Annotated in this window: 74 protein-coding genes and 2 tRNA genes (1 of these 76 running past the window's edge); 63 read left to right on the top strand and 13 right to left on the bottom strand. The window is 42.3% G+C overall.

Annotated elements, in window-relative coordinates:
• The 3 genes from KSZ58_RS04005 to KSZ58_RS03995 form a co-directional block, all read left to right on the top strand.
• Window positions 1-539, top strand: the 3' portion of a protein-coding gene (locus tag KSZ58_RS04005) for an ABC transporter permease (RefSeq protein WP_008818735.1). It extends 226 nt beyond the left edge of the window; the window shows 539 of its 765 coding nt (coding positions 227-765); the start codon falls outside the window, past its left edge; its stop codon occupies window positions 537-539.
• Between the two features lie 157 nt (window positions 540-696).
• Entirely contained in the window at window positions 697-972 is a 276-nt protein-coding gene (locus KSZ58_RS04000; RefSeq protein ID WP_224727214.1) for a hypothetical protein, read from the top strand.
• Between the two features lie 157 nt (window positions 973-1,129).
• Entirely contained in the window at window positions 1,130-1,918 is a 789-nt protein-coding gene (locus KSZ58_RS03995; protein ID WP_009270485.1) for a bifunctional 2-polyprenyl-6-hydroxyphenol methylase/3-demethylubiquinol 3-O-methyltransferase UbiG, read from the top strand.
• A gap of 227 nt (window positions 1,919-2,145) precedes the next feature.
• On the opposite strand, the gene KSZ58_RS03990 is transcribed toward KSZ58_RS03995, so the two are convergent.
• A tRNA-Leu gene (locus tag KSZ58_RS03990) sits at window positions 2,146-2,231 on the bottom strand.
• A gap of 254 nt (window positions 2,232-2,485) precedes the next feature.
• Between KSZ58_RS03990 and KSZ58_RS03985 the strand changes: the two genes are divergently transcribed.
• The 3 genes from KSZ58_RS03985 (at window position 2,486) to KSZ58_RS03975 (ending at window position 4,539) form a co-directional block, all read left to right on the top strand.
• Window positions 2,486-2,842 (top strand): hypothetical protein, encoded by a 357-nt coding sequence (locus KSZ58_RS03985; RefSeq protein ID WP_009270484.1) that lies wholly within the window; start codon window positions 2,486-2,488, stop codon window positions 2,840-2,842.
• Between the two features lie 268 nt (window positions 2,843-3,110).
• Complete coding sequence (locus KSZ58_RS03980; protein ID WP_009270483.1) at window positions 3,111-3,872, top strand: MBL fold metallo-hydrolase; 762 nt, start codon at window positions 3,111-3,113, stop codon at window positions 3,870-3,872.
• Window positions 3,873-3,885: 13 nt separating this feature from the next.
• Complete coding sequence (locus KSZ58_RS03975; RefSeq protein WP_009270482.1) at window positions 3,886-4,539, top strand: alpha/beta fold hydrolase; 654 nt, start codon at window positions 3,886-3,888, stop codon at window positions 4,537-4,539.
• A 218-nt stretch (window positions 4,540-4,757) separates the two neighbouring features.
• Here the strand turns inward: KSZ58_RS03975 and KSZ58_RS03970 are convergent, their stop codons facing one another.
• The 3 genes from KSZ58_RS03970 to KSZ58_RS03960 form a co-directional block, all read right to left on the bottom strand.
• On the bottom strand, window positions 4,758-5,783 hold the full coding sequence (locus KSZ58_RS03970; RefSeq protein WP_009270481.1) for an aspartate-semialdehyde dehydrogenase: 1,026 nt from the start codon (window positions 5,781-5,783) through the stop codon (window positions 4,758-4,760).
• Window positions 5,784-5,848: 65 nt separating this feature from the next.
• Window positions 5,849-7,159, bottom strand: a complete 1,311-nt coding sequence (locus tag KSZ58_RS03965; protein WP_009270480.1) for an aspartate kinase — start codon at window positions 7,157-7,159, stop codon at window positions 5,849-5,851.
• 4 nt (window positions 7,160-7,163) lie between these two features.
• Window positions 7,164-8,345, bottom strand: coding sequence for a homoserine dehydrogenase (locus tag KSZ58_RS03960; protein ID WP_009270479.1), 1,182 nt, complete (start codon window positions 8,343-8,345; stop codon window positions 7,164-7,166).
• A gap of 117 nt (window positions 8,346-8,462) precedes the next feature.
• Between KSZ58_RS03960 and thrC the strand changes: the two genes are divergently transcribed.
• The 7 genes from thrC to KSZ58_RS03925 all read left to right on the top strand — a co-directional run bounded on the left by thrC (window position 8,463) and on the right by KSZ58_RS03925 (window position 14,588).
• Window positions 8,463-9,956, top strand: a complete 1,494-nt coding sequence (thrC, locus tag KSZ58_RS03955; protein ID WP_009270478.1) for a threonine synthase — start codon at window positions 8,463-8,465, stop codon at window positions 9,954-9,956.
• A complete protein-coding gene (thrB, locus tag KSZ58_RS03950; RefSeq protein WP_009270477.1) occupies window positions 9,949-10,830 on the top strand; it encodes a homoserine kinase in 882 nt (293 codons plus the stop codon). Before thrC ends, thrB begins: the two co-directional genes overlap by 8 nt.
• Window positions 10,830-11,264, top strand: a complete 435-nt coding sequence (locus KSZ58_RS03945) for an ACT domain-containing protein (protein ID WP_002607733.1) — start codon at window positions 10,830-10,832, stop codon at window positions 11,262-11,264. Before thrB ends, KSZ58_RS03945 begins: the two co-directional genes overlap by 1 nt.
• A gap of 363 nt (window positions 11,265-11,627) precedes the next feature.
• Entirely contained in the window at window positions 11,628-12,350 is a 723-nt protein-coding gene (locus KSZ58_RS03940; protein ID WP_008818744.1) for a TIGR01906 family membrane protein, read from the top strand.
• Entirely contained in the window at window positions 12,343-12,912 is a 570-nt protein-coding gene (locus KSZ58_RS03935) for a nucleoside triphosphate pyrophosphatase (protein ID WP_009270476.1), read from the top strand. The genes KSZ58_RS03940 and KSZ58_RS03935 overlap by 8 nt, the downstream gene beginning before the upstream one ends.
• A 76-nt stretch (window positions 12,913-12,988) precedes the next feature.
• Window positions 12,989-13,062 (top strand) — tRNA-Thr (locus KSZ58_RS03930).
• A gap of 116 nt (window positions 13,063-13,178) precedes the next feature.
• Window positions 13,179-14,588 (top strand): site-specific integrase, encoded by a 1,410-nt coding sequence (locus tag KSZ58_RS03925; RefSeq protein WP_022300057.1) that lies wholly within the window; start codon window positions 13,179-13,181, stop codon window positions 14,586-14,588.
• A gap of 15 nt (window positions 14,589-14,603) precedes the next feature.
• Here KSZ58_RS03925 and KSZ58_RS03920 read toward each other — a convergent pair whose 3' ends face one another.
• The 3 genes from KSZ58_RS03920 to KSZ58_RS03910 form a co-directional block, all read right to left on the bottom strand.
• Entirely contained in the window at window positions 14,604-15,524 is a 921-nt protein-coding gene (locus KSZ58_RS03920) for a hypothetical protein (protein WP_022300056.1), read from the bottom strand.
• Window positions 15,525-15,839: 315 nt separating this feature from the next.
• Window positions 15,840-16,229, bottom strand: coding sequence for a helix-turn-helix transcriptional regulator (locus KSZ58_RS03915; RefSeq protein ID WP_022300055.1), 390 nt, complete (start codon window positions 16,227-16,229; stop codon window positions 15,840-15,842).
• A gap of 51 nt (window positions 16,230-16,280) precedes the next feature.
• Window positions 16,281-16,682: a helix-turn-helix domain-containing protein gene (locus KSZ58_RS03910; RefSeq protein WP_022300054.1), complete on the bottom strand. Its 402-nt coding sequence runs from the start codon at window positions 16,680-16,682 to the stop codon at window positions 16,281-16,283.
• Window positions 16,683-16,810: 128 nt separating this feature from the next.
• On the opposite strand from KSZ58_RS03910, the gene KSZ58_RS03905 reads away from it, so the two are divergent.
• The 3 genes from KSZ58_RS03905 to KSZ58_RS03895 are packed head-to-tail and all read left to right on the top strand — an operon-like array spanning window position 16,811 to window position 17,511.
• Entirely contained in the window at window positions 16,811-16,981 is a 171-nt protein-coding gene (locus tag KSZ58_RS03905; protein WP_022300053.1) for a hypothetical protein, read from the top strand.
• A gap of 18 nt (window positions 16,982-16,999) precedes the next feature.
• On the top strand, window positions 17,000-17,179 hold the full coding sequence (locus KSZ58_RS03900) for a hypothetical protein (protein WP_009587280.1): 180 nt from the start codon (window positions 17,000-17,002) through the stop codon (window positions 17,177-17,179).
• 20 nt (window positions 17,180-17,199) lie between these two features.
• Window positions 17,200-17,511 carry a hypothetical protein gene (locus KSZ58_RS03895; RefSeq protein ID WP_002607724.1) on the top strand — a complete coding sequence of 104 codons (312 nt, stop codon included), beginning with the start codon at window positions 17,200-17,202 and terminating at the stop codon, window positions 17,509-17,511.
• Here KSZ58_RS03895 and KSZ58_RS03890 read toward each other — a convergent pair.
• Complete coding sequence (locus KSZ58_RS03890) at window positions 17,502-17,747, bottom strand: hypothetical protein (RefSeq protein WP_002607723.1); 246 nt, start codon at window positions 17,745-17,747, stop codon at window positions 17,502-17,504. The genes KSZ58_RS03895 and KSZ58_RS03890 overlap by 10 nt on opposite strands.
• Window positions 17,748-17,831: 84 nt before the next feature.
• Here KSZ58_RS03890 and KSZ58_RS03885 point away from each other — a divergent pair, with 84 nt between their 5' ends.
• From KSZ58_RS03885 to KSZ58_RS03670, 44 genes are all read left to right on the top strand, one after another.
• A complete protein-coding gene (locus KSZ58_RS03885; protein WP_022300052.1) occupies window positions 17,832-18,131 on the top strand; it encodes a hypothetical protein in 300 nt (99 codons plus the stop codon).
• On the top strand, window positions 18,128-18,343 hold the full coding sequence (locus KSZ58_RS03880) for a hypothetical protein (RefSeq protein ID WP_022300051.1): 216 nt from the start codon (window positions 18,128-18,130) through the stop codon (window positions 18,341-18,343). The genes KSZ58_RS03885 and KSZ58_RS03880 overlap by 4 nt, the downstream gene beginning before the upstream one ends.
• Complete coding sequence (locus KSZ58_RS03875) at window positions 18,336-18,563, top strand: hypothetical protein (RefSeq protein ID WP_022300050.1); 228 nt, start codon at window positions 18,336-18,338, stop codon at window positions 18,561-18,563. The genes KSZ58_RS03880 and KSZ58_RS03875 overlap by 8 nt, the downstream gene beginning before the upstream one ends.
• A gap of 39 nt (window positions 18,564-18,602) precedes the next feature.
• Entirely contained in the window at window positions 18,603-18,833 is a 231-nt protein-coding gene (locus KSZ58_RS03870; protein WP_022300049.1) for a 3D domain-containing protein, read from the top strand.
• Window positions 18,834-18,850: 17 nt separating this feature from the next.
• Window positions 18,851-19,375: a hypothetical protein gene (locus KSZ58_RS03865; protein ID WP_022300048.1), complete on the top strand. Its 525-nt coding sequence runs from the start codon at window positions 18,851-18,853 to the stop codon at window positions 19,373-19,375.
• Between the two features lie 176 nt (window positions 19,376-19,551).
• Window positions 19,552-20,451, top strand: coding sequence for a hypothetical protein (locus KSZ58_RS03860; protein ID WP_142419492.1), 900 nt, complete (start codon window positions 19,552-19,554; stop codon window positions 20,449-20,451).
• 151 nt (window positions 20,452-20,602) lie between these two features.
• Window positions 20,603-21,046, top strand: a complete 444-nt coding sequence (locus KSZ58_RS22540; RefSeq protein ID WP_233104924.1) for a hypothetical protein — start codon at window positions 20,603-20,605, stop codon at window positions 21,044-21,046.
• The gene (locus tag KSZ58_RS03850) at window positions 21,043-22,041 is read left to right on the top strand and encodes a hypothetical protein (protein ID WP_022300045.1); all 999 of its coding nucleotides are present in this window, start codon (window positions 21,043-21,045) and stop codon (window positions 22,039-22,041) included. The genes KSZ58_RS22540 and KSZ58_RS03850 overlap by 4 nt, the downstream gene beginning before the upstream one ends.
• Window positions 22,038-22,412: a hypothetical protein gene (locus tag KSZ58_RS03845; RefSeq protein ID WP_022300044.1), complete on the top strand. Its 375-nt coding sequence runs from the start codon at window positions 22,038-22,040 to the stop codon at window positions 22,410-22,412. Before KSZ58_RS03850 ends, KSZ58_RS03845 begins: the two co-directional genes overlap by 4 nt.
• Before the next feature lie 2 nt (window positions 22,413-22,414).
• Window positions 22,415-23,098: a ThiF family adenylyltransferase gene (locus KSZ58_RS03840; protein WP_022300043.1), complete on the top strand. Its 684-nt coding sequence runs from the start codon at window positions 22,415-22,417 to the stop codon at window positions 23,096-23,098.
• Window positions 23,049-23,897 carry a hypothetical protein gene (locus KSZ58_RS03835; RefSeq protein WP_022300042.1) on the top strand — a complete coding sequence of 283 codons (849 nt, stop codon included), beginning with the start codon at window positions 23,049-23,051 and terminating at the stop codon, window positions 23,895-23,897. Before KSZ58_RS03840 ends, KSZ58_RS03835 begins: the two co-directional genes overlap by 50 nt.
• A gap of 8 nt (window positions 23,898-23,905) precedes the next feature.
• Window positions 23,906-24,535: a hypothetical protein gene (locus tag KSZ58_RS03830; RefSeq protein ID WP_217752616.1), complete on the top strand. Its 630-nt coding sequence runs from the start codon at window positions 23,906-23,908 to the stop codon at window positions 24,533-24,535.
• Complete coding sequence (locus KSZ58_RS03825) at window positions 24,532-27,045, top strand: DNA methyltransferase (RefSeq protein ID WP_022300040.1); 2,514 nt, start codon at window positions 24,532-24,534, stop codon at window positions 27,043-27,045. The genes KSZ58_RS03830 and KSZ58_RS03825 overlap by 4 nt, the downstream gene beginning before the upstream one ends.
• Window positions 27,038-27,613: a hypothetical protein gene (locus tag KSZ58_RS03820; protein WP_022300039.1), complete on the top strand. Its 576-nt coding sequence runs from the start codon at window positions 27,038-27,040 to the stop codon at window positions 27,611-27,613. The genes KSZ58_RS03825 and KSZ58_RS03820 overlap by 8 nt, the downstream gene beginning before the upstream one ends.
• An 11-nt stretch (window positions 27,614-27,624) precedes the next feature.
• The gene (locus KSZ58_RS03815; protein ID WP_022300038.1) at window positions 27,625-28,296 is read left to right on the top strand and encodes a site-specific integrase; all 672 of its coding nucleotides are present in this window, start codon (window positions 27,625-27,627) and stop codon (window positions 28,294-28,296) included.
• 3 nt (window positions 28,297-28,299) lie between these two features.
• A complete protein-coding gene (locus KSZ58_RS03810) occupies window positions 28,300-28,479 on the top strand; it encodes a hypothetical protein (RefSeq protein WP_022300037.1) in 180 nt (59 codons plus the stop codon).
• Between the two features lie 73 nt (window positions 28,480-28,552).
• Window positions 28,553-28,900: a hypothetical protein gene (locus KSZ58_RS03805; RefSeq protein WP_224727213.1), complete on the top strand. Its 348-nt coding sequence runs from the start codon at window positions 28,553-28,555 to the stop codon at window positions 28,898-28,900.
• Between the two features lie 150 nt (window positions 28,901-29,050).
• Window positions 29,051-29,281 (top strand): hypothetical protein, encoded by a 231-nt coding sequence (locus KSZ58_RS03800; protein WP_142419490.1) that lies wholly within the window; start codon window positions 29,051-29,053, stop codon window positions 29,279-29,281.
• Window positions 29,278-29,604: a hypothetical protein gene (locus KSZ58_RS22535; protein ID WP_022300034.1), complete on the top strand. Its 327-nt coding sequence runs from the start codon at window positions 29,278-29,280 to the stop codon at window positions 29,602-29,604. The genes KSZ58_RS03800 and KSZ58_RS22535 overlap by 4 nt, the downstream gene beginning before the upstream one ends.
• Window positions 29,601-29,873, top strand: coding sequence for a hypothetical protein (locus KSZ58_RS03790; RefSeq protein ID WP_022300033.1), 273 nt, complete (start codon window positions 29,601-29,603; stop codon window positions 29,871-29,873). The genes KSZ58_RS22535 and KSZ58_RS03790 overlap by 4 nt, the downstream gene beginning before the upstream one ends.
• Window positions 29,848-30,159, top strand: coding sequence for a hypothetical protein (locus KSZ58_RS03785; RefSeq protein WP_009270443.1), 312 nt, complete (start codon window positions 29,848-29,850; stop codon window positions 30,157-30,159). Before KSZ58_RS03790 ends, KSZ58_RS03785 begins: the two co-directional genes overlap by 26 nt.
• A 164-nt stretch (window positions 30,160-30,323) precedes the next feature.
• Entirely contained in the window at window positions 30,324-30,620 is a 297-nt protein-coding gene (locus tag KSZ58_RS03780; RefSeq protein ID WP_022300032.1) for a hypothetical protein, read from the top strand.
• Window positions 30,617-30,907 (top strand): hypothetical protein, encoded by a 291-nt coding sequence (locus KSZ58_RS03775; RefSeq protein WP_142419489.1) that lies wholly within the window; start codon window positions 30,617-30,619, stop codon window positions 30,905-30,907. Before KSZ58_RS03780 ends, KSZ58_RS03775 begins: the two co-directional genes overlap by 4 nt.
• A gap of 64 nt (window positions 30,908-30,971) precedes the next feature.
• Window positions 30,972-31,364, top strand: coding sequence for a P27 family phage terminase small subunit (locus KSZ58_RS03770; protein ID WP_009270440.1), 393 nt, complete (start codon window positions 30,972-30,974; stop codon window positions 31,362-31,364).
• Window positions 31,348-33,084, top strand: a complete 1,737-nt coding sequence (locus KSZ58_RS03765; protein ID WP_224727211.1) for a terminase large subunit — start codon at window positions 31,348-31,350, stop codon at window positions 33,082-33,084. The genes KSZ58_RS03770 and KSZ58_RS03765 overlap by 17 nt, the downstream gene beginning before the upstream one ends.
• A 10-nt stretch (window positions 33,085-33,094) precedes the next feature.
• Window positions 33,095-34,309: a phage portal protein gene (locus KSZ58_RS03760; protein WP_022300029.1), complete on the top strand. Its 1,215-nt coding sequence runs from the start codon at window positions 33,095-33,097 to the stop codon at window positions 34,307-34,309.
• A complete protein-coding gene (locus KSZ58_RS03755; protein WP_022300028.1) occupies window positions 34,302-34,874 on the top strand; it encodes an HK97 family phage prohead protease in 573 nt (190 codons plus the stop codon). The genes KSZ58_RS03760 and KSZ58_RS03755 overlap by 8 nt, the downstream gene beginning before the upstream one ends.
• Window positions 34,874-36,559 carry a phage major capsid protein gene (locus tag KSZ58_RS03750; RefSeq protein ID WP_022300027.1) on the top strand — a complete coding sequence of 562 codons (1,686 nt, stop codon included), beginning with the start codon at window positions 34,874-34,876 and terminating at the stop codon, window positions 36,557-36,559. Before KSZ58_RS03755 ends, KSZ58_RS03750 begins: the two co-directional genes overlap by 1 nt.
• 15 nt (window positions 36,560-36,574) lie before the next feature.
• The gene (locus tag KSZ58_RS03745; RefSeq protein ID WP_002607690.1) at window positions 36,575-36,844 is read left to right on the top strand and encodes a hypothetical protein; all 270 of its coding nucleotides are present in this window, start codon (window positions 36,575-36,577) and stop codon (window positions 36,842-36,844) included.
• Between the two features lie 2 nt (window positions 36,845-36,846).
• Window positions 36,847-37,203, top strand: a complete 357-nt coding sequence (locus KSZ58_RS03740) for a hypothetical protein (protein WP_022300026.1) — start codon at window positions 36,847-36,849, stop codon at window positions 37,201-37,203.
• Complete coding sequence (locus KSZ58_RS03735; protein ID WP_009270434.1) at window positions 37,178-37,498, top strand: hypothetical protein; 321 nt, start codon at window positions 37,178-37,180, stop codon at window positions 37,496-37,498. Before KSZ58_RS03740 ends, KSZ58_RS03735 begins: the two co-directional genes overlap by 26 nt.
• Entirely contained in the window at window positions 37,498-37,980 is a 483-nt protein-coding gene (locus KSZ58_RS03730; protein WP_009270433.1) for a hypothetical protein, read from the top strand. The genes KSZ58_RS03735 and KSZ58_RS03730 overlap by 1 nt, the downstream gene beginning before the upstream one ends.
• A gap of 100 nt (window positions 37,981-38,080) precedes the next feature.
• On the top strand, window positions 38,081-38,593 hold the full coding sequence (locus KSZ58_RS03725) for a phage tail protein (protein ID WP_233104433.1): 513 nt from the start codon (window positions 38,081-38,083) through the stop codon (window positions 38,591-38,593).
• Between the two features lie 15 nt (window positions 38,594-38,608).
• A complete protein-coding gene (locus tag KSZ58_RS03720; RefSeq protein WP_022300025.1) occupies window positions 38,609-38,977 on the top strand; it encodes a hypothetical protein in 369 nt (122 codons plus the stop codon).
• A 56-nt stretch (window positions 38,978-39,033) separates the two neighbouring features.
• The gene (locus KSZ58_RS03715) at window positions 39,034-39,174 is read left to right on the top strand and encodes a hypothetical protein (RefSeq protein WP_217752615.1); all 141 of its coding nucleotides are present in this window, start codon (window positions 39,034-39,036) and stop codon (window positions 39,172-39,174) included.
• Window positions 39,175-39,188: 14 nt separating this feature from the next.
• Window positions 39,189-42,710, top strand: a complete 3,522-nt coding sequence (locus tag KSZ58_RS03710; RefSeq protein ID WP_142419488.1) for a phage tail tape measure protein — start codon at window positions 39,189-39,191, stop codon at window positions 42,708-42,710.
• A 4-nt stretch (window positions 42,711-42,714) separates the two neighbouring features.
• Window positions 42,715-43,419 carry a distal tail protein Dit gene (locus tag KSZ58_RS03705; protein ID WP_009270429.1) on the top strand — a complete coding sequence of 235 codons (705 nt, stop codon included), beginning with the start codon at window positions 42,715-42,717 and terminating at the stop codon, window positions 43,417-43,419.
• Entirely contained in the window at window positions 43,416-45,335 is a 1,920-nt protein-coding gene (locus KSZ58_RS03700; protein ID WP_022300023.1) for a phage tail spike protein, read from the top strand. Before KSZ58_RS03705 ends, KSZ58_RS03700 begins: the two co-directional genes overlap by 4 nt.
• Window positions 45,336-45,352: 17 nt before the next feature.
• Entirely contained in the window at window positions 45,353-46,063 is a 711-nt protein-coding gene (locus KSZ58_RS03695; protein ID WP_022300022.1) for a collagen-like protein, read from the top strand.
• Between the two features lie 12 nt (window positions 46,064-46,075).
• Complete coding sequence (locus KSZ58_RS03690) at window positions 46,076-47,119, top strand: hypothetical protein (protein WP_022300021.1); 1,044 nt, start codon at window positions 46,076-46,078, stop codon at window positions 47,117-47,119.
• 12 nt (window positions 47,120-47,131) lie between these two features.
• Window positions 47,132-47,464: a hypothetical protein gene (locus KSZ58_RS03685; RefSeq protein WP_008727640.1), complete on the top strand. Its 333-nt coding sequence runs from the start codon at window positions 47,132-47,134 to the stop codon at window positions 47,462-47,464.
• Window positions 47,461-47,583, top strand: coding sequence for an XkdX family protein (locus KSZ58_RS03680; RefSeq protein WP_002607678.1), 123 nt, complete (start codon window positions 47,461-47,463; stop codon window positions 47,581-47,583). The genes KSZ58_RS03685 and KSZ58_RS03680 overlap by 4 nt, the downstream gene beginning before the upstream one ends.
• Before the next feature lie 88 nt (window positions 47,584-47,671).
• Window positions 47,672-48,127 (top strand): phage holin family protein, encoded by a 456-nt coding sequence (locus tag KSZ58_RS03675; protein ID WP_002607677.1) that lies wholly within the window; start codon window positions 47,672-47,674, stop codon window positions 48,125-48,127.
• Window positions 48,127-48,990 carry a hypothetical protein gene (locus tag KSZ58_RS03670; protein ID WP_008727644.1) on the top strand — a complete coding sequence of 288 codons (864 nt, stop codon included), beginning with the start codon at window positions 48,127-48,129 and terminating at the stop codon, window positions 48,988-48,990. Before KSZ58_RS03675 ends, KSZ58_RS03670 begins: the two co-directional genes overlap by 1 nt.
• A 57-nt stretch (window positions 48,991-49,047) precedes the next feature.
• Here the strand turns inward: KSZ58_RS03670 and KSZ58_RS03665 are convergent, their stop codons facing one another.
• On the bottom strand, window positions 49,048-49,452 hold the full coding sequence (locus tag KSZ58_RS03665) for a type II toxin-antitoxin system HicB family antitoxin (RefSeq protein ID WP_044904601.1): 405 nt from the start codon (window positions 49,450-49,452) through the stop codon (window positions 49,048-49,050).
• Window positions 49,453-49,504: 52 nt separating this feature from the next.
• Window positions 49,505-49,699: a type II toxin-antitoxin system HicA family toxin gene (locus KSZ58_RS03660; protein ID WP_008727647.1), complete on the bottom strand. Its 195-nt coding sequence runs from the start codon at window positions 49,697-49,699 to the stop codon at window positions 49,505-49,507.
• Between the two features lie 900 nt (window positions 49,700-50,599).
• Between KSZ58_RS03660 and KSZ58_RS03655 the strand changes: the two genes are divergently transcribed.
• Window positions 50,600-51,034 (top strand): thioredoxin fold domain-containing protein, encoded by a 435-nt coding sequence (locus tag KSZ58_RS03655; protein ID WP_009271081.1) that lies wholly within the window; start codon window positions 50,600-50,602, stop codon window positions 51,032-51,034.
• Entirely contained in the window at window positions 51,004-51,813 is an 810-nt protein-coding gene (locus tag KSZ58_RS03650) for an aminoglycoside N(3)-acetyltransferase (protein ID WP_009271080.1), read from the top strand. Before KSZ58_RS03655 ends, KSZ58_RS03650 begins: the two co-directional genes overlap by 31 nt.
• On the opposite strand, the gene KSZ58_RS03645 is transcribed toward KSZ58_RS03650, so the two are convergent.
• The 3 genes from KSZ58_RS03645 to KSZ58_RS03635 all read right to left on the bottom strand — a co-directional run bounded on the left by KSZ58_RS03645 (window position 51,801) and on the right by KSZ58_RS03635 (window position 52,921).
• On the bottom strand, window positions 51,801-52,253 hold the full coding sequence (locus KSZ58_RS03645) for a GAF domain-containing protein (RefSeq protein WP_008818764.1): 453 nt from the start codon (window positions 52,251-52,253) through the stop codon (window positions 51,801-51,803). The genes KSZ58_RS03650 and KSZ58_RS03645 overlap by 13 nt on opposite strands.
• A 193-nt stretch (window positions 52,254-52,446) precedes the next feature.
• Window positions 52,447-52,728 carry a spore coat protein gene (locus tag KSZ58_RS03640; RefSeq protein ID WP_008818765.1) on the bottom strand — a complete coding sequence of 94 codons (282 nt, stop codon included), beginning with the start codon at window positions 52,726-52,728 and terminating at the stop codon, window positions 52,447-52,449.
• A gap of 1 nt (window position 52,729) precedes the next feature.
• Window positions 52,730-52,921 (bottom strand): hypothetical protein, encoded by a 192-nt coding sequence (locus tag KSZ58_RS03635; RefSeq protein WP_009271079.1) that lies wholly within the window; start codon window positions 52,919-52,921, stop codon window positions 52,730-52,732.
• Between the two features lie 133 nt (window positions 52,922-53,054).
• On the opposite strand from KSZ58_RS03635, the gene KSZ58_RS03630 reads away from it, so the two are divergent.
• Complete coding sequence (locus KSZ58_RS03630; RefSeq protein WP_002607666.1) at window positions 53,055-53,600, top strand: DUF402 domain-containing protein; 546 nt, start codon at window positions 53,055-53,057, stop codon at window positions 53,598-53,600.
• The last annotated feature ends 246 nt before the right edge of the window (window positions 53,601-53,846 follow it).

The following is a 53,846-nucleotide window of genomic DNA, read 5'->3' as shown; positions in this document are numbered from 1 at the left end:
AGATCGGCTTGATAGCAATCATTATTATGTGCTCATCCTCAATGGCGAATGAAATCGGAAAGGGGGTTCTGATACCGCTGCTGGCAAAAGGGATGCCCCGCAACAGCGTTCTTGCCGCAAAATTTATTTCCATATCATGCTTGTGGACATTGTCTCTGGGATGCTCATTCCTGATTACCTTTCTGTACAATTTCGTATTCTGGGAAAGCTCTCTCGTGCCGCATCTGTTTCCGCTTGTGACTGGGGTATGGCTGTTTGGTTTGATGATGACAGCCTCTATGATTCTGGGGGGCGTGTATAAGGGGACTGTTTCCGGAAGTCTGCTGTGTGCCGGCTGCCTGTTTCTGCTCTGTGTGCTGATAACGATGTTTGCTGCGGTGGCAGATTATTCACCCTTTGTGTTTTTGTCACAGTACCAGTCTTATCTTACCGATGGCATCACGATGCAGGAATTTCTGAAGCCTGCAGTCTGTGCAGTTACTGCTACCCTGCTTCAGCTGGCAGCGGCAGTTATTATATTTCGTCGCAAAAGTCTATAATTGAAAAAGCAGTCACTTATTCACAGTGGCTGCTTTTCCTTTGTTCTTTCTTACTCCAGGGTGTTTGCAAATAGGAGGATGCAAATGCTATTGATAAATACATTCGTGTTGAATTCTCCTAATTTTGGATTACCCCATAAGGGAGTAGGAATTTTTCTTGATTAGGATTCTTTTTCTTCTGGAAAGGGAAAGAGTAGAATCAATGATGAAATCCCGAATCGTAATTGATCCGATGATAAGGGGAGGAGACGATTTGGTAAAACGATCATTCAGGATGAGGAATGAACATGGAATGAAATTATCACTGCAGCTTCAGAAAACAGATTTCTCTGTTTTCTACTTTATCCTATGTTCAGAAAGGGCTGCAGTATTGGCAAAACACCAGTTCCTTGCAGAAATTTCAGAAAATTATATCACACGCATAAAATTATAGAAGGTATGGTGAGTTTGCAGCTACAGCTCTAATTACGAAAACCAGGCTGTATGCTCCAGATTTATGATATAATTTAAGAAATCAGTTATGCTTGCATACTGGGAAAGGAGGCTAAATAAGATGAATATAATGATAGGAAAGAGAGTACAGAGAAAACATGAGCTATATAGAAAAGAACAAGGAAGCTTGGGAGGAAGCGTTCGACAATAGAATCAATGGCTGGGGAGATGTAGTCGTTGAAAACCTCCAGGCATCATCCGCTTATTACATTCAGCCTGCGTTACAGGCTGAGCTTGATCAACTGAATCTTGCTGGAAAACATGTTGCGCAGTTTTGCTGCAGCAACGGCAGGGAGCTGCTGTCCATCAGCAGTCACTATGGGGCAGTCGGTACCGGCTTTGATATTGCAGAAAATCTGATTGCACAGGGGCAAATGCATGCAAAGCAGCTGCATGTGCCATGTAGCTTTTCCGCTATGAATATTCTGGATATAGGAAGCGAATATCATCAGAAATTCGATGTGATCCTGTTTACGATCGGTGCAATTACCTGGTTTCAGGATGTAAACGCACTTTTTCGGGTGGTGTCCGACTGTCTAAAGCCAAAGGGCATTATGCTGATTCATGATTTTCATCCACTTATGAATATGCTTCCTCTGCCGGGGGAGGACTGCTATTGCCATGATGTCGTCAGGCTGCTGGAGCATAAATATTTCACAGCTGAGCCATGGATTGAAAACAATGGGATGGGGTATATTTCCGGAGATTATGCATCCAAGACATTCACAAGCTTTTCACACTCCATTTCAGAGCTTGTGAACAGCACCATACAAAGCGGTATGAGTGTAAGGCTGCTGAATGAATATGATTATGATATCGGACTATCGGATGTATATGATGCAATGGGCTTGCCGTTATCCATGCTGCTCATGGCTGAGAAAGTATAAACATATGACGCTAGCTTAGTCTTGAGTTCAGAAAATATAATAAAATAAGAAACTGGGAAGATACCCGAATGCGTTTGAAAATCAGGCTGTTGATCTGGGATGCTGAGATCGATGCCTGATTTTTATTCATATAAAAGGCAGCAGCAGTCTCAAACAGAGTGAATATAATGATCTGCATACTGTGAACCATATAAAAAAGCCGATATTTACCGGCTTATTTATCAAAATGGTGCAGACGATGAGATTTGAACTCACACGAGCATACGCTCACTACCCCCTCAAAGTAGCGTGTCTGCCATTCCACCACGTCTGCGTTTCCTAAATGCCTATTTATCATACTATATTTTTCATGAATAATCCAGATGTTTTTGAAAAAAATAAGAGAATTGTATCAGTAACGGTATGGTTCACTGAGGAAATACGATACAATCAGGGATACCATAGAGTGAATCCGTTGATGATAGGTGGGAACGCTTACCTGAAAAATTCTTCAAAAATTCACATAGTACACATATTATTCACACATTTATAGTAGATAATAGGGACACGTAAAGAAAGGTTGAAATCATGAAAATGAAAAAAGAAATGAAAATCTCCAAGGCAAGTATCGTCTTTTATGTGGCCTCTGTTATCTTCCTGGCAATTGCCGCTTTTGAAATCTATCAGGCGTATCTGACGGTGGAAAGCTATAAAACAACATATACACTGCAGCTGACAGATATTCTCAATTTGTATTTCACCGGCTGTGTACCTTACTTTGGCTTCGCTTTTTTGGCCTATGGAATCGGTGAGGTTCTGAAGAAAATCAATGATCTGACAAGTACACTTCGTCTGTGTATTGAGGATGTAATCGAAGAAGAGGTGGAAGAAGAAGCAGAAGAGTTTGTTTCAGAGCCCGTAGCAAATGAAATGAAGAATGCCTGATATCAAGCAAAACTGTAGCCTGTAAAACGGATGCCGAAACTATATCGGTTTTCTGGATACAGGTTTTTTTACTATTCTATTCTGCTTTCTGAGGTGACTCACATCATAATGTAGAAAATATTCTGTCAGCTGATGGATTCCTTTTGTATATTGCTGTTTACAGTTACATGCGAAATTTATTTCAAGCTGGAAACAGAAAGGTGAAAGGATCCTTGCTTTGCGGCTGATGCTGTAAGTGTTATACTGAATGGGAAGCGGAGGTGTATGTATGAAGGACTGGTTTCAGGTTGAAATGCTGGATGATACAACCTATGTGATTTCAGAGCATAAGCATTATGAAAAAACAAATTGTTATCTGCTGCTCGGAAAGCAGAGGGCTTTGCTGATTGACAGTGGTCTGGGAGTCGCGGATATCCGCAAAATAACAGATCAGCTGACTGCATTACCGGTAACTGTAATTGCTACACATGTGCATTGGGACCATATCGGCAGCCATGGCAGCTATACTGATGTACTGGTTCATGAACGGGAGTATTCCTGGCTGAATGGAAAATTTCCACTGCCGCTTGGTGTGGTGAAGCAGCAGCTGATGAAAGAGCCCTGTTCTTTTCCAGGGGACTTTCATTTGAACGCCTATACTGTATGGCAGGGGCATGCAGGCATTGTAGGAGATGGGGATATCATGAATCTTGGCGGTCGTCATATTCGTGTCCTGCATACACCAGGGCATTCTCCTGGACATATGTGTTTTTTTGATTTGGAACGGGAATGGCTGTACTGCGGGGATCTTATCTATAAAGGAGTTCTGTACTGTGATTATCCGTCCACTGATCCACAGGCATACCTGCTGTCGGTACAAAGGCTGCAAACGCTAGCGCTTCAGCGCCTGCTGCCTGCCCATTATACAATCGAAGTGGGGCCTTCACTGATTCAGGAGACAGCACAGGCATGGCAGGAGCTACAGGAAAAAGGTCTGCTTCAGCATGGCAGCGGGGAATTTCGATATGAAAATTTCTCCATTCGCCTATAGGAGAAAAAGGAACATGAGAATATTGATGCTACAGGGCTTGTATTGTACATCCAAGCTTTGGAAACAGGCAGCTTCCTGCCTGAAAGAACATGATTTGCTATTTATGGAGTATCCGCATGAGGTTACGTCACAGGCAGCTCGGGTGATGGATTTGGCTTCCTGGATTGCGTCACAGCTTCCCAGGGATATTGATGTTATAATCGGACACAGCATGGGCGGAATCCTTGCCCTGCAGCTGGTACATGATGTTGGTGTGCCGGTGAAATGCGTTATTTGCATAGAGAGCAATTTATGTCCGGCAGAGCCCTTTTATCGTAATCTCGTTATGAAGCAGAGTATGACAACACTGGGTGCTAAGCTGCAAAAGGAGATGGCAAAGGAAGCAGTATGGTATCAGGATACACTGGCGAAGCAGCTGCAGGAGAAGTTTGATTACAGTCCGCTGACGGATATTACCATACCGATACATATGATCTATGGAGATCGCGGAATCTGTGAGTATGCCGATCGGATTCAGGATTTGAATCTACATTGGGAAACAGTAAATCGGCTGCAGTTTCATTTTATAAGAAATGCCTGTCACATGCCGATGCTGGAACAATGCGAGGACACATACCGCTGTATAGAGAACATCCTGTATGCGGCAACGGATAAACCCGCAGGTTGATGGCGATTGAATTGCACGTATAGAGCAATGGATACTGCATGCATACCGCTTCGTATATTTACCGCATGGTAAATACGAAAATGCGAATGGAAGGAAGCCTTCCTATAAGAACAAGTACAGGGGAATGCCGAACAAAAAAATCTCAAATTCTGTCACAGTGAACGGAAGAATTTGAGATTTTTATTGCGGCTTTACATATCAGTAGGAACAGTTTTCCTTTATTCCTGCTGCTTTTCCTTTTCCTGAATGACAAGCTCAGCAATCTGAACCGCATTGGTAGCGGCCCCCTTGCGAACCTGATCTCCACAGCACCAGAAGCTTAATGCATTCGCATGTCCGCTCATATCCTCACGAATACGACCCACAAACACCAGATCCTGATCAGTGGTATCCAGTGGCATCGGATATACCTGCTTCTGCGGCTCATCCACCAGTTTGACACCCGGTGCCCCCTGCAGCAGCTCCCTTGCCTTTTCCACGCTGATTTCCTTCTCAAACTCCACCATGATAGATTCGGAATGGGAACGAATCACCGGAACACGCACACAGGTACAGTTTACACAAAGCTCAGGATTACTCATAATCTTGCGTCCTTCGTTCTGCATTTTCATTTCCTCGCTGGAGTATCCGGCCTCGTTGAAGCCGCCAATCTGTGGAATGAGATTATAGGCAATCTGATACTGGAAGGTATTGACTGCTACCTCCTTGCCATGTGCCAGCGCACCCACCTGCTGATTCAGCTCACGTATTCCATTGACGCCTGCACCGCTGACAGCTTGATATGTGGAAACGACCATACGCTTTGCATTTGCATATGCATGCAGTGGCTGCAGCGCAACCAGTGCGATAATCGTTGCACAGTTTGGATTGGCAATGATGCCGTGATGCTCACGTACTGCCTGCGGATTCACCTCCGGAATAATCAGCGGTACCTGCTCATCCAGACGGAAAGCTGAGCTGTTATCCACAACTACCGCTCCTTTTTCTGCGGCAATCGGAAGATATTTTTCGGCAATATCATTTTCTGCAGCTCCTAAAACGATATCCATGCCATCGAAGCTGTTTTCTGTCGTTTCCTCAACGATATACTCCTTATCGGCAATGGTAAGCTTCTTCCCTGCACTTCTTGCACTTGCCAAAAGATGCAGCTCACGGATTGGGAAGCTGCGCTCCATTAAAATCTTTATCATTTCCTGACCTACAGCACCGGTGGCACCGAGTATTGCGACCTTGTATGTTTTCATTTCACTCTCTCCTCATATTCTATCTATATGTTCTGTATGCACGAATTGTGAAGCATGCGGTGTTTCTAAACAACAAAATTGTTGTAGATGGTTTCCACCGTCTTCTCGTAATCCTTGTTTTCCACACCGACGATGATATTCATTTCATCCGTCCCCTGAGCAATCATGCGAATATTGATATTATTCTTTCCCAGCACAGCAAACAGCTTCCCGCTGATTCCCGGACGGTACATCATCTGACGGCCAACCGTGGCAATCAGGGAAATATTATCGATGATTTTGATTTCATCGGCATTGCAGGCTTTCTTCATATCGCCCACCATATCGTAAATGATATCCTTCACATCCTCGGAATTGACAACGATGCTGAAGGAATCGATCCCGCTTGGAATATGCTCGATGCTGATCCGGTAATTCTCACAGATTTCCAGCGCACGGCGGATAATGCCGACTTCATCCGACATGTGGTTTTTATAAATGGCAATAACGGTGAAATTCTTCTTCCCTGCGATACCGGTAATCATCTGCTCGCTTGGATGATCATCTTTCTCCACGATGATGGTACCACCCTCCTCCGGATGATTGGTATTCAGGATGTTGATCGGGATGTTTTTTTCCTTTACCGGAAAAATCGCCTCCTCGTGCAGAACACTTGCCCCCATATAGGAAAGCTCACGCAGCTCGGAGTAGGTGATGGTGTTGATGCGTTTTGGATGGTGGACAATTCTCGGGTCAGCCATCAGTATGCCGGAAACATCTGTCCAGTTCTCATACATATCCGCATTCAGAATATCCGCCAGAATTGATCCCGTAATATCACTTCCACCACGTGACATTGTACGCACGGTGCCATCCGGCAGTGCGCCATAGAAGCCGGGAATGACAAAACGGTCCAGCTTCTTCATTGTATTATCCATTCGGTACTTTGTCGCATCAAAATCAATTTTCCCATCATAACGGAAGGTGATGATATCCTTTGCATCCACAAATGGAAAGCCAAGATACTCCGCTATCAGCTTAGCAGTCAGATATTCTCCTCGTGAAACCAGATAATCCGTGGACATTGTCTTATTCAGCTGTCCTTTCAGCTTTGCGAGGTCCTCCTCAATCGGATAGCTCAGCCCAAGATCATTCTTAATGGAAATAAAGCGCTCCTCTATCAGATGAAACAGGGATAAATGATCGACGCTGTATTTTAAATGGGCCTCAATCAGATACAGCAGATCGGTCACCTTATTATCCTTCTTATGCTCACGTCCGGATGCACTGACAACGACAAAGCGCCGGGCCGGATCGCTTTCAATGATATGCTTCACCTTGCGGAACTGCTGTGCATTCGCAACCGACGAACCGCCAAACTTTGTTATTTTCATCATACTGCTAGTCATCCTCCCTTTCATAGATGCTGGCCATAAAGGCATGGACATCTGTCTTCAGCATCCGTTCCATCACCTGATGCATTTCATATACCTCAGCCTTCTGAATATGCAGATACTCCTGCCCTTCAAAGGTTTTCACCTCATAGCTGAAATCCTGCAGCTCATCACGTGCCGCCTCATCTGCACGCAGGATATAATCACGCAGACACAGTGTCTCATCATAGCTCATCGTATTGGTGAAGGAAGGATCCATGTGACAAACGCCTTCATTGAGGTCAATCAGATCCTGTACAATGGCGTTGGCAGTCGGAAGCTTTCCGGCACCCTGACCGAAAAACTTTAAATCTCCAATGGTTTTCCCATGCAGGGTAATCAGATTGTAATTGTCCTGTGTGTTGCTTTCCAGAGAACCGGCTTCAAACAGCACCGGCTCAACAACACAGCCATAACGGTTGGCGTTGCGCCGGGTTTTGGCAATCAGACGTACAGCATAGCCCAAAGATGAAAAATACGATACGTCCTGCTTCGTGATATTGCGGATGCCGAAAACCGGGAAGGTATCCGGAACATGGTAGTCATAAGCAAGGCTGGCAGAAATACGCAGCTTGTTGCAGATATCATAGCCGTCGATATCAGCGCTTGGATCTGCCTCCGCATAGCCCAGCTCCTGCGCTTCCTTCAGAATATCCTCAAAGGATGCATGGTAGCGCTGCATGTGATCCAGAATATAATTGCTGGTACCATTGAAAATACCGTGAATGCGGTCAACCTCATCGATTCGCATCGCCTTTGCCAGTCCTTCAATCCAGGGAATTCCACCTCCGGTGCTTGCTTCATAGTAAATGCGGACATTGTGCTCTCTTGCGACATCTGTGAACTCCTTCAAATAAGCTGCGATTACCGCTTTGTTGGCTGTAACGACATGCTTGCCGCTTTTCAATGCCTGCAGAATATACGTGTGGGCAGGCTCAAGACCACCCATCGTTTCCACGATGACATCCACAGAAGTATCCTGTAAAATCGTCCGGATATCATCACACATATAAGGAAGTGTTTTCGCTTTTCCTTTACGAATCAGTATATAGGATACGTGCAACTGTTTAATGCTTTTTGTTACCGCGTGATCAATAATTTCCTTTACTCCCGAGCCAACGGTTCCATAACCGAGTATTGCTATATTCATATAATTCCTCCTCAATAAATTTTTGTGTCTTTGTTTCAAAAACACTTGTTTTTTTATTGCGAACATTGTATCATAGTAAAAAAAGAATTGCAAGACGAAAAAGAAGGAGATTGGAACATGGAGAAAATATATACAAGTACGAGAAACAAAGCGCTGGCGCGCACACCCAAGGAAGCGGTCGTAAAGGGAATTGCAGAGGATGGCGGTCTGTTTGTCTATGATGCGCTGGATACGCTGCGTCTGCCGCTGCAGGATATGATGCAGATGACCTATGAGCAGATGGCGGAAACTGTTCTGCAGCTGCTGTTACCGGATTTTACCGAGGAAGAAGTAAAGGACTGTGTGGAAAATGCCTATAAGGGCAAATTCAGAGATGAGCACATCACGCCGCTTCATAAGGCGGGGAACACCAATATTCTGGAGCTGTTTCATGGTCCTACCTGCGCCTTTAAGGATGTGGGGCTGCGCATGCTTCCGCAGCTGATGAGCAAATCCCTGCAGCAGCATCCCGATGAACATGTCATGATTTTAACCGCAACCAGCGGCGACACCGGTAAGGCTGCCCTTGAGGGCTTTTTGGATGTGCCGCGTACCGGAATCACGGTCTTCTATCCGGATGAGGGTGTATCCAATATTCAGCGTCTGCAGATGATAACCACCAAAGGAAGCAATACCTGTGTCTGTGCCATCAGGGGTAACTTCGATGATGCCCAGTCTAATGTGAAGCGGATCTTTCAGAATGCACAGCTGTCTGCACGGCTGAAGGAAAAGGGTATCACCTTATCCAGCGCGAACTCCATCAATATCGGTAGACTGATTCCGCAGGTTGTATATTATGTGTATGCATATAAGGAAATGGTACGGACAAAGGAAATCACATTTGGGGAAAAAGTGAATTTCTGTGTGCCGACAGGAAACTATGGGAATGTGCTTGCCGGTTACTATGCCAAGCTGATGGGCTTGCCGGTAAACAAATTTATCGTGGCATCCAATTCCAATAATGTACTCTTTGACTTTTTAAAGGACGGTGTCTACGATCGAAACCGTCCGTTCTATAAAACCATCTCTCCGAGTATGGATATACTGATTTCCAGCAACCTGGAGCGGCTGCTTTACTACAAGAGCGGCAAGGATGCTGACTATATCGCACAGCTAATGAACGAGCTGGAAGCAACAGGACGCTATCAGGTGCGTGAGGACATTTTCACCTCTGTCCGTGAAGATTTTGCGGGTGGCTATTGTGATGATGCGGCATGTGCACAGAGTATGCGTGAATTTTATGAACAGAGCGGTTATGTTATGGATCCGCATACGGCAATCGCCTACAAGGTGATGAAGGATTATGAAAAAGAGGATTCCATGCATAAATGTGTGTTGCTTTCCACAGCCAGTCCATATAAATTTGCACCGGCTGTTTACGAGGCTTTGTTTAATGAGACAATCCAGGATGAGTTTGCCTGTATGGAAATGCTGCAGCAGAAAAGCGGTTCTGCGATGCCGAAGCCGCTGGCAGAGCTTGCGAAAATGGACATTTTGCACAGCCACCTGATTGATAAGGATGATATGCCTTCCTTTGTGGAAACCATCGGGGAGGAAATATTCCATGGTTAAGGTACGTGTTCCGGCAACAAGTGCGAATCTGGGAGTCGGCTATGACTGTCTTGGCCTGGCGCTTGACGATTTTGCGACCGTGACCTTTGAGGTGATTGCAGAGGGCTTGGAAATTGCGGGCTGTGAAGAAGCCTACTGCAATGAAGAGAATCTGTTTTATCAGGCATTTGTAAAGGGGCTCCAGTATATGGGGGAAAGCGTTTCGGGAATCCGCATCACCGTGGATACCGATATTCCCTATGCCAGAGGACTTGGCAGCAGCGCAACCTGTATCGTCGCAGGACTTGCTGGAGCGAATGCCCTGTTTCATAACCGCATGAACCGCTATGAGCTCTTTGATCTGGCGACACAGATGGAGGGACATCCGGATAATATTGCTCCGGCCATCTTTGGCGGTCTGTGCGTTTCCTTCATGGAAGACGGGAAGCCGAATATGATTCGTTACGGTGTAAAACGCGATTTGCTGTTTGTGACAATGATTCCCGATTATGAGGTAAGCACCAAAGCGGCACGGGAGGTTTTACCGGATACCATGAGGTATCGGGACGCTGTCTATCAGATGGGGCGCTGTGCGGCATTGGCAAAGGCGATGGAAATCGGGAATGCCATGATTATGAGAAAAGCCTGCACAGATCAGATGCAGGAGCCCTACCGCAAGAAATTGATTATGGAATATGAGAATGTCCGCAGTCTGTGCAGGGAAACGGATATGATTACCATGTATATATCCGGAAGCGGATCGACGATGATCGCTCTGACCCAGGAGGAAGCGACAGCCCGTGTGCTTGTTGAAAAAATAAAGAATCAGTATCCATCCTGGGATGCTCGTATTCTGCGTGCGACCTATGACGGTGTGCAAAGCGAGGTATGCTGATGGAGAAATACTATATTGTAGACAGTACGATTCTGCCGGATGTGCTGGACAAGGTCATTGAAGCGCGCTCCCTGCTGCAAAACGGTGAGGTAAAGCAGGTGAGCGAGGCTGTCAAGCGTGTCGGAATCAGCCGCGGAACATATTATAAATATAAGGACTATGTCTTTCTGCCAGCTCAGGGAATGAGTGAGCGAAAGGCTGTGATATCTCTTATGCTGCATCATGACAAAGGAATTTTGTCAGAGGTACTGAACACGATGTCGAGCGTCAATGCCAATATATTGACCATCAATCAGAATATTCCGATTCATGAGTGGGCGTCGGTGGTACTGTCCTTTGATTTATGCGAAATGGCGGTATCCATCGATGAGCTACTGGAGCGTCTGCGCAGCTGCCGCGGTGTAAGCAATCTGCGTCTGATTGCAGTAGAATAACGTGACCGGAATGTGCGGATAAGAATCATTGCACAGGATGATTAGAAAGCGGGGAATCCCGCTTTTTCCATGCTGACGCTTTTTATTGCATGGTGATAGATGTTCCGAATCAGGAGCTGTGGTTATTTTCTCAATCTATGTTGTATGTACTAGCTGGGATAAGGGGAAAAACAAAGCCATCCTGTGACAGTAGACTCGTACTTGCAGGAGTATCCTCCATGGTTTCCTTTCTGTATGGGAAATTGCTCTGTGTACAGCAGCGTGCTTTGCTTTGTAAATGTCTGATTTTAAAAAAAGGTGATTTTCTTTTTTTCTGAAATATGGTACGATATAAAAAGCCATTTAATATATAAGGAGTATCCTATGAAACAGCTGTTAGAAAAACTAACGACATTGGCGGCATACACTGCTGCTGTCTGCACAATCGTGATTCTACTGGTTACGAGTATAAACATAAATTGCTTCAATAAGGGTTTTTATAAAACGGAATATGCATCACTGGAAACTGCACAGTCTTTAGGGATGACGGAGAAGGATCTCAACAAGGCAACGGATGCACTGCTGGATTATCTGCAGGACCGTCGGGATAATATTGATGTCACCGTAGCGGTTAAGGGGACGGAGACCAAGGCATTCAATGCGAGAGAATCCTCCCATATGGTCGATGTACGCAACCTGTACCGGTTTGCCATGGTGTTGAGAAATGTTGCGATCATTCTGCTTGTGCTTTCTCTGGTGTACATGGCGGTACGCTTGAAAAGTGGAATGCTGACGATTTTTAGTATCAATTATATGAAAACGGCGATACTGGCAGCGGTGTTTTTCGCAATGCTGGCAGGCTGGGCGTATGTTGATTTTGATGCATTTTGGACTACCTTCCACAAGCTGGCATTCCGCAATGATCTGTGGCTGCTGAATCCGGCAACCGACCTGATGATCAATTTGTTTCCAGCACAATTCTTTTCCTCGATGGTATTTCGTATCGTGGGTATGTTTGCGACCGGATTCATCGGGCTGTTTGTATTCTGCTATCTTTTCCTGAGACATCAGCTTCATAAGCTTCATGGAGAACTGCATCATGACTAGACGTCTGATTCTTGCAAGCGCTTCTCCCAGGAGACAGGAGCTGTTACAAGACCTATCGTATCCCTTTGATATTGTTGCTGCGGATTGTGAGGAATATTTTGACCGTTTCCTGCCGATTGCTTCTGCAATCGAACAGATAGCCAGACAGAAGGCACTTACCGTATGGGAACAGCACCCCGAGGCTGTTGTTCTTGGTGCGGATACGATGGTGTGCTACAAAGATCAGATGATGGGCAAGCCGGAGAATCGGGAGGATGCCTATCGTATGCTGAAGCAGCTAAGCGGTAAAACTCATACGGTTGTCAGCGGTGTGGCTATTGTTTGGAAAGGAAAAGCTGAGCTTTTTCATGAAAAAACAAGCGTGACCTTTTATGAGCTTGAGGAAGAACTGCTAGAGCGATATCTTGACAGCAATGAGCCATATGATAAAGCTGGAGCCTATGGAATTCAGGGAATGGGGAAGCTGTTTGTGCGAGAACTACGTGGAGATTATTTCAATGTTATGGGGCTGCCGATTGCTGCAGTTTACCGACACCTGAAAGCGTATCTGGAAAAAAACTAAAAAATTTTGTTTTATGGTTGAAAAAATCGGCAATGCCTATTATAATATAATAGCTTTCCAATCATAAAGCATACCTGCCGGTATAGTATAGTGGTAATACAGAGCAATGGTAATGCTCAGCGCTCAGTTCAATTCTGGGTACCGGCACCATCATGATAAATAAAGGGTTTTTGAAGCCTTAGATATATCAACCCGAAAACAACCCGAAAAAATTGGGTTGTTTTTTCGGGTTTTTATGCTAATATGAGGGTATAGAGGTGGTTTATATGACGATTATCAGAGATAAAAAGCAGCTGATCATGAAAGGCAAGCTAACCCGCTGGGACGGCAGCTATTACAATTATGAGATACCGGCACTTGCCAAAACAGAAGCAAAGGCAGCGAAAGAGGAAATCATTTTTAAGGATGAATTTAAAAAAAGGCAAGAGGATATTAAAATTCGGTTATCGGCTGGTGAATACATAGAGGAGATTCTGGGGCCAACACCGCAAATAGCTGACTACCCAAAAAGTAAAATAAAAGAATACAAGAAAAAATATGATGAAAACATAGCAAAAGCCAAAGGACTTTTTAAGCCAAAAACTCAAACACGCAAGGATAGGCTTTTTAACAGCGTATGCGAGGACTTTTTAAGCAGGTATGTAGATGTTAAAGAATCCACAAAAAAGACGAAGGAAGACGATTTAAAGCGCCCTGTAGCAAGGTTTGGGGATAGGGATATCGTAACAATCACGTCGGAGGAGCTACAGGAATACATATGGCAGCTTGATTATGAGATTTCAGAGAGGTCGGTTAAGAAAATATTTTACGCAATGAATCCGGTCTTTCAGCTTGCTGTAGAAAAGGGATACATTCCTGCAAATCCCATGAGCAAAGTAAAACGAAGGATTAACAAGGATAAACCAAGAGAGGAAATGAAAATATGGGAACCGGATGAATTTCAGCTGTTCCTGGATGAGTTCCCAGAAAAAGACCGTTTTTATTATTTCTTTGAATTTTTATATTTCATGGGGACTAGATCGGGCGAAGCAAACGCCCTTACATGGAACGACATCCATTTCAATGAGAACACCGTGGAAATAAAAAAATCCGTATCTTTCAAGCTGCGTCCATATAAAATAACATCACCAAAGAATCCGAATGCACACAGAAAAATATCAATGCCGAAAAGGATACATGAATCATTAAAAGAGTTATACAAGCTGCAGAAGGAGTATGAGGGATTCACACTGGATTGCTTTGTGTTTGGCTTTGACAAGCCGCTGGACCCGGAAACTGTACGCCGGGTAAAGCGTGAAAAAGTAAAAGCGGCCAATGAAAAGGATGAAAATAAGAATAAACAACTTGAATTGATCAGAGTACACGATTTCAGGCACTCTCACGCGAGTTATCTAATAAATAACATGTCTGATCAGTTTACAGATTTTGACGTCGCAAAGCGACTGGGAGATACGGTACAGACACTGCACAATACATATGCGCACTGGTTTAAACAGCGTGATAAGAGTATCATTGATTTTATGGATAAAGATGCATGTAAAAAAAAGGATGATGATTTTAAGAGAACGAATGCAATACGATATGATGAACTGAAAGCACTCAAAGAATTATTAGATAATGATATAATTACAAAAGAGGAATTTGAAATAAAAAAGAAAGAGTTTTTAGGAATATAAAAAGGATGAGTAAATTCATCCTTTATTATATTGTCTAAAAAAGGTAAATAATTCATTTAAAGTTATTCTGTGATTATGTAAGAATTCGTTAAACCAGAATTCCATAGACTTAGCATCGTCAATTTCTGATTGAGTGCAGTTGCCATCTATTATCTTATCTCTATTCAGCGAATAAGTACACTTTTTGTCACTTGTGCTGGCGATTACTTCGTTAGGCGGTAAAATGGAGATTTCAATGTTTTTATCAAGTTTACTTGTATAAATAATGCCTTCATCTTTACCGGGAATATATAGTAGATTTTCTGTATTTACGTTAAAGTCAACATTTATATAGTTTTCTCCTTTGGAAATTTCAACATCTTTTAATATCGCTGCTTTAATATCGTCATAATCACGAGGTTTTTGTAATTTATATTCTTTTAAAGCCTGATCGATGATGGACTTACCTTCCTTTTTAGCAAAATATTCAACGCTATCTCTGAATTCGTTTTCAGATAAACCTATATTGGATAATATCTCTTTGTAATCTTTTTTCACATCATCTAATGCTGCCCCATCGGAAGAAGAAATTATCTCATCATTTACATCCTTTACAAAATAATTTGTTGCCTGTGAATCTTCCATATAAGTTATATTACCGCTTTTACCATTATCAACATCAACACTTATTATCGCATCATTGTCATCATTATAAAGTATGACTTCATAGTTATAATTAGGCTCTTTAAGGATTCTAGTGCATTTTTTTTCAACACCATCAATATTATAACAAGAGTTGTTTACATCTCTGTAATCTCCGTTAATATCCCTATAATTAACTAAAATTTTGGAGCTATAATTTTTTAATGATTTATAAGATTGCTCAGGTGTTTTTGTTGTAGCACAACCACCTATAAATATTGATGCCAAAATGCCATATGTAAATAGTTTTTTCATTTTATTTCCCTCCATACTATTTATTTCATTATAGCATAAGAATATTAAACATGGAAAATATTTCCAATTCATACAATATATGTAAAAATTAACATTAAAATGTTATAATATATACACATGTTTTGCAAAAGGTGCCATAAACGGGAGAACGCAAGCATATGTCAGAAGATGAATATAGAAATTGTATTATCAATATGATTACACAGATTCATTCATTAGCTGTACTGCGCCGGATTTATACATATGTAATGCATTACTATACCAAATAACAAAAGGCGAGGAAAACCTCGCTTTTTGTTGTGGTTATTTTATATACTAATGCTTTTGGTCTGTACGAAGTTCCTTTTTTAAAATGGACAGCAGCTTATTCAATATCACCTCCGCAAACTCAGACCGTTCCTCTTTTGACATATCAAGATATGCCTTTATCAAATATAGATCTATCTCATTCAGATCATATTGCATTGCTAGGTCGTCCAGTGCAGCATCGGGTGTTTCAAACATTTCACCTTTTCCCTCAGTAAGCCATAAGTAATTAACGTTATATGTTTTGCATATTAAATTAGCAACAATATTTGTAAGTTTATTTGTTCCTTTTTCAATAGATGAAATAGAAGATGTTTTCATGCCTAGTTTTTCACCAAATTTTCCTTGACTTAATCCTAATCGCTCACGTAATTCTTTAACACGGTTGTTTGCACCCATCCAGATACCTCCATTATTTAATTATATTATACAACAAAAAGACGAGGCTTTTCATTCCTCGTCTTTTTGTTGTATTTTTTTTGCAAACGTTTGAAAAAAATTTTGTACTGCTTTTCGTTCTTCCTTCGATGATTCCAGATATGTTTCAATTAAAGCTCTGTCATCTTTGTTCAAATCAAATTGTTCCACAACTTCATCAATGATGGTTTCCGGAAATGCCGTGAACATATCCACATCAGCACCTTCTGCAAGCCAAAAGTAGTCTACATTGAATTCTTTGCAAATAAGCTTTAGCGTTTGTTCGGATGGGTTGGTTGTTCCTTTTTCAAACCCAGATATAGATGATTTTGAAATGGCAAGTCTGTTTCCGAATTTTTCCATAGATAGGTTGAGGGTTTTTCTAAGAGTATAAATTCTATCTTTTAATTCCTTCGCATTAGCCTCTTTTTCCATATTGTCCTCCTTTCTGCTCATATAATATGCCTAATATAAAAATAAGTCAAGTTACAGAACAAAAAAATGTTGACAAAGTTAAGTAACGGAATTATAATGTAAACGTACAGAACGAAGGAGGTAAATAAATGACAGCAGAAGAAATGCGCAATGACCAGAAAGAAATCTATGAGCTGGCCGCAATGCTTTATGAAGCAAAGAAACGGAATCCGAATATCAGCCATGACCTTAACGTTTTCTTCAAAGGATTATCTATTGGCGTAAACATTAGCAACGGATTCCAGTCACCGGCAGTTTAAAGAAAGGGGCGTGAAAGGATGAAACAATTAAATATCCCGGTATATGTAGGGAATAAGGAAATTTGCAAGGAATTTAATTGTTCTCCTGCTACGGCGGTAAAAATCATGAAGAATGTCAAAGTTGCAAACAAAGATAAAAAGAATCCATACGAGAGAAAGGTGCCGCTTTCTTGGGTACTGGAAATGTATGGAGAATGATGAGAAAGGAGAATGAAAAGATGGAAAATGAATTAACTGCACACAGAATAGAAAAAATGGCAAAAGATATATCTGAAATCATTATTGAAAAAGGCTTATCAGAAGGAGAAATGGTTTTACTACTTAAAATAGTAAAATGGAAATCAGCTGAAATGATGGGCAAAAATCAGTTAACGGTCAAAACAGACGATGAAGATTTAGATTCGGTTATAGAGGGTACAGGAATGTTTACGGCAGCATTAGATTTATATGAGCATATAAAAAACCTTGATCGGAGTCAAGCGCAAGGTGCACTAGAAATGACCAAGATTCTTTATGGTGTTTATAGATAATCATCTGGCTTTTCAGTCACATTTTCAATGTAACAAATCTGATTGACATTGATTTCATATATTCGATTTTTATTCTCAATATGTAGAAATGATGTAGTATCCAAATTTCTGATGTTATATGACAGAAATTCAAAGAAGGAAGTAAATGCTGTGTCGGACAGTCTTGTTCCTTCGATAGTTGCATCATTGCTTACTTTGATTTTGGAACCGTCAATGAAATAGATATTGATTTTCATAGTTTCACCCCCTTTCCATACAGGTAAATAATATCATAGGGAAAGAATCGTAACAAATAAAAAATAATTGAAAGGAGAATACATATGCAAGACACGCTGAAAGCTTTAGAATACTATAAACGAAGAGAACTGGAAGCAATGGAAAAAGAAGATAAAAAGGGCTTCCCTGTCATAATTGAAAAAGATTCGTACTTTGCAAAAGAGATATCTTATCAGACTGTATTGCTTAAGGAAATCATTGAAAACCAGATGAAGGAGCATAGGAGTTATATCCCCGCAAAAGATTCTTTACAAGGTTGTGAACAGGCAGCTGTCAAGGAGACTTTGAGGGAGATACTTGATCAGCTGAAAAAGTTTAATATCGTGAAAGGAAATGACATATGAAATGTAATGTAGAAATCAAAACGATAGCACAGTATAAGTGCTTGCAGCATTTAGAGGACTGGGGATTGTCTGTAAAGAAGTTGTATGTAGAATTATTTGCAAACAATGCTGTAAAGGTTACAGATTGTACCGGCGAAACTATGGTCTTAAAAATGACAACGGACGGAAAGATTCTAGAGGATGAGATTCCTGCGGAGATTGCCCATGCGTGACAACTTCCGCCGGTTGCTGATCGGTGTAGCTTTTCTTGGTCTTGGCATCTATACGACCATATGGAGCAACGTGCAAACAGAAGAGATAGAAAGGCTGCAGCTGCTGAACAGAGTAACAAACGAGGAATTACAGATGGTCCGGCAGGTTGTGAAAGAGCAGAATGCTGAACTGCAAGAAAAGAATAAGGAAATCGCGAAGCTGGAATCACAACCAAAATGAACAGCTCTGCCTGGTGAGTTTAGGATAACATACTATGGCATGGATATTACATCAGCAACCGCTAGTGGAGCTGATCCAGAAATCGGAGTGACTATTGGTGTCGATCCTAATGTAATACCATACGGCACTATCGTGTTAATCAATGGTAAGGAGTATATTGCACAGGATACAGGCAATTACACAGGTAACCACATTGACATACTGTGCGAATCAGAAGCTGTGGCAGAGCGACTAGGGACATATAACACGCAGGTATATATAAAAAAATAATGGAAGGAGATAACGGTATGCCATTACGTATATTTTTCAAAGATTATGATGATATGGAACGGCGGATCTTCAATGGAAATCTGTATCAGTGCGTAAAGTCATATCTATCAAAACTGGTAGAAGAGGAAAGAGATGCAGTCTATGAAGAAAAGTTGAATACAAGACGTGCGATCCTTTGCTTTGAATTTCAATTCGATGATGGAATGATATTGAATGATGAAAGACTGGAAAAATCGTCAGAAGATGATGCATGTATATTACGACATATTATCATGCAGGCATACGAGGAAGCGAAACAGGAAATGAGATACGCAAAGGATGCACCGCAGACGATAAAACAGATGCAGAGGGAGCTGCTGCTGGAAATACAGGAAGCAGACAAGAGCAATGACATACGCGTCGCTCTGTGCAGTGATTCCATCTTCATGCTGATCACAAATAAAAGGCACTATGTCGGAGCTTATAGAATCGATGAGAACATGAAATATAAGCACCAGATAAAGGTGTATGATGATATGCTCAGTGCAATCAGAAGAGTATAAAAAAAGAATGTTTAACCTGACAAGCACAACATTCTTTTTATAGTGAGCAGTTGACTATTCAACTTACTTTTATTGTACCATAAAGTGTCTAAAATGCAAGCAAATAAAGGTATTTTGAATAGTCCTTACCGGCCTTGAAATGGATATTAACAAAACGACGGAAAAGGAAGAGATGCATGAAGAAACACAATAGACAACGAGGACGACCGACAATGCAGCGCTATCTCGACTATGACTATGAAAGGGCATTTGATACACAGGCAAGTATGTTGTCAGAATCTCAAATTGAACGTGCCTTAAGAAACGGAAAGATAAAAAGCGTGTACGCTACAAAGTCAATCTACTCAGGAACACAGTTGGAAGTGGAAATATATCCGGAGTTTACAAGATGGAGTCAGATCCCGATTGGGAGAAGGAAACCGACAAAGGAGGAGATGCAGAACCTTAATGATAAGAATGCCAGAAAGCATGTGATCCGTCTTTTAAATGCTAACTTTATGACAGGTTACTGGATTACCTTTACGTATACCAAAGAACCAGAATCATTGGAAGAAGCATTGAAAGATATCCGGAACTTTTTCCGCCGTGTGAATGAACGCTTGAAGAAGCAGGGGAAGCCCAGGGCAAAGTACCTTTACATCACGGAATGGCAGGAAGATGAAGTACGTTGCCATCATCATTTTGTAATAGATCGAGGATTGACGATGGACGAACTTAACAAGTTGTGGAAAAAGGGCAGACGTAATGAACTACGGCCGATCGATTATAACGAAGATGGTGTTACTGGAATGGCGAACTACATTACCAAAAAGCCACGTGGAAAGCGCAGATGGAATACGAGCCGGGGCAACTTGAAACAGCCGACCATCCGGAAGAATCACTCAACGTTCAAGCGAAAGCATGCGCGTGCCATGAAAGAGGACTTTTCCGCGATCGAGCGAATGCTACGTCAGGAATACAAAGGCTATGTGTTTAAGGATGCACAAGTTTTTATCAATCAAGTAAATGCAGGGATATACATATATGCGCAGCTGCGTAAATGGGACCCGTTAAAGGATGGCGATAACAGTGCGTGAAAATGTAATGCGGAAGTGCAGCATGTGTGGTGAATATAAGCCAGAAAGTAATTTTCGATTTATGAAAAAGCAGAATCGGCACAATGCGTATTGCAAGGATTGCGAACGCTGGTATAACGCGAATTACAAACGGCTCAGACGAGAACGATAGATGAACAAAGGAGAAGAGGATATGACAGAGAAAGAGTTTTTAAAAGCAGGTAAGCTGATCAAGCAGCACAACATGGATATATCGCAGATAACAAAGTGCGTGAATTTATTCCTGGAAGAATCACATGTGTGCGAACAGGAGATGGTGAACTATTTGGCTAGAACGGTGGAAATGCCGATAGAAGTGGAACAAGCATTCAAGGGTGCATTTCTGACATGCGAAAAAATCACTGTACGTGATTACAGTGATGTATATGCGCTGCTGAGAAAATATGATGCAGGAGATAAAGGGTTGTTACTTTATCTGGATACTGGCGCAATGATGCCGGCTGACGATATGATCAATTACCTATCATCTGCAGGCTATGAGCTGATTATAAGACCTAAAAGGACGAAGGTAGCAGCTGGTCAGTTATCAGCGAGAGATTGCGGGGTGGAGCTATGAGACTTTCCAGCGATTTTTTTAACGCCAAGTATGCTATGGAGTATAACCGTGTAATGGCTGTAGCGGCCGCAGAAGTTATCGTCATTCACAGCACAGATCAAGCTGGAATGGGATTTATATGCAAATACAGAGCAACAGGACTATCGGGAGATATGGATTTCACGGTTTCAAAACGTGATTACCTAACAATCGCCAAGCTCGGTGAATTCGATTTAACAGTAAAAAGTAAGAAGATAACTGTTAAGTCAAGTAAAGCAAAATTCGTTTTGACAGATATGGTGGATATACATGTGGAAGAACCAGAAACAGGAGATATGGAGAGCTTATCAATCACACCTGCAGAAATAACAGATGGGAAAGAATTTATCGGATACGACAAAACAAAAGTGCAGATGAATGGTGTCACAGTATTTCCAGAAGGCATCATTGCCGCAGACGGAGCGTCATTTTATATAAAATACAAAAGATCAGGTTTGAAAGGTAAAATCAATATTCCGAAAGAAAGTTTACAGTATCTGGAAGAAGATGCAGTAGCTGCTACGGACGGAAGAGTGGCGGTGTTTGCAAATGGAAATCGGATGTTTTACACGTCTTTGATAGCAACCGCTCTATACGATCCGACGAAAGACAAACATAAAGAGCCGCTAGTAACGTTAAAGCTGAATATATCAGAGCTACTTGCCGCAATCGACATGGTAAAGGGATATACAAAAGCGGTGAAGCTGCAGATGAAAGATGGCGTCCTGCATGTTAAAAGCTCACCAAAACCGGGAGAAGAAGATCATGAAATAGATATTGTGGTGGAAGTGCAGGAGTATCACGGGAAGGCGCTGTGTATGCGTATGGATGCAGACAGACTGAAAAAAGCGATTCGCGGAACTGAAAGTGGAATCATTGGGTTTACAAAAACGAACGTAGTGACACATGACGAAAAAGAAGATGTGTATAAGATTGCGATGTTATATGCAAGTAAAGATACGGAGGTAGTGGCATGAGTTTAATGGATATGTTAAAGGTGGAAGAACCGGAAGTAAAGGAAAAGAAAGCAGTTAAACCGAAGCTGAAAAAGGAAGTTACTGAGAAAACGCAGCAACCCGCAGAAGGGAAAGCCGAGCAACCGAAAGCCAAAGGGACGGAGAAGGAAGCATCCGGAAAGAAATATACGTTCCCGTTCATCCTTTGGATGGACCGTCAGCAGCAGGATGTATCACACATTTTTGAGGTAGGAAAAGAATACAGTGAAAGCGAAATTTCAAACCTTATGCTGGAGCATGGGGATTATGATTTCGGTGGAAAAGTTAATTATGATTATCTTCCGGACAAGAACGTTCTGGCTGTCTCCTTCCAGAAACATTCGAAAGGTTGATCATGAACTATGTATTTGTTGTCGTGGGAGTTGGTGGGACCGGCTCCCTTGTGGCGAGGGACCTGCCGAAAATTATTATGGATTCCGGAAGCAAGATGGTAGTCATAGATGGCGACGTGGTTGAGGAGAAAAACATGAAGCGTCAGGCATACCAGAGCCACGATATAGGCGATAACAAAGCGATAGCATTATCACGGAAGATAAATACCTTTTACGGAGACATATGCGAAGCAATTGACGGATATGTTACAAAGAACGAGATTGTTGAATTGCTGAAATCAAAATATAAAGGATGCCCGCCGGTCCTGATCGGATGTGTGGATAACGATAATACGAGAGTATTGTTGGAACAGACGTTCCAGCAGCTTCCTGAATGTGTATATATAGACTCGGCGAACAGTGAATATGATGGAAATGTCTATGTTGCTTTAAAATATCACACCGGCAAAACAGAAGGAAAGTTGCGTAGCCAGACATACCAGCTGAAAGATGATGTACATCCGACAGAAAAAAACTGTGAGGAACAGACAGCTGCCGGAAACATGCAGTATATGATCACGAATCTGAAAATGGCTACCGCTGTACTGGAGCATATTTATCTATTGGGGCAGGGAAAAGTGAAACGAGGTGTTACCGTTGTACGAAGATTTGAGGAAGTACATACAGATCCAGAAGCAGGAGCTTAAACATGGATCATATGGATGGACGATTAAAGAAATGTGTGAGTACTGCAAAGATGAAGAACTGGTAAATGAGTTGCTGCAAGGATTCAAAAACATAGAATATTTGGGTTATTGCCAGGACGATATGAATATGTTTAGCGGTATGTTGGACGATATTCATATTTCGGATGCACTCGGGACAGAAGACAGCATAATGCTGAAAATTATGATTGGCTGCCTTACAGATGAATTCATTCTGGAAACCGATAATAGTGGATACCTTACACAGTTCGCAAGATATACACGGCTAGGGCGGCAGCTGTATGGACGTAAACAAAATATTTTAACCGAATACACAGAAAAAAACTGGCCAGATTTTTCGGAATTATGGGCATATATGCCGGATGGATATCGGAAAATGACAGATGCGGAAGTGATAGAAAAATGGAATTCAGAGGAATTCTGGTCTGATTTTGATGAAATAAATGCACGTACTGGAATTTTGATAGTAGACGAAAACATGCGTAATATAGACGAATTAGAAGTACTGATCGAAAGGTTTGCATTTGAAGAGATCGTACCTGGAATGTATTTCAGCGGAGTAAAATATTGGGCAGAGAGTTATGCAGATATAGAGGTTTACAACAGCATCGAAGAAGAATTCCGGATGGATTTTCTGAATATGTTGCAAGCTCAGAAAAAAGTACGCACATTAGAGCCTGATCTGTTTATAGGAATGAATCAAGACGGCACAAAAAATATCGCAACAAAGCTTCGCGAAAATATGAATGTATGTGATACACGAAGAGAGGTACTGCTGTAATGGAAGAAATGATTATAAGATTAACTGACCGTAGCAATGATGCTGAAATACTGGTGCATGACTGCGTAAAAGACAAGGATATTTTTAAAGCAGTTAGTATAAAGGATCTTGTTTGCAAAATGAAAAAGACGTTTCCTGAAGCTACAGATATCGATAATTACAAAGAAGATATGATAACGATAGACGAAGACGTCATTGCTGTGTCACCGAAGTGTATCGTTGTCAAACAGCCAGAGCATAAAGAAATTGTAATGTATGCAGGAAAAGCGTTTGAAATAAATTATCCGAATTCTATCTATGCAATAAAGCATAGTGAACAGAAGGTGAAGGATATCGTGGCATATTGTTATAAAAAGTTAGAAGGCATGCAGACGCAGTTATACCGGCATGCAATGCCAAATATGTTTTATGACGATAAAATCTGTATGGGAACCGCAGATAGAAAAATCGAACCAAAGAATTATAAAGTGGCGTTGAATCGCATACTGTACACACAGTTTACACATGCGAAACCGGATAATATAAAAGGATTCGAAGGAACATCAGATTACTTCCGATATCTGCAGGAACATGAGTTTCCGTATGACAGATTATATAATGCTAATAAAACATTAAAACAAATGGTGAAGGAATTATGAACTATCTTGAATTTATTCGAAGTAAGATCGAGCAGGCGCCGGTTTCCGGATTTGATATAGATACCGGAGAGCTGCATCATGTCTTGCTGCCGCATCAGAGGGATATCGTTAAATGGCTGGTAAAAGGTGGTCGGCGGGCGTTGTTTGCGTCATTTGGGCTTGGCAAAACGATAATGGAGTTGGAGTATTGCAGGATCATAACGCAACACGAGCATGGAAAAGCATTGCTCATTATGCCACTGGGCGTAAAACAGGAATTTGTACATGATGCAGTGCAGCTGCTCGATATGAACAGACCAACATACGTTACCTGCATGCAGGATATCAGGGTCTGCGATAACGATATCATGATCACGAATTATGAGCGTGTCAGGGATGGAGATATAGACCCATCATATTTCGTGGCAGTGTCACTGGATGAAGCTTCTGTACTACGTTCATTCGGATCAAAGGTATATCAGACGTTTATCGACAAATTCAAGGGTGTGAAATACAAGATTGTCGCAACAGCAACACCATCGCCAAACAGGTACAAAGAGTTGATACATTACGCCGGCTTTTTGGAGATTATGGATACCGGACAGGCTCTTACACGATTCTTCAAACGTGACAGCACGAAAGCAAATAATCTGACACTGCTACCAGCTCAGGAGGATGAGTTCTGGATGTGGATGTCTAGCTGGGCAATATTTGTCACAAAGCCGTCGGACATTGATCCGCAGTACAGCGATGCCGGTTACGACCTGCCGGGAATGGATATCCGGTGGCATAAACTGAAAATAGAGCATGGCGATATTGTCGGGAAAAATGGCGAATATCAGCTATATCAGGATGCTGCTGGATCTCTGCAGGATGCGGCGCAATTAAAACGCGAGAGCCTGCAGCAGCGCATCGCCAAAGCTAAAATGATTATAGATGCGGATCCGAATGCTAACTTTGTAATATGGCATGACCTGGAAGATGAACGAAAGACTTTAAAAAAAGCCGTCCCGGAAACAGTGGATATCTACGGATCAATGGACATCGACACCAGAGAGGAACGGATCATTGACTTCTCAGAAGGTCGAACAAGAGTATTCACAACAAAGAAATCTATGTCCGGATCCGGATGTAATTTCCAGAAGCACTGTCACCGTGCTGTATTTCTGGGGATAGATTACAAGTTCAATGATTTTATACAAGCAATACACCGTATCTATCGGTTCTTACAGAAAGAACAGGTGATTATCGATGTCATATACACGGAAGATGAAGAAAACATAAAAACAGCCCTGCTGGAGAAGTGGAAGAACCACGACCACCTTGTAGATAAGATGGTGGAGATAGTACATAAATACGGTTTAAGTGAAGCAAACAAAGAAGCATTTATGAAAAGGAAAGTGTGGGATGAAACAGTGAAGATAGAAGAGAAGCTGTACACGGCTGTTAATGACGATTGTGTACAGGAAACAAAAAGAATGGATGAAAACAGCATTGACCTGATCCACACGTCGATTCCGTTTTCAAATCATTATGAATACACGCCGACATATAACGATTTTGGGCATAATGAAACGACAGCAGAATTCTTCCGGCAGATGGACTTTCTGACGCCGGAGCTGCTGCGCATCTTAAAGCCTGGCCGTGTTGCGGCAATACATGTAAAGGACAGGGTACTGTTTGGCAATGCGACTGGCACCGGCATGCCAACAATAGAGCCGTTTCACGCCTTATGCATTGAGCATTATACAAAACACGGATTTCAGTATTTCGGCATGATCACCATTGTAACGGATGTCGTGCGGGAAAATAATCAGACGTACCGGTTGGGATGGTCGGAGCAGTGCAAGGATGGTAGCAAGATGGGAGTAGGGTGTCCAGAGTACGTATTACTATTTCGAAAGCTTCCGACGGACAGAAGCAATGCATACGCGGATGAGCCAGTCGTAAAAAGCAAGGAAGAGTATGGCCGGGCACAGTGGCAGATCGACGCGCATGGCTACTGGCGCAGCTCCGGAGATAGACTGCTGACAAAAAAAGAGATCCTGCAGATGGATATAAAAGACCTGCAAAAGGCATACCGCAAATACTCACGAAGTAGTGTATATGATTACCATGAGCATTGTGAGATAGCGCAGCAGCTGGATGTACAGGACAAACTGCCGGCATCTTTCATGGTCGTTGCACCAGGCAGCTGGACAGATGAGGTGTGGGACGATATCAATCGTATGCGGACGCTCAACACAGAGCAGAGCCGGCGGCAGGTCCAGATGCATGTATGCCCTTTACAGTTGGATATTGTAGAGCGGATCATAAACCGCTACAGCAATACAGGTGATACTGTGCTTGATCCATTTGCCGGCTTGTTTACAGTACCAATGATGGCCATCAAGATGGACCGAAAAGGATATGGTATCGAGCTGTCACAGGACTACTTTCGTGATGGAGTAGGTTACTGTAAGGATGCACAGGATCAGAGAGACATGCCGAGCTTGTTTGATTTTACAAAGGAGGAAAACAGAAGTGGATGAAAAAGAAAAGAATATTGTCATAAAAGCTATGGATGCATGCGCAGAGCTAGATAGCATGATAGGGCAGCCGTGCTCCGCAAAAGACTTGTATAAGCTTGTAGACGATATCAAACCGGCATTAGATCGTATGATGCCTAAAATGATATGTGTTGATACGTTGAAAAGAGATGTTAAAATAGGCTGCGCAATATTTAAAAAAGGAACTACTGTAATCGCAAAATGCCCGACCTGCGGAATTTGGGTGAAAAAGTCAGACAAATATTGTGGGGAGTGCGGGCAGGCTTTGGCACCGGATGAGCGTGGAAAGTTTTTATCCTGGGTAAATGCCAGAGAATGGGGGAAGATATACGACCCAATGCTTGAAAAAGAAGTCATGACCTACTGTTCGCAAGGCGCTCCGGCATTTGACAGCTATACAGCGCCGTTTATGAATGATGATGGAGATATCATATATCATCGCTTCGATCACGATGCAGGAGGGTGGACGAACATAACCTATTATCTAATGGAAGGTGAAGAATACCGCTATCTTAGACTAATTGGCAAAGAGCCGGAGTTTAGATTATAGGTAGAAGAGATATGGGGAAAACAAGCTACAGGGACCGCCAGCAGACGCGCCATATCAAATACAAGACCAAAGGAAAAAAGCAAACACTGCCGATCAAGGATGAGAAAGAGCTGCACAGGATATCAAAATATCTATTGGTAAAGCGTGATCGTGCAAAGCAGAAAGGGCAGCTGAGACGATATGAAACATATTATCGCAATTATATGCTGTTCATGGTCGCAATAAACGTGGGCTTTAGGACCGAAGACCTGCTGCAGCTGGAAGTGGGTGACATCATCGGTGGCCATATGCACATTAAAGAAAACAAGACGGGGAAACAACAGATATTCCCGCTGAATAAAAAATTTGTGCAGGACGTCCAGAAATACGCTGACACGCTTGGCCTGACGGAACATGAATATCTGTTCCCGTCGCAAAGAAAGGACGGTGTGATACGAGCAATCAGCCGCCAGCAGGCCGACCGCATCATGGATGATATAAAAAAAGAATGCAACATACCGTATAACTTCGCGATGCACAGCCTGCGTAAAACGTTTGGATACATGTACTATAAAAATGGTGGTAAGCTGCTGACACTGCAAAAAATGTATAACCATAGTGATTCTTCGACGACGCTGTTATACATCATGTGGGATGCAAATGATGTCCAAAAGACACGCCAGTCTATTTATATAGGAGGATAAAGAATGCCAAAAGAAGATGAATGGATATCGGTAAAAGAGATGATGCCGATCTTTGCAGGATATGCAGTATTAGCAACGTTAGAAAACGTATATGGACAGCGGAAAGTAGAAAAGATATTTACAGGATATGGATATGGTAAGCAATGGCATTGCAATAATAAATGTATCGACAGGGAAAATTAGAAAGTAATCGCATGGCAGGAGCTGCCGGAAACGTACAAAGGAGAGTAGAAAAGATGCTGAAAAAGCTTAGATCATGGATAACACAGAAAGGGAACAGGCTATGAATGAATATCAAGAGTTATATGAAGGTATCGAACTGATGTGCCTATGCACAGATACATACGAAGATGCGGAAGAATATCTGAAACCATTAAGAGAGTTAATTGAACATTACATAGTGTTGGAAGATGCATTCACAAGAGCATGCGAACATATCAAATATGAGAATGCAGAAGGAAAGATGGACGATACATCTGCATGTCCAAAATCCATATATGCCTTCACACCAAACCGCTGCAGGAAAGATAAATGCAGGATGTCAAACGAGAAGTGCTGGAAAGAGTGGTTTTTATACCTGGCAAAGCAGAAAAATCGGAAATGAAAAAGTTTGCACATATTTTTTGATAAAGGGCACCGTGAAATGAGCGTAAAGCCTTTATACATCAGCTATTACACACATCATGAGACATCCAAAAATACGTTACAGTTTTATAGTGTATGTAACATATTTAAAGAGGAGGAAACAAGGAAAATGACACTGGAAGAAGCAATGGAAATCATGCAAAACATCATCGTTGAGAAAACAACCTATCTCAATACACTGGAATACGAAGCCCAGCGGATGAAGGAAACGGATCTGCACGCTGCATCGATCGAAACAGAATTAAGAAAGACCAGAGGAGAGATTGTGGCAATGAAGGTTGTCAATGGAAGGCTGCAGGTATACAGGAATATTGCACAACAGGAGGGAATAAGACGATGAATTATGATGAGTTTAGAGATACCCATGATATGGAATTCCATGGAAAGGTATATGATATAGTGCTTAATGTATGCCAATACAGAGACAAGGAAACCAAAACAAGTTGTATCAAAGCAGAAGTGTATGATGAAGAGAGCGAAGGATTGAGAACAATATATGGATCATGCACCGAATTTAAATTTAAAAGGAAAGGATCAATAGAAAAACCAATAAAACAAACATGTGGAAGTTGTCTTAATTTTAAGAGTGGTAGATGCATAACAACTGGAATGTATGCATGGAAAGATGATGTATGTTGTGATGACTACGTGAGCTGCACATGATAGATGTAATAACGCCGGAGGATGCTGTGGAGGAAGTATATAGGATGTCGGATCCAGTAGTGTGTGTACGCATACCGTTTGATGACTTGGTGTTAGTCACACGGGAATCAGGACATGTGGAATCTTATAATGCGCTGCAGCTGACAAGAGAATGGTTACAAACACCAGAAAATGTATTTATCCGGCAGTATGGTTTCAAGTGGATACCGTCGGAATCTTTGATTAGAAAGGTAAGAGAAATATATGAGCAAAGCGACCACAAGAAGTAAGCGATTTAAGAAGGTGGAGAAGATATTGTTCTTACACCCAAAATGTACACAGACAAGCTACAAGAAACTGGATGAAGCAATAGAGAGCATAAAGGGTGATAAATATTATCCTATAATCGATTTACATTATTTTAAGCAAATGACATTTGAAGAAGTTATTGCAGCAACGGGATTCGCAAAACAGACGGTGTATAAGCATAGAGATAGACTGATATGCAGGATAATAGATACCTTATATGCTGACGAAGTAATGAAGGAAATCATGGAAGCGAAAGAAGATGTGTAAATATTTCACATCTTTTTTTGATGCCGGAATATAAAAGATAGACAAAATACAGTACAAAACATAGACAAAAGCACAGACAAAATGAAGACCAAAGCAAAGACAATTTGTTGGATTGCCAAGAATCATTCTGATCCCTATAATTTCGCTTATGAAGGAGTGGTAGGATGTTTGATTATTACCACAGGAAGTGGAAAAAGAAGCAGAAGCATATCCTGCGTCTGGATAAGTATAGGGACCGGGTAGCTGCAATGTATGGCCGTGCAGAAGAAGCAACGACCGTGCACCATATCTATCCGGCAGAAACGTATCCGGAATACGCATGGTGTGACTGGAATCTGATTAGCGTGAGCCAAGGAAGCCATAACAAGTTAGAGAACAGAAAGACCGGAGAGCTGACAGCACTGGGAAGGCAACTGATGGATATAACGATACCTGGAAGGGATTGGAGGAACAAGGCATGAAGCCTGAGCCAAGGAAAGAATATGAAGACATGCTGAAAGCATTTCATAAAGCAAAAGAAACGATTACACCGGAGTCATTGACGATACAGGGATACTGCGAGCCACAGGAGGATCGTGAGCTGCTCATAATCGTGGACAGACTGGCAGACGGCATCGACACGCTGACAAGAAGACTGCTGGCTGACGGATCTACAGAAACGATCATCTGCATGAAAGACGGATCTGAAAAGAACATTGCTGCTATACGGAATGAATCCCCCCCAGCTGCAGAATCTGAGAAAACATAATTCTCTACTGGGTAGGGTAACTTCTTCCAACTCTAATGATTTTTAGAAAAAAGGGGGTGAGCACATGCTGAGCGATAAAAAGATCACCATCCGGACCAACAAGATCAGAAATGAAACGATCGAAAAAATGCGAAGTTTAGGCGTTTATCGGGAGGAATTTAACATCCCGATACAACGGTATGCAGATATGCGCATGCAATATGATATCTTATGCGGAACATGGCGGGAAACAGGCTGCAAAGTGACCGAAAAGTACACCAACAAAGCAGGTGCCACCAACATACGGAAAGCACCGCTGTACCTATCTATGGAAAATCTGCGCCGCGAACTCATTGAGATGGAGAATCTTTTCGGTCTGACACCAAAAGGATTTAAGGCGATCAAAGCGAAAGGACTGGACCAGGGCAAGAAGAGCGTCCTGGGTGAAGCGTTGGAACGGCTTGAACGAAAATCTTAAGGAAGTCATGGACTATGCGAACGGGGTCTGTGATGGCTCCATCGTAGCGAACGAATATCGAATCAAGGCGTGTCAGCGATTTCTTGACGATCTGCAGGATGAACGATGGGACTTTATAACAAGCGATGCGGAATTTGTGATCGGTATCATCGAGCTGACGATATGTCATGAGAAAGGGCAGCTGCTAGATGGCACAGAGCTTCGTGGTACTCCTTTCTTCCTGATGCCATTTCACAAATTCATCGTTTATAATCTCGTAGGCTTCAAGATGGCAGGAACGAAGATCAATCGGTTTACCGAGTGCCTGATCTTCATTCCACGAAAAAATGTTAAGACGACATTCGCCGGTGCGTTAGCGTACGCGCTAGGTTTGTTATGGCGGAGATCAGGGTCAAGCATCTATATCGTGGCAGCGGATTCGAAGCAGGCCATGCAAACATTCAATTTTTTAGAATATAACATCAAAAGGATGAAAGAGGATGCCAAGGATCATGGAGGAGCATTCCATATCATAGACAACAACAACGAGCATTCCATCGAAGCAGCGATCGGGACCGGGTTTTTCCGTTTGGATGCACTGGCCGCAAATCCGGATGCGCAGGATTCCTTCAACTGTAACTTGGCCATTGCAGATGAGATCCACGCTTTCAAAAAACCAAAGCAATATAACTTATTCAAAGAAGCAATGAAGGCGTACAGCAATAAACTTATGATCGGTATATCGACAGCCGGTGATGATCCGAACAGCTTTCTTGCGCAAAAGGTAACCTACTGTAAAAAGATACTGGACAAAGAAGTTGAAAATGACCGCTATTTCATATTTATTTGCGAAGCTGATTACTCCGTAGATGAAAACGGTGCAAAGTTTCTGGATTTTACGAATCCGCGGATCCAGGAAATGGCAAATCCCGCATATGGGCAATCGATCCGACCAGATGAACTGATGGAAGGAGCCATGGAAGCACTCAATGATCCGCAGCAGCGAAAAGATTATTTTGCGAAGTCGCTGAATGTCTTCACGGATGCAATCGACACATATTTCGACATGATGCAGGTGACTTCATCCGATGAAAAATACAACTGGACATTGGAGGAGCTGGCAAAGCTGCCGATCAAATGGTATGGAGGTGCCGATCTATCGAAGATGCATGACCTTACAGGGGCAACGATATACGGGACCTACAAGGATGTAGACATCACGATATCGCATGCATTCATACCACGGGCGATCGCTCATAAAAAAGCGGACGACGACAACATACCGGTATTCTGGTGGGAGGAACAGGGGTGGCTCACGATGTGCAATGGCGCAGTGGTAGAGTACGAGGATGTCGTGAAGTGGTTCATCCACATGAAAAAAATGGGCTTCAAGCTGAAATGGACAGGATACGACCGGAAATATGCGCGTGAATTTGTCATGAAGATGAAGAAAGCAGGCTTCAAGATGCGCGACCAGTCGCAGAGACCATTTGAAAAGACAGAAGCCTTCCGTGAGATCGAGCGAAAGGTAATCAAACAACAATTCTATTATCTACACAACAAAGCGTTTGAATATTGTATCAGCAATGTAAAAGCCATCGAAGACAGTGACGAATTTGTCCGCTTTCAGAAAGTCATGCCGACACAGCGTATCGACCTGTTCGACGCGACCGTCATTGCGTGCAAACAAAAGCTGATCGCAAACGAAAAATCAGCGAATGCAGCGGCATTCCTGGAATAGGAGGGAATCAATGAGCGAACAGAGAAATAAAGGAAAGGTGAGAGCGGACCCAAGGCAGAAAAGAAGCGAAGAGCGTACATCCACATATCTGTGTGATATCAGTACTTACGATATGCTTTGCAGCAGCGGCTATGCATCGCTGGCAAAAAATCCGGAGATCATATCGGCAGTCAATAAGATCGCGAATCTGATCGGCAGCATGTCTATCCATTTGATGCAGAATACACAGGATAAAGGAGATATACGGATCCGGAACGGATTATCGCGCAAGATCGACATCGAACCGAATCGCTACATGACGCGTTCGACCTTCATCCAGACGATCGTGCGTGCGCTATTGCTGGAGGGTGACGGTAATGCTGTAGTGCTTCCAAAAACAAAAGATGGACTGCTGGACGATCTATTGCCGATACCACCAAGTCAGACCACCTTCCTGCCGGACGGCTATGGATATAAGATTATGATCTACGGACAGACCTATGAGCCATGGGACCTCATCCATATCGCAATGAACCCGGATCCGGAAGTGCCATGGAAGGGCGAGGGGTATCGTAAAAGCTTAAAGCAGGTCGCAGAGACACTCCTGCAGGCGAGTATCACGAAGAAAGGATTCATGGAATCAAAATGGAAGCCTTCTATCATCGTGAAGGTGGACGCGGATACAGAGGAGCTGAGCAGTAAAGAAGGACGTTCTCAGCTGCTGAAAAAATATGTGACCAGCACCGAAGCCGGGGAACCGTGGCTGCTTCCCGCAGATTCGTTTGAAGTAGAAACTGTTAAACCATTGAGTCTAAAAGACCTGGCGATACAGGAAAATGTGGAGCTGGATAAAAAAACGGTGGCGGCCATCTTGGACGTACCGCCGTTCGTTCTGGGAATCGGAGAATTCAAAGCGGATGCCTGGAACAATTTTATCAATACAAGGATAAAAACGATCTGTCAATGTATCGAACAGGCTTTCACAAAAGCTGTTCTGATTGATCCAACATTATATTTTCGATTCAATGCACGTTCTCTGCATTCGTATGATATCGACACGTTAGCTAATGTTGGCGCAAATCTCTATACCAGAGGGATCATGGAAGGAAACGAGGTACGAGATTGGATCGACATGCCACATAAGGATGGTCTGGATGAATTAGTGATTCTGGAAAACTACATACCAGCAGGTATGATCGGTGACCAGAAGAAGTTGAAAAAGAAAGAAGGTGAAGAAGGTGGATAGAGGAAAGCGGCAGCTGCGAAGCGCACAGGCAAAATTTGAAACGCGCGAACAGGACAACGACCTATATATCAGTGGTTATTTTGCTGTATTTAATAGTAATTATGAAATATGGAAAGGGATGTCAGAAAGCATCGACCCTCATGCATTCGACGATCAGCTGAATGAAGATATCCGTGCTTTGATCGACCACAAGACGCGCCTGGTCATTGGGCGTACGAAAGCAGGGACGCTGCAGCTGCGAGTCGATGATACCGGTCTATGGGGAGATGTAAAGATCAATCGTAATGATGTCGATGCTATGAACGTATACGAACGGGTAAAACGTGGTGACGTCGATCAGTGTTCTATCGGATTTGAGATCGTCGACGAAGATGTATCAAGTATCGATAATAAAACACATTGGACGATCAAAAAAGTGAAGCTGTATGAAGTGTCGATCGTTACATTCCCAGCATATGAAGAAACCTGCGTAAGCGCAAGGAAGCGGCAGCTGGAGGATATGACAAAACGCAGCTTCGAAGCTTGGAAAATGAATACGATTAAAAAATTGAAAGGAGAATCGTGATGGCATTAAAAGTATTGTTGATGAGAAATAAGGCAGCAATGAAGAAAAAGCTGCTGGAAGAATTGAGAAGTAAGGATGAAGGTTTCCGGACACGGGAACAGGAGCTGGAAGCGTCCATCGCAGAAATGGATGAAAGCACACCGGAAGCAGACCGTAAGGTCGTAGAGGATGCTGTAGAAGACCTGACAAAGGAAAAGGATGCTCATGAAGCCGAAAAGAAAAAGTTGGAGGATGAGATCGAAGAGCTGGAAAACAAAATCAAGGAGCAGGAAAGTACACCGCCGGAGCCGCAGGCAGGCGATGATCAGGGAGCAAGTCAGAACAGCAGAAGCAAGAGAGGAAAGGATAGAGATATGGAAACAAGAACAGAATTTTTCGGACGTACCATGCAGGAAAGAAGCGCGATCTTCGCAAATGAGGAGGTAAAGGACTTCATGCAGCAGGTACGCTCCTGCATCAAAGAGAAAAGAGCAATCGGCAATGCAGGATTGATCATCCCACAAAACTTCCTGCCGATGATCAAAGAGGTGACCGAAGCAAATTCCAAGCTGCTGAAGTATACTAACAAGAGCGATATCACTGGTACGGCACGTATCACGATCATGGGGAGCGTTCCGGAAGCGGTATGGACTGAGCAGTGCGGAAAGCTGAATGAGTTGGAGTTAGGTTTCAACGATGTGGAAATGGACGGATTCAAGGTAGCCGGCTTTTTCAAGGTCTGCAATGCGCTGTTAGAAGATAATGACGTAAACCTGGCGCAGGAGCTGATCAATGCATTAGGTATCGCGATCGCAAAGGCTAAGGATAAGGCTATCGTATATGGAACAGGCGTCAAGATGCCGATGGGGATTGTCACCCGTCTGGCGCAGACCGTAAAACCAAGCGACCACAACGACACAGAGCGGGAATGGAAAGACCTTCACGAATCCAATATCAAAACGATCACCGGAAAGACAGGAAAAGAATTGTTCAAAGAGATCGTGCGCTGCCTGAAAATGATCTTTACCGATTATGATTCAGGAAATCTGGTATGGATGATGAATCGACAGACAAAGCTCGATCTTGTCGTGGAAGCGATGGATACGAATATGAATGCGACGATCGTCAGCGGTATGAATGATACGATGCCGGTTGTTGGCGGAAAGGTAGAAGAACTTAAGTTCATGGCCGATGGAGATATTGCATTCGGCTATATGACGAATTACAAGGCTGTACAGCGCAAAGGTCTGCAGCTGGGACAGTCTGAACATGTACGTTTCCTGGAAGATCAAACCGTATTCAAAGGTACGGAGCGATTTGATGGAAAGCCGGTCATCGCGGAAGCATTCGGACTGATCAATATCAGCGGAAAGACACCAACGACATCTATTGTATTTGCGCCGGACAAAGCAAACGAAGAGGATGTGCAGCTGGCAAGCTTAAAGATCGGCAGCAATAAACTGTTCCCTGTATTCAGTGCAGGAACCTATGAATACATGGTAAACACATCCAATGCCAGCAGCAAGATCGAAGCGGTTGCGAAACGTGCAGGAGCTACCATCACGATCAAGAATAAAGAAACACCTGTGAACAATGGTGAAACCGCATCCTTCACAGATGGAGAAAACACGCTGAGCATCACCGTCAGCTTCGCTGGTGTGGAAAAAGAATATATCGTAACAGTGAACAAGAGTGCAGCTGCATAAAGGCGGTAAAAGCAGATGGATGAAGAATTGCTGCTAACGGTCCTAAAGCAGGACCTGAAGACGCCACCATCTGAGGAACCATACCTGCGCACCTTGTTGAAGAATGCGGAAGCGCTCATGAAGCGGATGGGGATACAGGACGACGGATCGATGGACTATCAATATACCATCGAACATTATGCGGCGTTCCTGTACCGCAAACGCGCATCATCTGAAATGATCATGCCGCGCTTCCTACGCTATGAGCTGAACAATCTGCTATTTTCTCAGAAAGCGAGGGAATGAAGATGGCCTATACATATGATGATGGGATCGTAGATATCTGCGAAAGAGTGAATGTGGCAGAGCCCGGGAATAAGCCGGTGTACGACTATCGTCCAAGGTTATCACTGTATTTCGGATATGAAAAGGTTGGTATCGTGCGCAATTATACCGCAAAGCAGGCAGGTGATACGCTGGATGAAGTGATCCATGTATACCGGGAACGTTCGATTTCTGCCGGTCGGGATATTGCAAGCATAGACGGCAGGCAGTATACGATATTGCAGGTGCAGCATGGCCAAGACGATGAAGGGATACCGATCACGGTGTTGTCCTTGGAGCGAAGAGGTGAGCCATATGGAACTACTGAAGCGAGTACGTGATGCCCTGTTGACGGTCACTAAAGATGTTCATCATTTTGAAAAGACTGGCAGCGAAGAAAGATACATCGTATGGCAGGAAGGAATCGAAGGAGATTCGCTACATGCTGACGATAAACACGAAATAATGGTCATTAACGGAACAATCGATCTGTTTACGAAACAAGAATATGATCCGTGGGTACAGGAGATAACAAGGGCATTAGAAGATGCAGAAATCACTTGCCGTATTGAATCAATACAATACGAAGATGAAACAGGATATATCCATTATGAATGGCATTTTGAGGTGGCATAATGGCAAAAATACAGGATAAAGGACTGAATGATTATATCAAATCTATAAAAAGGATGGGAAAAGTGTCTGACGATATCATTCACAAAGGCGTGTATAAAGGTGCGGGAATCATTGCAGACGCAATCAAAGATGAAATCAAAGATATTCCTGTAGATAATGGATACGGATCTCCAGAAAAACCTATAAGCGGGATATCAAATAGGCAAAAAGCAGATTTGATTGAGGGAATGGGGATTGCTCCTATACAAGAAGATAGTGATTTTGTGAATGCCAAAGTCGGATGGGATGGATATGGTCGTGACAAAACGAAGAAGTATCCGAAAGGTGTTCCAAACCAGGTTATCGCTCGTTCTGTAAATAGTGGAACATCGTTTAGAAAGAAAAATCCATTTGTAAACAGAGCAGTAACGAAGAATAAAAAAACAGCAGTAAAAGCGATGGCGGATACCATCGAAAATGAAATAAAAAAGGAGATGAAATGATATGGCAATCAAAGGATTGAGCATGCTGATCGTCGGCATGTATGACTATTCGGGGACGGGAAACAAACCGACATACAGTGAATAGGCAACAGTCGCGAAGATGGTGGAATACTCACTTGCGATCAATCAGAGCGAAGATAATCCGCTATATGCAGATGACATGGATGCAGAACACGATAAGGGTACATTCCAAAATGGCGAATTGTCACTGACAACAGATGACCTGACGCAAGAGGCATCGAAAAAGGTACTGGGTATCCGAACGGAAGAATTCACATATAACACAGATAAAAATGCGACAGAAGGCATTTATGACGATAAACGTGTAGCTCCGTATTTGGGTATCGGTGTAATTGAAGCACATCAAAACAATGATGTCACAAAATACAGAGCAGTATTCCTGCCGAAGGTGTTCTTCAATGTTCCGGAACAAGCGGCAACGACGAAAGGGGAATCTATCGAATGGCAGACACCGACGATCACCGGAACAGTTATGCGCAGTGATCTGGTAGATGATAAATATGAGCATCCTTGGATGATGGACGCATGGTTCCAGACAAGAGCGGAAGCTGCTCTGTACTTGGAATACAAATGCGGAAAAACAGATGCATAAAGGAGGTAGATGGACATGAGAATATCATTACTCAGTATCGAGGGGAAGACATATCCCCTCGTATTCTCCTTGAATGCAGCAGAACAAATCGAGGATGAATATATTCCGGTCACAAAAATGGTGGACTGTTTATTGGAACCTGAAAAATTTAAAAAAAATAGCATAAGACTTGTAAAGGATATCGTGTATATCATGATATGCGAAGGTATCCAGTACTGTAACCGAAAGAAGATCAAGCAGCAGGATGGAAAGGAACTGATACTGGATATCCCGAATAAAGAATCTTTATATGCAGATATTGGATATGAAGATTCCGGAATATTGACGGAGGCGATGTACAGTACGCTCGTCAAATCGAAAAAAAAAGAATCAACAACAAAGTAAAAAAAGGTGAAAAGGGAACTGACGATCACTACCTTTGTTTATCTGTATGGGCTCGCATGATCGGCATGCAGGAATATGAATTTGCACACATGCCGATCGGTGAGCTGAGTGATATTGTAGAAATGTATCAGCGTATCAAGGGATATGCGGAAGCTGATAGTGAAATAAATGGGGATTTCATCCCGTCATTGAAATAGTGAGGTGAAGAGATATGGGATATGATATCGGGCCACGTATAGGAATCACAGGAGAAAGAGAATTCAACAATCAGATCCAAAAAATCAACGGAAGATTGAAACTGCTCGGATCGGAGATGAATCTCCTCACGAAAAAATATGATGGGAATTCGGATTCTCTTGATTTCTTGCAGGACAAGAACGAGATATTGAAAAAACAATTGCAGGAGCAAGATACGAAAGTATCCGTTCTGTCAAAAGAATATAAGGAACAGAGTGAGAATCTAGGCAATCTAAAAAAAGGGTTGGAAAATGCCACGAAGGCATATGGTGAAAATTCTGCAGAAGCATTAAAAGCAGAGAATGCGCTGCGCAAGCAAGAAGATGTGATGGCGAAGTTGGGGACGTCCATCAACGAAACGAAGGGATATTGTGAAGCTTTAAAGAATCAAATTGCTGATAATTCGAAAAAGATGGATGAATTATCAGCAGCTGAAAAAAATGCATCGAGTAAGCTAGGTGAATTGACGCAAGATATCGCTAGGCAGCAACAGGAGCTGTCTGAGCTGCAGAGAGCCTATCAGGAAGCGGCCCTCGCAAAAGGGAAAGACGATCGAGAGACGCAGCAGCTGGCTGCACAGATCACAGCTCTATCCAAACATCTACAAACGAACAAGCAACGTTTGTCTGCGGTCCGGACAGAATCGAAGCAACTTGCTGGAGCCCTGGATGAAGTAGAAGACAGTGCGAAGGATGCAGGTGATGGCTTTACCATCATGAAAGGTGCGATGGCGGATATCACAGCTGATGGCATCCAGTCGCTTGCCGGAAGCCTAAAAGAACTCATTACACAAAGTGACGGGGCGAGTGCAAGCTTTCAGGCGGCAACAGGAGCATCTGCGGATGAAATGAAACGGTATAACGAAGAGATGAAAGAACTCTATAATAATGATTATGGAGACTCTTTACAGGATATCGCGGATTCTATGGCACGCGTAAAACAGCAGATGTCCGATCTGGATGATGAAGATTTGAAGAACGTAACAGCAGGTGTGAAGACTTTGGAAGATACGTTCGACATGGACTTCAACGAAACGCTGCGAGGAACTAAACAGCTGATGTACCAATTTGGTCTCTCTGCGGAAGATTCCATGGATCTGATCGCTATGGGAGCACAAAATGGGCTGAACTATACGGATGAACTCGGAGATAACATCTCGGAATATGCCGGTAAGTTTGCTCAGGCTGGTTATGGCGCGGATGATTATTTTCAGTTGCTGAAGAATGGTTCACAAAACGGTGCTTACAATCTGGATAAAATCAACGATGCGATAAACGAGGTAACGACACGACTTGCGGATGGGACGATAGAGGATTCTTTGGATATGTTTTCTTCGGAAACGGGAAAAGTTTTCAAGGCATGGAAAGATGGGCGTGCTACACAGAAAGATGTTATCGACGCTATCGTAAAAGATATAGCAAAAACGACAAATCAACAGAAAAAGCTCACAAAAGCAGCAACTGCATTCGGTACGATGGGAGAGGACGCGAATGCAAAGTTCGTGGAATCATTGACCAGTGTCGGAGATGAATTTTCGGATGTCAGTGGAAAGATGAAGGAGATACAGGATATCAAATACGGGACTGTAGAAAGTCAGTTACGAGGTTTGGGAAGGACATTGCAGACCGATCTCCTAGAACCTATGATCCAGGATGCGATGCCGGTATTAAAAGGCGGCGTAGAATGGATGATCGACAATCTGCCATTGGTCGAGGGTGCCCTCGTTACATTGGGTACAGCTGCCACGACTGCATTTGCAGTAAACAAGATTTCGAAATTCAAAGATTCCATTACAAATATAGCAGGTGGTCTGACGAAGCTTGCAACAGCAGACATTCCTGGAGTTTCAAGTGCACTGGGAGGTCTGGGATCACTCATTGCTGCTCACCCTTTATTGACGCTGGCAAGTGTGGCAGCAGCTGCAGGAACCGCAATGTTCATCTTTTCGCAAAAAACAGATGCCGCCACAGAAGCGATAAAGAAGAGCAGCGAGGAAACACAGAAGCAGATAGATGCCTGGAAAGAGATGCAGGCTGCGCAGGAGGAGGCAGTTGAGGGGATATATGGAAATTTTGAATATTACGCCCAGTTGAAGACAGAACTGGAGAGCATCACATCTGCAAACGGTGAAGTGAAAAAAGGCTATGAAGACCGCGCACGAGTAATCCTCGGGGAATTGAACGATGCATTGGGAACAGAACTGCAGATGAATGGAAACATCATTGACAGCTATAAGGAACAGATGAAAAACATCGATGATCTGATCACGAAGAAACAGGCGCAAGCACTTGTCGATAGTGGTATGGACGAATATACGGAGGCTGTCAAAAAGAATGCACAGGCCACCAGAGATATGATGAAAGCCGAGGATGAGTATCTGGCGAAAAGAGCTGAAGTAGAAGCAGAAATCAAGAAGATGGAGGACAATGGCCTTAGAGATGGAAATATAAATTATGACGCAACAAAAAGTAGATTGAATAGTGAATTGGAAGAGTATAAAAAGAATTACGAAAAGAAAAAAGAGCTTGTGGATGGATATACGCAAACGATAGCTGAGCAGAAGTATCTGATGGAAGAAATGGAAAAAGGGACAGCTGAAAGTCAAAAAAACATCGTAGACTATGTGGCGAATACATATAAGGAAAACGGAAAGAGTTTACAGCTTTCTACGCAGGAACAGATCGATATGCTGAAACGTTATGTTGAAGAAAATAAGAACAGTGAAGATGAAGCTGTGAAAAATCAAGTGGAAGCCAGCAAGATGCAGTTAAAAACTCTGGAAAAACAGTTAAAAGACGAACTGGGCGTCGTAACAGATGCCATTCCAGAACATGCAACCTTGTGGGAAACGATGTGTACTGCCGGGTTGAATGCTTATAAGAAAAATGAGGATCAATTCCTCAGTGCTGCATTCGGACAAACAGAAAAAGCGAAAAAGGGTATCGATGACGGTACACCGCAGACCAAAGCCGCATGGCAGGCTCTTGCAGATAAAGGGTATGCGGTGCTGGATGGAAATACATGGAAATACACGGATGCCGGAGAGAATTATGCGCTTGGATTGAAGAACGGAGTAAACAACAGAGCGGGAGAAGTGTTTGGTGCAGTATCGAATATGGGGCTTATGATGATATCGGCTTTGCACGACTCTCTAAAAGAAAATTCTCCATCGAAAGCCGCGTTTGAAGCAGGTGATTTCTTCACGATCGGAACGATAAACGGTGTAGAAAACAAGAAAAAGAAATTGTTTTCCACGATCACTGATATGGGAAAAGGTATGGTGGAACGTTTGCAGGATAATTCTGCAATCATGCAGCGGGCACAAAGTGAGATGTTCGGTGTAGACGGCACCTTCTTGTCAAATACAAAGGCAATCTTAGAAAGTGAACAGGTGAATCAGATAAATGTATATCTGGATAGCAGAATGATCGAACAGATGGTAGTTAAACGTGTGAACAGAAACCAGACATTCAAAAGTATAGTGACAGGAGGATGATGTCATGTACCATATGTTTTTAAATGATGAATGCAGCGAAACCTTGCGTCTATACGTCGTGAAGCGTCCGGATGTCCCGTCACCGCAAAAACGATATAACGAAAAAGGACTTCCAGGACGGGACGGTAAGCTGTATGAGGATACAGGATATTATGAAGACATCACGATATCTGTAGAATTGAACTATATGACATCCCCGGATAATTGGAACAATGTATGGCGGATGGCGAAACGCTGGTTGCTTACATCCGTTGGAAAAAGATTATCTTTCAGCGATGACAGATCTGTATACTACAGGATAAAAAAAGTCGAAGTATCTACCAATGCCAGAAATTCGTTGAGGATAGGAAGGTTTACTGTGAATCTTACATTAGACCCGTACACCTACCTATTATCAGGCATACAACTATATGACCCACAACAGATAAAGGATAATCCATACGAAGAAACGACACCTGTTTATTTTATAAAGGGTGAGGGAGTGTGCACGTTGACGGTCAACGGACATGCGATAAAGGCAAACGTAGGACAAAACCTTACCATCGATACATATCGTAGGATAGCGTACCGTAGTGACGGGACATTGCACAATACTGCTATCAGTGGAGAATATGAAGACATGCTACTGATCGAAGGAGAAAATAAGATATCAATATCCGATCCGGCAAAATTCACACTGACCATACAACCAAACTGGAGGTGTATATGATGATCCAGGTATATAAACCGGGAAATCGCAATTTTGATTATAATGGAGATTATAATCTGAAACCCATAACGTGTGAGTTGAAGATGAAGCTGAAAGGAGAATGGGTGGTAACGCTCAGAAATCCATTGGATGAGAATATGGAGGGTATTGTAGAAAATGCCATCCTAAGCATGGACACTCCCATCGGCAAGCGGCAGTTATTCATGATCAATGAAGTGGATAAGAATGATGACTTTATCGAAGCCTATGCAATACCTATATTTCTTACGAATGATATATATTTCTTCGACACTCGCGTCGTGAATAAAACTGCACAGGATGCATTGAATATCATGTTTAAAGATACGAAGTACAAAGGATATTCCGATATATCGAAAGCGAATAGTGCTTATTATCAGGAAATGTGTGCAAATGAAGCGATCAGCGGAGACAATGATAATGCATTTTTGAATAGATGGGGAGGCGAACCGATCTATAAGAATTATGAGATTTATCTGAATAAACGTGCCGGAGCTGATAATGGGATGCGAGCTGAATTCGGGTTCAATCTAACGGGTGTTGAAGAAAAAATCGATATGTCGGAAGTGGTTACCAGAATACGCCCAAAGGCATACAACGGTCATATGCTTCCTAACAATGAAACGGTCGATTCGCCGAATATAGAAAAGTATGAGCCACGAAGATTTCCGCCGGTGGTATTTGAGTATACTGATATCAAGTTGAAAGAGGATGCCCAGGAAGGCGATGAAGAAAACGGCATCACGATATGCGATACAAAAGCGATCCTCTATCAAAAGCTACGAGAGCGAGCGAAACGTGAGTATACGATCAATAAAGTAGATATGCCGATCATCACATACAACGTTCAGATGGTAGATCTTTCCAAAACGGACTTATATAAGGAATATAGTGAATTAGTGAGAGTGTCGCTTGGAGATACGGTACATGTATCCCATCGTAGGTTAAAGATCGAAACGACACCTCGTGTCATCGAATTAGTATACGACGGGATAACCAATAGCGTAACATCTCTTACGTTGGGTGATCATAAAGAAGATTATTTTGATAGATTATCGAAAACTCAGCATATCGTAGATACCATATACGATAAAGTGAGCAACACGATCATGGCGCAGCGTATTGCCGGTGTCGTAAATCTCATGATGACATCGTTAAAGGCTCAAAAGGACATCGCCAAAAGGCAGGATGTACGTGCGATCCTATTCGAAGATATCGACAAATCATCTCCTACATATGGAGCGCTCTGTATAGGTACACAAGGCATACAGATCGCTAAAAAACGCAATGAGACGGATACGGACTGGAAATGGGGAACGGCGATAGATTTTGAAGCGATCAATGCGGACTATGTGATCACCGGTATACTGACAGACAGGAATGGAAAATTTTATTTGAATCTGGATACCGGAGAATTACGAATGAAGGATGGAAGTTTTGCGGGAACGATATCAGGTGCTACCATAAATGGTAGCAAGATCATCGGAGGAACGATAGAGATAGGAAATAATTTTTCAGTTGCTAAAGATGGAATCATGAGATGCGCTGATGCAGTCATGAAAAATGTAACGATGGAATCGGGGACATTCAAGGGTAAACTTACAACAGAGTATGATGCTTATATCGGGCGTAATCTACATTTGAGTTATGAAGCAGGAAGAATAAGTCAAATAACGCTCGGAGAAAAAGAAGATACAGTAATCATATTGAGTGAAGATCTGATAAGAATTGGTATTTTCGACAACAATACCGACTTGTTATCAAGACCATCGATTTCTATAACCAAGGATGATATATTCTTAAACCTTAATGAAGACAATCATATCCGTATAAACTCTATTTTAGGTGTGACTATGAAAACGAAAGGTAAGTTTATTGATATGAATTATGATATCTAACGGTAGGAGGCAGAGTGATGATCAAAGTGACACGGAAAGGCTTGACATTGACATTAGATGCGGAAATCATCCCAGCGCAGGGTTCGGCAGATGTGCCTGTACAATATATCAATGATACGGATGCATACAAAGATTATATCGTCGCACCGAAAATCGGATGGTATAAAAAAAATGGCGTGTACTCTGTGGCGATTGCGAGATATAGCAATAAAGTATTCAAGATACCTGCGGAAGCATTCGGGCAGGATGGAATCATCTTTATCGCGATAGAAATGACAGATCCAAAGGATGCTGCTCATATCGAAGTTACGCAACAAATAGCAGCACGCTGTACACCGGCACCGAATGGGACTGTCATACTTCCGAGTAAAGATGAATGGCAGAAGGCAGTTGCAGACTTCGTGAAGCAGTATATGGATTCGGAATTTGAAACACCGGCGTCTGAACTGATCGAGAAGCAAAAAGAACAGATAGCATATATTCAGAATGCATTGGATACAGGGGAATTCATCGGGCCAAGAGGTCCGCAAGGGATACAGGGGATACCTGGCGAAAAAGGAGAAAAAGGGGAACGTGGTGATAGCGGTGTGATAACACCGGCGAATGGCGTGTTCACATTTGTTGGAGATGCGGCCGGAAATCTGTATTGTTATTATGCGGATTCTGCAGCACCACCGACATTTGAAGTAGATGAGAATGGTAATATCTACATGGATATACCAGGATAAGGAGGGGCATGTATGGCTAAAGTTTTAGTTGGAAATTTCAAGGGGCCTAAAGGAGACACAGGGAAAACCGGTCCTGCAGGACCACAAGGACCACAGGGACCGCAAGGGAACCCGGGAACGGTAAATATCGCAGATGATTTCACGACCGAAGACCCTACATACGCATTATCTGCACCAAAGGGTAAAGAACTATACGATAATTTATTGCAGATCGGCAATCCCAATCTGTTAATCAATGGTGATTTTCAAGTGTGGCAAAAAGGAAATGAATTTAATATAACTAGCAATAGGATGTATACAGCAGACAGATGGATTGCTTATATGAATGCTTCTGATGGATATGTGCCATATACTATAACTAATAGTAGTAGAAGGATGAAAATTTCATCAACCGCTGGTGAATGTAAGTTTTTGATATTTCAACATGTAGAATTGAATAATTCTATTATACGTAAGATCTTAGGAAAGAAATTGACATTGAGCGTGAAAATAATATCGAGCAATGTACAAGAGATCAGCACATCAGCAACGATCTTGTATAATTCGAGTGATAAACCATCTGTATCGTTAGCGAGAAAGACACACACGATTTCAGCAAACAAATATACGATCATGAAGATGACCTTCGATGTAGTGAGTGATGCAGATTTCGATGATGTCAAATCTTTGCAGATAATAATCTCTTCACCGGGTATAACCTCAGACGTATATATAGATTATGCAAAATTAGAGCTTGGAGAGATTGCGACATCGCTTGTCCCAAGACCATATGCAGAGGAACTTATGCTTTGCCAAAGATATGGTAGATACATATATGTTGATTACACGATGAACGCAGCATCAAATTCATTCTCTAATATGATGTCGATTCCAGTTGACATGCGAATAGATCCAACATTGACGTTAAAAGCGGCAGGGACACTGACCAATATAACAAGTGAGAAGATCACACATGCAAGTTTTACAAATCGAGTGCGTTTTAGCTTTAGTGCTTCTGCAGCTGGAATGTTGAGGGTGCATGGTCGAGAGTATTGGGCAGACGCAGAAATCTATTAAGGAGGTATCGATGTGGTAAAAGTATACGTTAAGGTTGATTCTGATTCTTTGATAACAGAGGTTAATAGTGAGATATTCATGGAAAGCATAGATGGATATGCATTGATCGATGAAGGCGAAGGGGATCGCTTTACTCACGCACAAGGGAATTATCTGGAATCTGGATTGATGGATGAGCAGGGAAGATACAATTACAGACTGCTGGATGGAAATGCTGTACTATTGACAGAAGAGGAAAAACAAGAGCTTTTCCCGCCTATCGAGCCGGAATTGTCCGAGCAGGAAAGATTCAATGCTGCTGTCCTGCTTGAATTAGCAAAGCTGAAGGCAGGTGATGCAGTATGATGTATCGTTGGATCAAAGAGTATTATGATGCCGGAATCTATAAAGACAGTGATCTGGAAATATTTATAGCTGGTGGGATGATAACGAAGAAACAGGCTGATGAAATAAAAGCCGGATAGGGGGTGATCCAAGTATCTCGCATGGGCGTGCGTTAAACGCCCTACATATTGCCAAGAATGGCGGAAAGAGATGAGGTATATGAAACATATGGCACAAACAATCACAGATAACTACAACGCATTTGTGGGCACTGTTATAGCAGTTATCAGCGTGATATTCGGAGAACACTGGTATCTGTTTGCGTTGTTCCTTGCACTTAATATAGCAGACTGGGTAACAGGTTGGATGAAGTCAAGAATCATGAAAAAAGAAAATTCAGTAAAGGGTTGGCAAGGAGTACTTAAAAAGATTGGATACTGGATCATGATCACGTTTGCATTTATGGTTGCAGCAGGCTTGATCGAAATCGGTGAGATAATCGGTGTAGACTTGCAGATTACAACACTGCTTGGATGGTTCGTACTGGCAAGCTTGATTGTGAATGAAGCACGCTCCATCTGCGAAAACTTCGTTGAAGCTGGATTCAACGTACCAAAAATTTTGAGCAACGGCTTAGCTGTTGCCGACAAACTTATTAACAAAGAAAGCGAGGATGAGGAATAATGAAAAAAGCAAAAGATTTGGTATCATACGTAAAAGAGAAAGCCGCAAAGGACAAGACGATTTATGTTCTGGGAGCTTTTGGGAATAACTTTACTTCAGCGTTTTTAGAACAGAAGTGTAATCAGCTGACATGGAACCAAGAGAACCGCGGATTCTTGTCCGGATATGTAGATAAGGGGTATCAGGCTTTTGACTGTGTAGGACTGATCAAAGCATTCCTGTGGGATGATGATCCATCCAATTACAAAGCATCAGAAGATGAAAACGAAGTCATGATGTACGATCGTGCAAAAGTAAAAGGTATGATTGCATCTATGCCGGAAAGACCAGGCATTCTGGTATTCATGCCTGGCCATGTTGGTGTATATATCGGAAATGGTTATGTAGTCGAGTGTACACCGAATATGCCATTGGGTGGCTGGGGAGTATTAAAAACCAAGTTTGCAGGCCGTGGTTGGACGAAATGGGCAGAATACGCACGTATCTCGTATGAAAAAACGACAAGCAAGCCGTCAAATAATAAACCGGCAAACAAGCCATCCAATAAGAAGCCGGACCAGTATCTTACGAAAGATTCAAAGGTAGAATTTGTGAAAAAGATGCGTGTTGAAAAATACGATGCAGCAAATGACTGGATCTACAGCTCTGTCGTAGGTGGATGGTTCTCACCGTCGATCTGTAAAGAAGTATCAGCTGCCGATGGTAAGAAGGATCAGTATTTCGCAAATACGAATGCTGAATTTACTATTCCGGGGACCTTCACCGTATCGAAAGTGGATGAAGCAAACAACCTTGCATACCTGAAAGAATTGGGCTTCTGGGTAAAATGCGGAGCGCTGATTGAAGTAAAAGAAGGAAAATAAAAAAATCAACACTCATTCCGCATGGAGTGAGTGTTTTTTTGCGTGCATCATATTGTTTTAAATACCTAGTTTTTTAATAAGCGCATCCTGCAGTGTCTGTGAATAATTGATGTTGTTTTTATCGGCGAGATCATTCAGCCATGCCGGAATTGTAAGTGTCTTTTTGACGGCCTTGTTGTTATACCGCTTGGCCCATTCGACACCATCATATTTGACCATTAAAACAAAATCACGACCTTGTAATTTGATATCGCTTGGATTTGACGGTTTCGGAAATTCCTGAGCTGGTTCCAACGAATTCGGCGCAAACCAGGTGCCCAGTGCATCTTCTGCCATTTCTGCAGCTTCTTCCAGCGTTTCACCTTGTGTTAAACAACCAGGCAGATCAGGGAATTCTACCCAGTAACCTTTTTCATCCGGTTCAGCTTCGTGAAAAACTGCAGGGTAATAAAGTTTTGACATATCATATACCTCCTTTAATATAAGATATTAGGATAACCGGCGCAGGCCAAGGCTATTTTTTTAGCCCTGCCTGCTTCAGTATTGCTTGCTCCATGCCTTTTTTCAAATCTTTGCAATGATAAGGTACGATTGTTGTCTTTCTGGTATCCGGATTATAGAATTTTCTATGAGAACCGCCACCGCCGGGTACTTCTTGAAAACCGTTCTGCTTGAGGTACTTTATCATTTGCTTTGCTGTCATTGGCATATCCTGATATCTCCTTCCTTTTACATATATATTATAACACGTATGAATACGTATGTCAACGGAAAAAGACGTGTTTATACGTGTTTTTTACGAGCGCAAAATAATAAGCAGAGATTTAAGATGAAAAATCACGTATTTGATGATTATTTTACATTTATCATTTAATTGTGAGAAAATATATATGGCAGCAAAGATATTTTACTCCCCTATAAAAATCCGTATCATATCTTCTTCCTAGCTGCCAGCTCCTGTATAAGTGCAGGAGTTTTCTGTTTACCCGAAAACAACCAGAAAAAAATATGCAATTTATGAAAAAATGCTATAATGAATTAAAACGAAAAACAAATATATCCTTATATTATAATGAAAAAGAATGAAATATAATAAAAAAAGATGGAAAATGGATATTTCTATAGTTCTGGGTACCGGCACCATAAAGTAAGTTAAGCCTTTAAATAAAGGCTTTTTTAATGCCTGAAAGTAAAAAGGACGAAAAAATCACGGAAAAAGTGCTTAGCTTTGTGTTGAACCAGTCTTCTGTGGATTTCCAGAGGTGATCTAGGGATTTCCACTGCATGGATTTCGGTAGGGCTTTTCATGAAAACAATGAAGAATGACCATATATATTTGATAAACCACTTATAGGGGGATGAATTTGTATGAATCCTCACATACGATCAGGGCAGTGATGCAGACCAAAAGCTGCTGAATAAAATGCAGCTTGAGCAAATGATTATTTTCATCCATCATTGTATGCTATACTTCAGATAGTCATTCTGTGTATTCATTTCCCCACCAAAAACGATCGCAGGGTGACTTTTTCTGTGGATTACTGAAAAAAATAGCAGAGAATGCATATTCTGTGGTAAAATAAAACCAGAAAGCGAGGTGTAGCTGTTCATGAAGAAAGTACTGCTCTGTCTGTTTTGCATGATGTTTTTCTTGCAGGGATGCGGTAAAGATCATGAGGGAGAACCGATTGAACTGACTCCTCAGGAAGTTTTAGTCAGACTGCAGGATCCGAAAAAGAATTCCTTCATGCTGTATATCACCTCGGATAACTGCTATTCCTGTGATGAGTATGAAAAAGTGATACAGGAGATAGAAGAAAAAACACCGTTTGAAATCTATTATCTCAAGATGGATACCAACGAAGAAGATACGGACATCAAGCAGGCTGTTGAAGAACTGCAAATAACGACAGGAAAAATTCAAAGCCTGCCGTCAACCTTTTACTTTTATCAGGGAAGTCTGCTGCCTGAAAATAGCAAAGAAGGTTATCTGGAAAAGAAGGACTTGTTAAAATGGCTGAACGATCTGCATTTACTACATTAAATCAGGATACTGCAACGGTTTCTTCAAAAGAGGAAATCGTACAGCAGCTCACGTCACTGGGGATACAGAAGGGAATGGTACTTCTGGTTCAGGCAGACCTGCAGAGACTGGGCTATTTAATTGGCGGTGAGCAGGCGCTGATAGAAGCACTGATCGATGCCGTCGGCTATGAGGGTACACTGGTCATGCCAACCTTTACTCCTCAGCTGCTTGATCCATCCTGCCAGAAAAAAACGGTGGAACGTGTTTACTGGGATGATGTGCGTGCGTCTTCTTTTCCGTTTGATCGAAAACTGAGTGCGCCCCAGGATGCGCTTTCACTACAGTTTCTTCGCAATGAAGGAGTTGTGCGTTCCTATCATCCATTGTACAGCTTTGCGGCATGGGGCAAATATGCGAAGCTGATTTGTGATCGTCACCCTTTGCATTTTGGACTCAGTAAGGATTCTCCACTTGGTAAAATTGTGGAATTCAATGGATATACCATACTGCTCGGCTGTGAATATGAAAGCTGTAGCATGTTTCATCTTGCCCGCTATTCGGGAGATCAGCTTCCCATCCGTCTGGTAAGTGCTCCTATAGAAAATAATAAACAGACCATATGGAAGGATATGCTTGATCTGGATTATCATACAAAAAGCTTCTCCGAAATCGGAGAAGCAATGGAAGAGCGAAGCGTTGTGAAAACCTCTTACATTGGGAACGGACGCTGCCGCATGTTCTCTGCCAGAGAAGCTATTACGCTAGCCACGGCCTATTTCCATATTCACAGAGACTGAAGCAATATTGCCACAGCCTGCTCCAGATAATGCTGATCTATGGTATCGAATCTGGCTAGGATAGGTGAATCTACATCCAAAACACCCAGCAGGGTGTTTTCTTTTATCAATGGTACCACGATTTCTGAGTTGCTTGCACTGTCACAGGCAATATGGCTGGGGAAGGTGTGTACATTTTCTACCAGCTGTGTACAGCGTTGCAGCGCGCAGGTTCCGCAAACCCCTTTGCCTGACGGGATATGCATACAGGCTGCCTTGCCTTGAAACGGACCGAGAACAAGCTCGTTATTTTTCATAAGATAAAATCCCGCCCAATTCAAATCCGGAAGCTCATGGAATAATAAGGCTGCCATATTTGCCATGTTTGCAATCATATCATGCTCTCCCTCCAGCAAGGCTTGCAGCTGCTGCAGAATCAATTCATACTTTTTCTCTTTCATAATCCGACCTCTCTCAATATATAAGATATCGTATCATGAAAGTATAAAAAGAAAAAGCAGTTATCTATGGAAACTCATACCGCTTCAAGTAACAGGCATAAATAAAAAGAAGAAATAAATTTCCATGCAAGAAATTATTTCTTCCTATATTTACAGCTTTATCAATGACGCGTGATTGCGTGAATCATTCCTATTAGGATAACTCACTTTCACTTTTAGAAAACTTCGTATAAGCCTTGGAAATGTTTTTTGCTGATTCAGCAGTCATTTTATACCAGCCCTGAGCTGTCATCATATTGAAGACATCTCTTTGCAGAGTGGATACACAGGTATAAACCTCATCGATTTTTGTAAACAGCTCATCATTGCTTGCTTCCTGTGTAAAGGTATTTAATTCCGCCTTCATATGCTTTAATGTAACAAGCAGGTTGGTAGCGATATCCTTATCGCCATAGCTCTTTGATTTATCAGCCATGTTATTTTGCCTCACTTTCCAGGATAGCCAGTAATGTCTGGTAGTGCTCCTTCAATTTTTCCTGTACGTTCTCAAAACAGGTTTTAACATCTTCACTTTGAATCATTGAGATATCATTGGCTACACGCTTATTCAAAACAAGCGTCTGATCCAGAATATCTTCCATATACAATACGTCTTTTGGTGTCAGCATAGTGTTCACTCGTATGACTCTATGTATCAGTCATACATCTCCTTTCATACAATAGTATGGTAGGAAAATTACACTTGTATGCATTTGCTTTCAAGGTTTTATCTGCTATAATAGATACTCACAGGAGGACGTCATGGAAATACAAGAAAGAGAATATGTATATATCCAGAGCTATAAGCATGATGGGAGTCTTCACAGAACCTGGGCAAAGGGTTATGTTATCGAAGCGAATGAACGGCGTATTGTTGCAGTAACCAATAAAACACTTGTCAGTGAATCGGACGGACGCAAGTGGGTGACCAGAGAACCGGCAATCTGCTTCTTTTATCCGGATAAATGGTACAATGTCATCTGCATGATTCGAAAATCGGGTATTCATTATTACTGCAATCTGGCATCTCCATCACTGTATGACGGAGAAGCAATAAAGAATATTGATTATGATCTGGATGTCAAGGTTTCACCAACAGGGAAAACTACGCTGCTGGATGAGGATGAATATCAGGAGCATTCTGCGGAAATGGGCTACAGTCAAAAGCTGGATAAAGCAATCCACCACGGATTGGATCGTCTGATGGTGGATATCCGTCTGCAAAATTCACCATTTGAGCATCGGGAAATATCGGCATTGTATGATAAATACCTGCGCTATATGGATGAGGATAAAAGAATGAAATAAGGCTTCTATGCGGTATATGAAAGAAATATAACAAAAAAGTCAAAAAAATAAAAAAAGCTGTTGACACACAGGGATATGTGTTGTATTATATACGAGCGCTGATGAGAAACAAGGGCGCGCGAAATAGAAATTTCGGTCTTTGAAAACTGAACAGGAAACGTCAATTATTTGAGAAAACAATATTCTCGGTATAACGATAACAAAAATGAAATTCAAACGCAAGTCATGCGTTAGAGCTAAATCAAA

This window comes from Erysipelatoclostridium sp. DFI.2.3 (assembly GCF_019132535.1).
Taxonomy (GTDB): domain Bacteria; phylum Bacillota_I; class Bacilli_A; order Erysipelotrichales; family Erysipelotrichaceae; genus Clostridium_AQ; species Clostridium_AQ innocuum.
Note: the sequence above shows the minus strand (reverse complement) of the source record. Positions and strands in the feature narration are given on the sequence as shown.

Bases quoted from the DNA above. Each gene is read 5' to 3' on its own strand.
- KSZ58_RS03995 (WP_009270485.1), top strand. From the start codon at position 1,130: ATGAGCTATATAGAAAAGAACAAGGAAGCTTGGGAGGAAGCGTTCGAC.
- KSZ58_RS03985 (WP_009270484.1), top strand. From the start codon at position 2,486: ATGAAAATGAAAAAAGAAATGAAAATCTCCAAGGCAAGTATCGTCTTT.
- KSZ58_RS03980 (WP_009270483.1), top strand. From the start codon at position 3,111: ATGAAGGACTGGTTTCAGGTTGAAATGCTGGATGATACAACCTATGTG.
- KSZ58_RS03975 (WP_009270482.1), top strand. From the start codon at position 3,886: ATGAGAATATTGATGCTACAGGGCTTGTATTGTACATCCAAGCTTTGG.
- KSZ58_RS03970 (WP_009270481.1), bottom strand. From the start codon at position 5,783: ATGAAAACATACAAGGTCGCAATACTCGGTGCCACCGGTGCTGTAGGT.
- KSZ58_RS03965 (WP_009270480.1), bottom strand. From the start codon at position 7,159: ATGATGAAAATAACAAAGTTTGGCGGTTCGTCGGTTGCGAATGCACAG.
- KSZ58_RS03960 (WP_009270479.1), bottom strand. From the start codon at position 8,345: ATGAATATAGCAATACTCGGTTATGGAACCGTTGGCTCGGGAGTAAAG.
- thrC (WP_009270478.1), top strand. From the start codon at position 8,463: ATGGAGAAAATATATACAAGTACGAGAAACAAAGCGCTGGCGCGCACA.
- thrB (WP_009270477.1), top strand. From the start codon at position 9,949: ATGGTTAAGGTACGTGTTCCGGCAACAAGTGCGAATCTGGGAGTCGGC.
- KSZ58_RS03945 (WP_002607733.1), top strand. From the start codon at position 10,830: ATGGAGAAATACTATATTGTAGACAGTACGATTCTGCCGGATGTGCTG.
- KSZ58_RS03940 (WP_008818744.1), top strand. From the start codon at position 11,628: ATGAAACAGCTGTTAGAAAAACTAACGACATTGGCGGCATACACTGCT.
- KSZ58_RS03935 (WP_009270476.1), top strand. From the start codon at position 12,343: ATGACTAGACGTCTGATTCTTGCAAGCGCTTCTCCCAGGAGACAGGAG.
- KSZ58_RS03925 (WP_022300057.1), top strand. From the start codon at position 13,179: ATGACGATTATCAGAGATAAAAAGCAGCTGATCATGAAAGGCAAGCTA.
- KSZ58_RS03920 (WP_022300056.1), bottom strand. From the start codon at position 15,524: ATGAAAAAACTATTTACATATGGCATTTTGGCATCAATATTTATAGGT.
- KSZ58_RS03915 (WP_022300055.1), bottom strand. From the start codon at position 16,229: ATGGGTGCAAACAACCGTGTTAAAGAATTACGTGAGCGATTAGGATTA.
- KSZ58_RS03910 (WP_022300054.1), bottom strand. From the start codon at position 16,682: ATGGAAAAAGAGGCTAATGCGAAGGAATTAAAAGATAGAATTTATACT.
- KSZ58_RS03905 (WP_022300053.1), top strand. From the start codon at position 16,811: ATGACAGCAGAAGAAATGCGCAATGACCAGAAAGAAATCTATGAGCTG.
- KSZ58_RS03900 (WP_009587280.1), top strand. From the start codon at position 17,000: ATGAAACAATTAAATATCCCGGTATATGTAGGGAATAAGGAAATTTGC.
- KSZ58_RS03895 (WP_002607724.1), top strand. From the start codon at position 17,200: ATGGAAAATGAATTAACTGCACACAGAATAGAAAAAATGGCAAAAGAT.
- KSZ58_RS03890 (WP_002607723.1), bottom strand. From the start codon at position 17,747: ATGAAAATCAATATCTATTTCATTGACGGTTCCAAAATCAAAGTAAGC.
- KSZ58_RS03885 (WP_022300052.1), top strand. From the start codon at position 17,832: ATGCAAGACACGCTGAAAGCTTTAGAATACTATAAACGAAGAGAACTG.
- KSZ58_RS03880 (WP_022300051.1), top strand. From the start codon at position 18,128: ATGAAATGTAATGTAGAAATCAAAACGATAGCACAGTATAAGTGCTTG.
- KSZ58_RS03875 (WP_022300050.1), top strand. From the start codon at position 18,336: ATGCGTGACAACTTCCGCCGGTTGCTGATCGGTGTAGCTTTTCTTGGT.
- KSZ58_RS03870 (WP_022300049.1), top strand. From the start codon at position 18,603: ATGGATATTACATCAGCAACCGCTAGTGGAGCTGATCCAGAAATCGGA.
- KSZ58_RS03865 (WP_022300048.1), top strand. From the start codon at position 18,851: ATGCCATTACGTATATTTTTCAAAGATTATGATGATATGGAACGGCGG.
- KSZ58_RS03860 (WP_142419492.1), top strand. From the start codon at position 19,552: ATGAAGAAACACAATAGACAACGAGGACGACCGACAATGCAGCGCTAT.
- KSZ58_RS22540 (WP_233104924.1), top strand. From the start codon at position 20,603: ATGAACAAAGGAGAAGAGGATATGACAGAGAAAGAGTTTTTAAAAGCA.
- KSZ58_RS03850 (WP_022300045.1), top strand. From the start codon at position 21,043: ATGAGACTTTCCAGCGATTTTTTTAACGCCAAGTATGCTATGGAGTAT.
- KSZ58_RS03845 (WP_022300044.1), top strand. From the start codon at position 22,038: ATGAGTTTAATGGATATGTTAAAGGTGGAAGAACCGGAAGTAAAGGAA.
- KSZ58_RS03840 (WP_022300043.1), top strand. From the start codon at position 22,415: ATGAACTATGTATTTGTTGTCGTGGGAGTTGGTGGGACCGGCTCCCTT.
- KSZ58_RS03830 (WP_217752616.1), top strand. From the start codon at position 23,906: ATGATTATAAGATTAACTGACCGTAGCAATGATGCTGAAATACTGGTG.
- KSZ58_RS03825 (WP_022300040.1), top strand. From the start codon at position 24,532: ATGAACTATCTTGAATTTATTCGAAGTAAGATCGAGCAGGCGCCGGTT.
- KSZ58_RS03815 (WP_022300038.1), top strand. From the start codon at position 27,625: ATGGGGAAAACAAGCTACAGGGACCGCCAGCAGACGCGCCATATCAAA.
- KSZ58_RS03810 (WP_022300037.1), top strand. From the start codon at position 28,300: ATGCCAAAAGAAGATGAATGGATATCGGTAAAAGAGATGATGCCGATC.
- KSZ58_RS03805 (WP_224727213.1), top strand. From the start codon at position 28,553: ATGGATAACACAGAAAGGGAACAGGCTATGAATGAATATCAAGAGTTA.
- KSZ58_RS03800 (WP_142419490.1), top strand. From the start codon at position 29,051: ATGACACTGGAAGAAGCAATGGAAATCATGCAAAACATCATCGTTGAG.
- KSZ58_RS22535 (WP_022300034.1), top strand. From the start codon at position 29,278: ATGAATTATGATGAGTTTAGAGATACCCATGATATGGAATTCCATGGA.
- KSZ58_RS03790 (WP_022300033.1), top strand. From the start codon at position 29,601: ATGATAGATGTAATAACGCCGGAGGATGCTGTGGAGGAAGTATATAGG.
- KSZ58_RS03785 (WP_009270443.1), top strand. From the start codon at position 29,848: ATGAGCAAAGCGACCACAAGAAGTAAGCGATTTAAGAAGGTGGAGAAG.
- KSZ58_RS03780 (WP_022300032.1), top strand. From the start codon at position 30,324: ATGTTTGATTATTACCACAGGAAGTGGAAAAAGAAGCAGAAGCATATC.
- KSZ58_RS03775 (WP_142419489.1), top strand. From the start codon at position 30,617: ATGAAGCCTGAGCCAAGGAAAGAATATGAAGACATGCTGAAAGCATTT.
- KSZ58_RS03770 (WP_009270440.1), top strand. From the start codon at position 30,972: ATGCTGAGCGATAAAAAGATCACCATCCGGACCAACAAGATCAGAAAT.
- KSZ58_RS03760 (WP_022300029.1), top strand. From the start codon at position 33,095: ATGAGCGAACAGAGAAATAAAGGAAAGGTGAGAGCGGACCCAAGGCAG.
- KSZ58_RS03750 (WP_022300027.1), top strand. From the start codon at position 34,874: ATGGCATTAAAAGTATTGTTGATGAGAAATAAGGCAGCAATGAAGAAA.
- KSZ58_RS03745 (WP_002607690.1), top strand. From the start codon at position 36,575: ATGGATGAAGAATTGCTGCTAACGGTCCTAAAGCAGGACCTGAAGACG.
- KSZ58_RS03740 (WP_022300026.1), top strand. From the start codon at position 36,847: ATGGCCTATACATATGATGATGGGATCGTAGATATCTGCGAAAGAGTG.
- KSZ58_RS03735 (WP_009270434.1), top strand. From the start codon at position 37,178: ATGGAACTACTGAAGCGAGTACGTGATGCCCTGTTGACGGTCACTAAA.
- KSZ58_RS03730 (WP_009270433.1), top strand. From the start codon at position 37,498: ATGGCAAAAATACAGGATAAAGGACTGAATGATTATATCAAATCTATA.
- KSZ58_RS03725 (WP_233104433.1), top strand. From the start codon at position 38,081: ATGGTGGAATACTCACTTGCGATCAATCAGAGCGAAGATAATCCGCTA.
- KSZ58_RS03720 (WP_022300025.1), top strand. From the start codon at position 38,609: ATGAGAATATCATTACTCAGTATCGAGGGGAAGACATATCCCCTCGTA.
- KSZ58_RS03715 (WP_217752615.1), top strand. From the start codon at position 39,034: ATGATCGGCATGCAGGAATATGAATTTGCACACATGCCGATCGGTGAG.
- KSZ58_RS03710 (WP_142419488.1), top strand. From the start codon at position 39,189: ATGGGATATGATATCGGGCCACGTATAGGAATCACAGGAGAAAGAGAA.
- KSZ58_RS03705 (WP_009270429.1), top strand. From the start codon at position 42,715: ATGTACCATATGTTTTTAAATGATGAATGCAGCGAAACCTTGCGTCTA.
- KSZ58_RS03700 (WP_022300023.1), top strand. From the start codon at position 43,416: ATGATGATCCAGGTATATAAACCGGGAAATCGCAATTTTGATTATAAT.
- KSZ58_RS03695 (WP_022300022.1), top strand. From the start codon at position 45,353: ATGATCAAAGTGACACGGAAAGGCTTGACATTGACATTAGATGCGGAA.
- KSZ58_RS03690 (WP_022300021.1), top strand. From the start codon at position 46,076: ATGGCTAAAGTTTTAGTTGGAAATTTCAAGGGGCCTAAAGGAGACACA.
- KSZ58_RS03680 (WP_002607678.1), top strand. From the start codon at position 47,461: ATGATGTATCGTTGGATCAAAGAGTATTATGATGCCGGAATCTATAAA.
- KSZ58_RS03675 (WP_002607677.1), top strand. From the start codon at position 47,672: ATGGCACAAACAATCACAGATAACTACAACGCATTTGTGGGCACTGTT.
- KSZ58_RS03670 (WP_008727644.1), top strand. From the start codon at position 48,127: ATGAAAAAAGCAAAAGATTTGGTATCATACGTAAAAGAGAAAGCCGCA.
- KSZ58_RS03665 (WP_044904601.1), bottom strand. From the start codon at position 49,452: ATGTCAAAACTTTATTACCCTGCAGTTTTTCACGAAGCTGAACCGGAT.
- KSZ58_RS03660 (WP_008727647.1), bottom strand. From the start codon at position 49,699: ATGCCAATGACAGCAAAGCAAATGATAAAGTACCTCAAGCAGAACGGT.
- KSZ58_RS03655 (WP_009271081.1), top strand. From the start codon at position 50,600: ATGAAGAAAGTACTGCTCTGTCTGTTTTGCATGATGTTTTTCTTGCAG.
- KSZ58_RS03650 (WP_009271080.1), top strand. From the start codon at position 51,004: ATGGCTGAACGATCTGCATTTACTACATTAAATCAGGATACTGCAACG.
- KSZ58_RS03645 (WP_008818764.1), bottom strand. From the start codon at position 52,253: ATGAAAGAGAAAAAGTATGAATTGATTCTGCAGCAGCTGCAAGCCTTG.
- KSZ58_RS03640 (WP_008818765.1), bottom strand. From the start codon at position 52,728: ATGGCTGATAAATCAAAGAGCTATGGCGATAAGGATATCGCTACCAAC.
- KSZ58_RS03635 (WP_009271079.1), bottom strand. From the start codon at position 52,921: ATGCTGACACCAAAAGACGTATTGTATATGGAAGATATTCTGGATCAG.
- KSZ58_RS03630 (WP_002607666.1), top strand. From the start codon at position 53,055: ATGGAAATACAAGAAAGAGAATATGTATATATCCAGAGCTATAAGCAT.